This is a genomic window from Cryobacterium luteum, from assembly GCF_900110125.1.
Taxonomy (GTDB): domain Bacteria; phylum Actinomycetota; class Actinomycetes; order Actinomycetales; family Microbacteriaceae; genus Cryobacterium; species Cryobacterium luteum.
In genome coordinates this window covers 1-55939 of the sequence record NZ_FOCN01000019.1, presented here as the reverse complement: position 1 = coordinate 55939, position 55939 = coordinate 1, and the positions used below count along the sequence as shown (strand labels likewise).

Annotated in this window: 56 protein-coding genes, 2 pseudogenes and 2 riboswitches; of the genes and pseudogenes, 21 read left to right on the top strand and 37 right to left on the bottom strand. The window is 61.4% G+C overall.

Translation table 11 applies throughout. The annotated features are described in order from the left end of the window. Nucleotides 1-80 precede the first annotated feature (80 nt). The 6 genes and pseudogenes from BMW72_RS15075 to BMW72_RS15050 form a co-directional block, all read right to left on the bottom strand. The gene (locus tag BMW72_RS15075; protein ID WP_092111982.1) at nucleotides 81-587 is read right to left on the bottom strand and encodes a zeta toxin family protein; all 507 of its coding nucleotides are present in this window, start codon (nucleotides 585-587) and stop codon (nucleotides 81-83) included. Continuing rightward, the gene (locus BMW72_RS15070) at nucleotides 584-1030 is read right to left on the bottom strand and encodes a hypothetical protein (RefSeq protein ID WP_134450357.1); all 447 of its coding nucleotides are present in this window, start codon (nucleotides 1028-1030) and stop codon (nucleotides 584-586) included. Before BMW72_RS15070 ends, BMW72_RS15075 begins: the two co-directional genes overlap by 4 nt. A gap of 109 nt (nucleotides 1031-1139) precedes the next feature. Next, entirely contained in the window at nucleotides 1140-1529 is a 390-nt protein-coding gene (locus BMW72_RS15065; RefSeq protein WP_422386309.1) for a PDDEXK nuclease domain-containing protein, read from the bottom strand. 90 nt (nucleotides 1530-1619) lie between these two features. Then, a pseudogene (locus BMW72_RS15060) lies at nucleotides 1620-1865 on the bottom strand (tyrosine-type recombinase/integrase); the annotation flags it as partial. 24 nt (nucleotides 1866-1889) lie between these two features. Further along, complete coding sequence (locus BMW72_RS15055) at nucleotides 1890-2330, bottom strand: serine hydrolase (RefSeq protein WP_092111973.1); 441 nt, start codon at nucleotides 2328-2330, stop codon at nucleotides 1890-1892. Between the two features lie 58 nt (nucleotides 2331-2388). Then, nucleotides 2389-2610 (bottom strand): hypothetical protein, encoded by a 222-nt coding sequence (locus BMW72_RS15050; RefSeq protein ID WP_092111971.1) that lies wholly within the window; start codon nucleotides 2608-2610, stop codon nucleotides 2389-2391. A 138-nt stretch (nucleotides 2611-2748) separates the two neighbouring features. Here BMW72_RS15050 and BMW72_RS15045 point away from each other — a divergent pair, with 138 nt between their 5' ends. From BMW72_RS15045 to BMW72_RS19610, 3 genes are read left to right on the top strand one after another with little or no spacing between them, the layout of a single operon-like run. Further along, nucleotides 2749-3318 carry a TetR/AcrR family transcriptional regulator gene (locus BMW72_RS15045; protein ID WP_092111969.1) on the top strand — a complete coding sequence of 190 codons (570 nt, stop codon included), beginning with the start codon at nucleotides 2749-2751 and terminating at the stop codon, nucleotides 3316-3318. Nucleotides 3319-3352: 34 nt separating this feature from the next. Beyond that, nucleotides 3353-3844: an FBP domain-containing protein gene (locus tag BMW72_RS15040; protein ID WP_092111967.1), complete on the top strand. Its 492-nt coding sequence runs from the start codon at nucleotides 3353-3355 to the stop codon at nucleotides 3842-3844. Further along, the gene (locus BMW72_RS19610; RefSeq protein ID WP_338419447.1) at nucleotides 3814-4842 is read left to right on the top strand and encodes an MFS transporter; all 1029 of its coding nucleotides are present in this window, start codon (nucleotides 3814-3816) and stop codon (nucleotides 4840-4842) included. The genes BMW72_RS15040 and BMW72_RS19610 overlap by 31 nt, the downstream gene beginning before the upstream one ends. Nucleotides 4843-5188: 346 nt before the next feature. Here BMW72_RS19610 and BMW72_RS15030 read toward each other — a convergent pair whose 3' ends face one another. After that, the gene (locus BMW72_RS15030) at nucleotides 5189-5905 is read right to left on the bottom strand and encodes an alpha/beta fold hydrolase (RefSeq protein WP_092111966.1); all 717 of its coding nucleotides are present in this window, start codon (nucleotides 5903-5905) and stop codon (nucleotides 5189-5191) included. A 297-nt stretch (nucleotides 5906-6202) separates the two neighbouring features. On the opposite strand from BMW72_RS15030, the gene BMW72_RS15025 reads away from it, so the two are divergent. Beyond that, complete coding sequence (locus tag BMW72_RS15025) at nucleotides 6203-6646, top strand: MarR family winged helix-turn-helix transcriptional regulator (RefSeq protein WP_092111964.1); 444 nt, start codon at nucleotides 6203-6205, stop codon at nucleotides 6644-6646. Nucleotides 6647-7007: 361 nt separating this feature from the next. After that, nucleotides 7008-7967, top strand: a complete 960-nt coding sequence (locus BMW72_RS15020) for a type IV toxin-antitoxin system AbiEi family antitoxin domain-containing protein (RefSeq protein WP_166787718.1) — start codon at nucleotides 7008-7010, stop codon at nucleotides 7965-7967. 256 nt (nucleotides 7968-8223) lie between these two features. Here BMW72_RS15020 and BMW72_RS15015 read toward each other — a convergent pair whose 3' ends face one another. Next, the gene (locus BMW72_RS15015) at nucleotides 8224-8427 is read right to left on the bottom strand and encodes a hypothetical protein (RefSeq protein WP_092111961.1); all 204 of its coding nucleotides are present in this window, start codon (nucleotides 8425-8427) and stop codon (nucleotides 8224-8226) included. A 236-nt stretch (nucleotides 8428-8663) separates the two neighbouring features. On the opposite strand from BMW72_RS15015, the gene BMW72_RS15010 reads away from it, so the two are divergent. Further along, nucleotides 8664-9761 (top strand): ATP-binding protein, encoded by a 1098-nt coding sequence (locus BMW72_RS15010; RefSeq protein ID WP_092111959.1) that lies wholly within the window; start codon nucleotides 8664-8666, stop codon nucleotides 9759-9761. A gap of 48 nt (nucleotides 9762-9809) precedes the next feature. Here the strand turns inward: BMW72_RS15010 and BMW72_RS15005 are convergent, their stop codons facing one another. From BMW72_RS15005 to BMW72_RS14975, 6 genes are all read right to left on the bottom strand, one after another. Continuing rightward, a complete protein-coding gene (locus tag BMW72_RS15005) occupies nucleotides 9810-10205 on the bottom strand; it encodes a hypothetical protein (protein WP_092111957.1) in 396 nt (131 codons plus the stop codon). A 238-nt stretch (nucleotides 10206-10443) separates the two neighbouring features. Beyond that, entirely contained in the window at nucleotides 10444-10746 is a 303-nt protein-coding gene (locus BMW72_RS15000) for a hypothetical protein (protein WP_092111955.1), read from the bottom strand. Further along, nucleotides 10743-11048 (bottom strand): hypothetical protein, encoded by a 306-nt coding sequence (locus tag BMW72_RS14995; RefSeq protein WP_092111953.1) that lies wholly within the window; start codon nucleotides 11046-11048, stop codon nucleotides 10743-10745. Before BMW72_RS14995 ends, BMW72_RS15000 begins: the two co-directional genes overlap by 4 nt. 113 nt (nucleotides 11049-11161) lie before the next feature. After that, nucleotides 11162-11503 carry a helix-turn-helix domain-containing protein gene (locus BMW72_RS14990; RefSeq protein WP_092111952.1) on the bottom strand — a complete coding sequence of 114 codons (342 nt, stop codon included), beginning with the start codon at nucleotides 11501-11503 and terminating at the stop codon, nucleotides 11162-11164. Next, nucleotides 11500-12216 (bottom strand): tyrosine-type recombinase/integrase, encoded by a 717-nt coding sequence (locus BMW72_RS19350; RefSeq protein WP_241983883.1) that lies wholly within the window; start codon nucleotides 12214-12216, stop codon nucleotides 11500-11502. The genes BMW72_RS14990 and BMW72_RS19350 overlap by 4 nt, the downstream gene beginning before the upstream one ends. 1296 nt (nucleotides 12217-13512) lie before the next feature. Further along, a complete protein-coding gene (locus tag BMW72_RS14975; RefSeq protein WP_167361070.1) occupies nucleotides 13513-14424 on the bottom strand; it encodes a hypothetical protein in 912 nt (303 codons plus the stop codon). 948 nt (nucleotides 14425-15372) lie between these two features. On the opposite strand from BMW72_RS14975, the gene BMW72_RS14965 reads away from it, so the two are divergent. From BMW72_RS14965 to BMW72_RS14950, 4 genes are all read left to right on the top strand, one after another. Continuing rightward, nucleotides 15373-17157, top strand: a complete 1785-nt coding sequence (locus BMW72_RS14965; protein WP_092111944.1) for a DUF6119 family protein — start codon at nucleotides 15373-15375, stop codon at nucleotides 17155-17157. A 237-nt stretch (nucleotides 17158-17394) separates the two neighbouring features. After that, complete coding sequence (locus BMW72_RS14960; RefSeq protein ID WP_092111942.1) at nucleotides 17395-17976, top strand: recombinase family protein; 582 nt, start codon at nucleotides 17395-17397, stop codon at nucleotides 17974-17976. Nucleotides 17977-18249: 273 nt separating this feature from the next. Beyond that, nucleotides 18250-18834: a type IV toxin-antitoxin system AbiEi family antitoxin domain-containing protein gene (locus tag BMW72_RS14955; RefSeq protein ID WP_198416331.1), complete on the top strand. Its 585-nt coding sequence runs from the start codon at nucleotides 18250-18252 to the stop codon at nucleotides 18832-18834. After that, nucleotides 18831-19733 (top strand): nucleotidyl transferase AbiEii/AbiGii toxin family protein, encoded by a 903-nt coding sequence (locus BMW72_RS14950; RefSeq protein ID WP_166787717.1) that lies wholly within the window; start codon nucleotides 18831-18833, stop codon nucleotides 19731-19733. Before BMW72_RS14955 ends, BMW72_RS14950 begins: the two co-directional genes overlap by 4 nt. A gap of 209 nt (nucleotides 19734-19942) precedes the next feature. On the opposite strand, the gene BMW72_RS14945 is transcribed toward BMW72_RS14950, so the two are convergent. From BMW72_RS14945 to BMW72_RS14910, 8 genes and pseudogenes are all read right to left on the bottom strand, one after another. Continuing rightward, the gene (locus tag BMW72_RS14945; protein WP_166787716.1) at nucleotides 19943-20746 is read right to left on the bottom strand and encodes a nuclease-related domain-containing protein; all 804 of its coding nucleotides are present in this window, start codon (nucleotides 20744-20746) and stop codon (nucleotides 19943-19945) included. Nucleotides 20747-20905: 159 nt separating this feature from the next. Beyond that, nucleotides 20906-22285 carry a putative bifunctional diguanylate cyclase/phosphodiesterase gene (locus BMW72_RS14940; protein WP_092111935.1) on the bottom strand — a complete coding sequence of 460 codons (1380 nt, stop codon included), beginning with the start codon at nucleotides 22283-22285 and terminating at the stop codon, nucleotides 20906-20908. Between the two features lie 329 nt (nucleotides 22286-22614). Further along, entirely contained in the window at nucleotides 22615-23649 is a 1035-nt protein-coding gene (locus tag BMW72_RS14935; protein ID WP_092112000.1) for a DUF7507 domain-containing protein, read from the bottom strand. Between the two features lie 168 nt (nucleotides 23650-23817). Then, the gene (locus BMW72_RS14930) at nucleotides 23818-24402 is read right to left on the bottom strand and encodes a hypothetical protein (RefSeq protein WP_092111933.1); all 585 of its coding nucleotides are present in this window, start codon (nucleotides 24400-24402) and stop codon (nucleotides 23818-23820) included. A gap of 329 nt (nucleotides 24403-24731) precedes the next feature. Then, nucleotides 24732-24805: riboswitch (cyclic di-GMP riboswitch) on the bottom strand. Nucleotides 24806-25204: 399 nt separating this feature from the next. Then, nucleotides 25205-26212 (bottom strand): GGDEF domain-containing protein, encoded by a 1008-nt coding sequence (locus BMW72_RS14925; protein WP_134450355.1) that lies wholly within the window; start codon nucleotides 26210-26212, stop codon nucleotides 25205-25207. Between the two features lie 71 nt (nucleotides 26213-26283). Continuing rightward, a complete protein-coding gene (locus BMW72_RS14920) occupies nucleotides 26284-26838 on the bottom strand; it encodes a hypothetical protein (RefSeq protein ID WP_092111930.1) in 555 nt (184 codons plus the stop codon). 17 nt (nucleotides 26839-26855) lie between these two features. After that, nucleotides 26856-26931, bottom strand: a riboswitch (cyclic di-GMP riboswitch). Between the two features lie 212 nt (nucleotides 26932-27143). Further along, nucleotides 27144-27518: pseudogene (locus BMW72_RS14915) on the bottom strand (IS3 family transposase); the annotation flags it as partial. 407 nt (nucleotides 27519-27925) lie between these two features. Next, nucleotides 27926-28717 carry an SDR family NAD(P)-dependent oxidoreductase gene (locus tag BMW72_RS14910; protein WP_092111928.1) on the bottom strand — a complete coding sequence of 264 codons (792 nt, stop codon included), beginning with the start codon at nucleotides 28715-28717 and terminating at the stop codon, nucleotides 27926-27928. Nucleotides 28718-28799: 82 nt separating this feature from the next. On the opposite strand from BMW72_RS14910, the gene BMW72_RS14905 reads away from it, so the two are divergent. Continuing rightward, the gene (locus tag BMW72_RS14905; RefSeq protein WP_092111926.1) at nucleotides 28800-29297 is read left to right on the top strand and encodes a MarR family winged helix-turn-helix transcriptional regulator; all 498 of its coding nucleotides are present in this window, start codon (nucleotides 28800-28802) and stop codon (nucleotides 29295-29297) included. A 366-nt stretch (nucleotides 29298-29663) separates the two neighbouring features. Here the strand turns inward: BMW72_RS14905 and BMW72_RS14900 are convergent, their stop codons facing one another. Then, nucleotides 29664-31157, bottom strand: coding sequence for a glycosyltransferase family 39 protein (locus BMW72_RS14900; protein ID WP_134450354.1), 1494 nt, complete (start codon nucleotides 31155-31157; stop codon nucleotides 29664-29666). 177 nt (nucleotides 31158-31334) lie between these two features. Here BMW72_RS14900 and BMW72_RS14890 point away from each other — a divergent pair, with 177 nt between their 5' ends. The 6 genes from BMW72_RS14890 (at nucleotide 31335) to BMW72_RS14870 (ending at nucleotide 35456) form a co-directional block, all read left to right on the top strand. Continuing rightward, a complete protein-coding gene (locus BMW72_RS14890) occupies nucleotides 31335-31901 on the top strand; it encodes a recombinase family protein (protein WP_092111921.1) in 567 nt (188 codons plus the stop codon). 220 nt (nucleotides 31902-32121) lie between these two features. Next, the gene (locus BMW72_RS19345) at nucleotides 32122-32949 is read left to right on the top strand and encodes a DDE-type integrase/transposase/recombinase (RefSeq protein ID WP_241983882.1); all 828 of its coding nucleotides are present in this window, start codon (nucleotides 32122-32124) and stop codon (nucleotides 32947-32949) included. Nucleotide 32950: 1 nt separating this feature from the next. Beyond that, complete coding sequence (locus BMW72_RS19340; RefSeq protein ID WP_241983881.1) at nucleotides 32951-33379, top strand: Mu transposase C-terminal domain-containing protein; 429 nt, start codon at nucleotides 32951-32953, stop codon at nucleotides 33377-33379. Further along, complete coding sequence (locus tag BMW72_RS14880; RefSeq protein WP_092111920.1) at nucleotides 33366-34271, top strand: AAA family ATPase; 906 nt, start codon at nucleotides 33366-33368, stop codon at nucleotides 34269-34271. Before BMW72_RS19340 ends, BMW72_RS14880 begins: the two co-directional genes overlap by 14 nt. 143 nt (nucleotides 34272-34414) lie before the next feature. Continuing rightward, entirely contained in the window at nucleotides 34415-35044 is a 630-nt protein-coding gene (locus BMW72_RS14875; RefSeq protein WP_092111919.1) for a recombinase family protein, read from the top strand. Between the two features lie 67 nt (nucleotides 35045-35111). Beyond that, nucleotides 35112-35456: a hypothetical protein gene (locus BMW72_RS14870; RefSeq protein ID WP_134450353.1), complete on the top strand. Its 345-nt coding sequence runs from the start codon at nucleotides 35112-35114 to the stop codon at nucleotides 35454-35456. A gap of 4 nt (nucleotides 35457-35460) precedes the next feature. Here BMW72_RS14870 and BMW72_RS14865 read toward each other — a convergent pair whose 3' ends face one another. Continuing rightward, nucleotides 35461-36741, bottom strand: a complete 1281-nt coding sequence (locus tag BMW72_RS14865) for an SIR2 family protein (RefSeq protein ID WP_134450352.1) — start codon at nucleotides 36739-36741, stop codon at nucleotides 35461-35463. A gap of 348 nt (nucleotides 36742-37089) precedes the next feature. Here BMW72_RS14865 and BMW72_RS18475 point away from each other — a divergent pair, with 348 nt between their 5' ends. Further along, nucleotides 37090-37374: a hypothetical protein gene (locus BMW72_RS18475; protein WP_134450351.1), complete on the top strand. Its 285-nt coding sequence runs from the start codon at nucleotides 37090-37092 to the stop codon at nucleotides 37372-37374. Nucleotides 37375-37889: 515 nt separating this feature from the next. After that, nucleotides 37890-38588 carry a hypothetical protein gene (locus BMW72_RS14855; RefSeq protein WP_092111912.1) on the top strand — a complete coding sequence of 233 codons (699 nt, stop codon included), beginning with the start codon at nucleotides 37890-37892 and terminating at the stop codon, nucleotides 38586-38588. Between the two features lie 85 nt (nucleotides 38589-38673). Here BMW72_RS14855 and BMW72_RS14850 read toward each other — a convergent pair whose 3' ends face one another. From BMW72_RS14850 to BMW72_RS14835, 4 genes are read right to left on the bottom strand one after another with little or no spacing between them, the layout of a single operon-like run. Beyond that, a complete protein-coding gene (locus BMW72_RS14850) occupies nucleotides 38674-38883 on the bottom strand; it encodes a helix-turn-helix domain-containing protein (protein ID WP_092111910.1) in 210 nt (69 codons plus the stop codon). Continuing rightward, complete coding sequence (locus BMW72_RS14845) at nucleotides 38880-42002, bottom strand: type I restriction endonuclease subunit R (RefSeq protein WP_092111908.1); 3123 nt, start codon at nucleotides 42000-42002, stop codon at nucleotides 38880-38882. The genes BMW72_RS14850 and BMW72_RS14845 overlap by 4 nt, the downstream gene beginning before the upstream one ends. Beyond that, entirely contained in the window at nucleotides 41999-43216 is a 1218-nt protein-coding gene (locus tag BMW72_RS14840) for a restriction endonuclease subunit S domain-containing protein (protein ID WP_198416330.1), read from the bottom strand. The genes BMW72_RS14845 and BMW72_RS14840 overlap by 4 nt, the downstream gene beginning before the upstream one ends. Further along, entirely contained in the window at nucleotides 43213-45159 is a 1947-nt protein-coding gene (locus BMW72_RS14835; protein WP_092111906.1) for a type I restriction-modification system subunit M, read from the bottom strand. The genes BMW72_RS14840 and BMW72_RS14835 overlap by 4 nt, the downstream gene beginning before the upstream one ends. A 274-nt stretch (nucleotides 45160-45433) precedes the next feature. Between BMW72_RS14835 and BMW72_RS14830 the strand changes: the two genes are divergently transcribed. Next, nucleotides 45434-46378 (top strand): GIY-YIG nuclease family protein, encoded by a 945-nt coding sequence (locus BMW72_RS14830; protein WP_092111904.1) that lies wholly within the window; start codon nucleotides 45434-45436, stop codon nucleotides 46376-46378. A gap of 793 nt (nucleotides 46379-47171) precedes the next feature. After that, complete coding sequence (locus BMW72_RS14825) at nucleotides 47172-48233, top strand: coiled-coil domain-containing protein (RefSeq protein WP_092111903.1); 1062 nt, start codon at nucleotides 47172-47174, stop codon at nucleotides 48231-48233. Nucleotides 48234-48337: 104 nt separating this feature from the next. Here the strand turns inward: BMW72_RS14825 and BMW72_RS14820 are convergent, their stop codons facing one another. The 9 genes from BMW72_RS14820 to dprA all read right to left on the bottom strand — a co-directional run bounded on the left by BMW72_RS14820 (nucleotide 48338) and on the right by dprA (nucleotide 55434). Next, complete coding sequence (locus BMW72_RS14820) at nucleotides 48338-48724, bottom strand: hypothetical protein (protein WP_092111901.1); 387 nt, start codon at nucleotides 48722-48724, stop codon at nucleotides 48338-48340. Continuing rightward, the gene (locus BMW72_RS14815) at nucleotides 48725-49162 is read right to left on the bottom strand and encodes a hypothetical protein (RefSeq protein WP_092111899.1); all 438 of its coding nucleotides are present in this window, start codon (nucleotides 49160-49162) and stop codon (nucleotides 48725-48727) included. A 135-nt stretch (nucleotides 49163-49297) separates the two neighbouring features. Then, entirely contained in the window at nucleotides 49298-49552 is a 255-nt protein-coding gene (gene nrdH, locus BMW72_RS14810) for a glutaredoxin-like protein NrdH (protein ID WP_092111897.1), read from the bottom strand. 636 nt (nucleotides 49553-50188) lie between these two features. Next, nucleotides 50189-51070: a ParA family protein gene (locus tag BMW72_RS14805; RefSeq protein ID WP_092111895.1), complete on the bottom strand. Its 882-nt coding sequence runs from the start codon at nucleotides 51068-51070 to the stop codon at nucleotides 50189-50191. 406 nt (nucleotides 51071-51476) lie between these two features. Beyond that, complete coding sequence (locus BMW72_RS14800; RefSeq protein ID WP_092111893.1) at nucleotides 51477-51893, bottom strand: DUF3846 domain-containing protein; 417 nt, start codon at nucleotides 51891-51893, stop codon at nucleotides 51477-51479. A gap of 359 nt (nucleotides 51894-52252) precedes the next feature. Then, nucleotides 52253-53194: a DUF3560 domain-containing protein gene (locus BMW72_RS14795; RefSeq protein WP_092111891.1), complete on the bottom strand. Its 942-nt coding sequence runs from the start codon at nucleotides 53192-53194 to the stop codon at nucleotides 52253-52255. 355 nt (nucleotides 53195-53549) lie between these two features. Then, a complete protein-coding gene (locus BMW72_RS14790) occupies nucleotides 53550-53981 on the bottom strand; it encodes a DUF3846 domain-containing protein (RefSeq protein WP_166787715.1) in 432 nt (143 codons plus the stop codon). A 14-nt stretch (nucleotides 53982-53995) separates the two neighbouring features. Beyond that, nucleotides 53996-54139, bottom strand: coding sequence for a hypothetical protein (locus BMW72_RS18835; RefSeq protein WP_166787714.1), 144 nt, complete (start codon nucleotides 54137-54139; stop codon nucleotides 53996-53998). 344 nt (nucleotides 54140-54483) lie between these two features. Continuing rightward, nucleotides 54484-55434 carry a DNA-processing protein DprA gene (dprA, locus tag BMW72_RS14785; protein WP_092111887.1) on the bottom strand — a complete coding sequence of 317 codons (951 nt, stop codon included), beginning with the start codon at nucleotides 55432-55434 and terminating at the stop codon, nucleotides 54484-54486. Nucleotides 55435-55939: the final 505 nt, after the last annotated feature.

The window sequence follows — 55939 nt, the reverse complement described above, 5'->3', positions numbered from 1 at the left end:
ACCGGGGAAGGGGCCATCTCGTGTTGAGCGTTTCGCGTTCGCCGTCACCATGCCGACAAGCCCGGCCAGCCTGGAGAGAATCACCGTGACGATGCCCGCCCGAGCCTTCGCCCGCAAGCGGCGCCGCTCGTCACGATGACGCCGCCGACCAAGACCACCACTCGACGCCCCATCGTCACCCACCGTGACGACCTCATCGTCACCCCGGGAGACGTACAACAGTAGGTCCCATCCGCGATTGCCTCGCGCAGCAAAACGTCCTTGAAATGATCCGCATCAATCACTCGCCACTGATCAGCGCTGCCTCCGGCTGCCGCGATCACCTGGCTAAGCACAGTCGACTTGCCGGCGCCCGGAGGGCCCGCCAGCACGATCGCCTTGCGATCAGTTAAGACATTCGGCTGTTCCTCACGAAACTCCGCCCGCACTCGCGCATGAAACTGCTGCCGTTCAAAGGTAAGGTCACCGTCAATGAACCACGCCGGATTGTTGACCGTGGCATTCGGTGCATCGGCACGCAAAGAACCACCTGAGCGGGAAAACGCGCTCAGGTGGCTTTCATGGCGCTCCATCTCATCAGGCGTCATTGCTTCCCAGCATGGCGGCGCAACTGCGCGGCCTCGTAAATCTCACCGTCGATCAGGCCCTGCTGCAGCGCCTCCTCAACGTCATACCACGTGCCCTCACCCGGCTCCCACACATCGTCGAACTCGTCGGCCTTGGGCTTAGGAAGATACGGCCACCGTGCCAACTCATCAATCACCTGATCGCGATCGATGAAGCCCCCGGAATAGCGCTGAGCAACTTCAAACGGAGTCGCCCCATGAAACGTCGGCCGCAGATCCGCGATGCCCCTAGCTCGCGCAAGAATCTTATTAACCGCCGGCTGCGACAACGCCAAGACACGCGCAATCTCACGCTGGCTCGCATTCTCCGCAGCCGCACGTGCAGCCCGCAAATAATCTAAATCAACCGTGTCCCGCCGCGCCTTGACCCGCACCAACTCCGCAAGCGCGGCCGGCTTCTCCATAGTGCTCATCTTTCTACCTCCGATAACTAAAGTTATCACTTTGAGGGCAGGATATCTAGGCCGACAACCGTCCGCAGCAGCAGGACCAAGGATTGTTGTCCTTGCAGGATTAGCCGTGCAGCTCTTGGCCTTCTTCGTCCCAACCCAGGGCCGCCGTGAGCTCGTCAGCATCTGGAAGCGCATTCTTTTCGGAAGGCGGCAAGGAGTCATATGTGTATGTGGACACGGCCAGGGGCGAGCCGGAACGACCAAGCGCGTAGCGAACCGTGTGATCGTTTCGATCGCCGCAGATGAGTATGCCGACAGTGGGCGCATGGGCCTCCCGACGGAGCCGTTCATCCACCAGCGAGACGTAGAACCCGAGCTTGCCAGCATGCTCGGGCTGGAATTTGCCGGTCTTCAGTTCGACGACCACATAACGCAACTGGTCGATGTGGAAGAAGAGCAAATCGAGGTTATGCCGATATCGGCATAACCTCGATTGTTCCGATGCTCGGATTATTCCGATCCCGCTCGAGGTTGCTGCCTGATTGGGCGGTGGCTCAGGGAACGGGTCTGTGCAGTTTCAATTTTTATCGGGATAGTCCGGTCAGCTGGTGAGTCCGCAAAGTCGCCGGATGTTGTCCTCTCGGTCGTGCCAAATCGGTATGGCTGGCGGGGTAGTAGTAACGCCGTCGGTGGCTTTGGCGAGAGCGCGGCGCTTCATCTCGGTGTCGGCGTGGGCATAGATAAGCGTTGTCTCGGGATCCGCGTGCCCGAGCCATTCGGTGATCAGCGCCAGGGGCATACCTGCTTGATAGAGGTGCATGGCGCGGAAGTGGCGCAGCATGTGAGGGTGGACGTTCTCCGGGACCTCGGTTCAGGTCTTGCGAGCCATGGCGACATCACCGAGTGGCAGACCAGTGTCGATGTGTTCGCTGGTGACGGGGGAATAACCGGACTCAAGGACATCCGCCTCAGACCAGGTAATGACGCGGTCCAGCTGTTCAGGCGTCGTCTGGTCGAGCAACGCTGCAGCGGCCAGCGTTTTGAGAGTCGATGCGTAGCCAAAGCGACTGTCGCCTTGGTAGTCGAGGGTCGAGCCGCCATCGGTATCGGTCACGCTGAGCCCGATCCGAGCGTCGTACTGTTCCTCGAGTTCGCCTAGTGCGGTCTTCAGCGCAGAGTCTGCCGGTGCCGCGGAGGCCGACGAGGGCGTGCCTGGTGGTGCGCTCGGCTCCACCGCGGTGCATCCCGAGGATGCGACCATCAGCAGCGATCCGAGGACGATCGTCGCCCACCGTTTGTTCTGGGTATCCATGACTTCCTTCTTAATCGTGTGTTGTGTCGGAGCCGGGCCGCTCGGGCTGCCTGGATCCTCACGATGTGAGCCCGAGTATGCCGAAGGGGAGCCCTGTGAGCTTGAGCAAGCCTGCTCCGATAATTGCGTCGGACGCGGCGGGGTCGTAGATCAGCAGGGCGCCCGCGAGCACGGCGAATCCCACGGCGAGAAGTGAGATTCCGGCGATTGTGATGATGATCTGTCCCGACTCTGTGTAAAACGACGAGTTGTCGACGTGTCTCGGAGTAGTACAAGCCATGCCCTTGGGGCACAGTCAAGTGCTGTCCGCATTCGGGTCTCGTTGCCGGTAGCCGTTTGACGCTGCCCCACGGGCAGACTTGACTAATACTCCTAGGTAAAACTAGGATAGTCCTAGGAAATGGAAAAAGGAGACACTATGGCACGAGCAGGACTCACTCCGGCTCGCATTATCGCCGCTGCCGCAGACCTGGCTGACGCGGACGGATTCGACACGGTGTCGATGTCCGCCGTCGCTCGGCGCTTCGAAGTCAGGGACGCCAGCTTGTACGCCCACGTGCGCAGCCTCCACGACCTGCGTTCCGGGGTAGCAGTTCTCTCCTTGGCGGAGCTTGCGGATCAGGTGAGTGCGGCACTGGCGGGCCGAGCCGGACGCGACGCTCTCGTCGCCTTCGCCAATGCGTACCGCTTGTACGCGCTGAAGCATCCCGGGCGCTATGCGTCGACACAAATGACTTTGGAGCCAGATGTTGCCGAGCAGAGCGCTGCTCGCCGCCACGCGGACATGACGAGAGCCATCTTGCGCGCCTACGCATTGAGCGAACCCGACGAGACGGATGCCGTGCGGCTGCTGCACGCCACTTTTCACGGCTATGTCCTGCTGGAACGAGGCGGTGGGTTCAGCCACGGCACCCGCTCCAGCGCAGCTTCGTGGGACAGCGCTCTCAATGCCCTGCACTTCACACTGGGTCACTGGCCATCCAGCTGAAATCCACTCGCTATAAAGAAAGGACTTACCTACTGTGAAACAGCTCACCGCAGCCGACGTGCGCGCATCCTTCGTCAATACGTCCCTTCGAGAACGGAAGGCCGTCACACTCCCGACCAAATTTGACGCCCTGGTCTGGACAGACCTCGACTACCTGGGATGGAGAGATCCTAAGCTCCCTAACATCGGGTACGTAGTCACCAACCTGGCTGATGCCCCGACCGGGGTCATGCTGCGGCAGAACGATGGTCGTACCCGCTCTCGCCCGCAGTGCTCGTGGTGCGAAGACGTCACCCTCCCCAATGATGTGCATTACTTCACCGCGCGAAGGGCGGGGCCCGCGGGGCGGGCCGGCAATACAGTCTCAACTCTCGTCTGTGCCAACTTTGAGTGCTCCGCAAACGTGCGCAAGCTACCCCCGATGGCCTATACCGGGTTCGATCGGGAAGCGGCGCGAGCCAAGCGCATCGCAACGCTTGAACTGCGTTCGGGAAGATTCGTCGCGGACCTCAACCACACCGCCTGATCTTCGATTCGGCGCCACGCGGGAATTACCCGGTCCCTAGGTCTAGATCACGCTGTTCCCTCGCCGCCCATGGCAATCACTGCCGTCGGGCACGGCGCTTCCTCCGCTGTGCCCACGCGAACTCTCCGAGAAAGACTGACGACCGGGACAGACCGAACAATGCCGATACGAGCCACTCACCCGAACCTGATCGTGGCTACCCTGGCCTTGGCGGGCATGAGTGCATCGTTCATGCAAACGATTCTCATCCCAATACAGCCCCGACTGCCCCGCTACTCCACGCCTCCGGCCAAGACACCGCCTGGGTCATCACCGCCACCCTCGTCGCCGCCGCAATCAGCGCGCCGATCGCCGGTCGCCTCGGAGACATGTATGGCAAACGACGCATCGCCATGGTCCTGCTCGTACTCCAGCTCCTCGGAGCCATCCTTGCGGCACTTTCTGACACCCTCGCCCCGATGATCATCGCTCGAGTACTCCAGGGCGTGGCCGCCGGCGTCATCCCACTCGGAATCGCCATGTTGCGCGACGTCCTGCCCCCGCAACGACTCGGATCAGCCATCGCCCTCATCAGCGCGACTCTCGGAGTCGGCGGAGCACTCGGCCTTCCCATCAGCGCCCTTGTCGCCGACAACTTCGACTGGCATGCATTGTTCTGGATCGCCGCAGCACTCACCTTTACCTGCCTCGTTCTCTACGCCGCCGTTGTGCCCGCCAGCACTCTCCGCACTGCCGGTCGGCTCGACTTCGTCGGAATAGCAGGTCTCGCGGTTGGATTGGTCGGCACCCTCATTGCCGTATCCCGCGGAGGCCAATGGGTCTGGGGCGACCCGCGAACCCTCATCCTGCTCGTCGGCGGCATCGTTGTCCTCATCGCGCGGGGTGTTTTCGAGCTCCGCGTCACCGACCCGCCGGTGACGTCGCCGGCCGTGTGTCGCGGTTTCCAGCAGACGCTGGTCGCGCTGCCGCGGTCGACCCGGCGGAGCTCGACGAGCTGATCGCGGCTCCGCATCGGGAGCTCGACTGGCGGCAGGCGATCCGTGTCGAAGAGCGAGATCATCGTTCGGTAGACGTTCTCGGCCGGGTCCGCTTCTGGGGTTTCCCTAACGATGTCTTCGAGCTCGGCCACGGTGCGCATGACCATGCTGTGGGAGTAGTCCTCGTCGCGGAGACCCCGAAGCGCGTGGCTCGCGGTGGCCTTAGGGGTTGCCGAGGTGAAGAGGACTGTGCCGTTGGTCTGAAAATTTCGCGCCACCGCTGGTCCTCCGAATGCCGCGACGAGCTCGCTGCCGGTTGGGCTGCCTCGGTGGCCGAGGTTGAGATTTCGAAAGAACGCGACCTGAGTCACAGGCTCGCCAGTTCTTCGATGACTTGGGCTGTCGCGTCGGGGTGGGTGATCATCGGCCAGTGTCCGGTGTCGAGAGTCCTAAATGTCCAGCCGGGGGTACTGGCATTAATGTCCGCGGCGGGCGGTGTTGTGGAGAGACACTGAATGTAAGCGAGCCGCGTGGTCACTGGGTTCAGCGGTTCGGCGATCGCAGGCTGCGAATAGGTGGCGAGGGGTTGGGAACCGAGCTGGGGTTGCATCCACTCCCAGTCGGCTTCGCTGATGCCGTGCCGCGGGTAGAGCTGATCCAGTTGCTCTCGGGTGAAGAAGGGGATCGCCGCGTTCTCGGTAAGCCCAGACATGAACTGCTCGACGTCGGGGCCCATGGCGTCGAACCAGGACCGTTCGGGTTGGGGCAGCACCGCGTCAAGAAACACCACCGTCCTGATCCTGTCCACTTCGGAAGCGAGCACGCCTGCTGCGACATATCCGGCGAAGGAGTGCGCGACGAGGGTGATGTCGGGCTGGTCACGTGTTGCGAGGAAGCCAGAGACGTCGTCGATCCAGTCGACCAATGAGACCTCGGCCGCCGGCGTTACATCGTCGCCGGTTGCGCGAAGCTGCGGGGTGAGCGCACGGAGGCCGTGGGCGTTGAGGATCGGCGTCACGCGCTCCCAAGCCCAGGGGCCGAGTCCGCTGCCGCCGAGCAGCACGACTGTGGGTGGGTTGGTCATTGGTTCGCTCCTATTCGGGTGATGACGTCAGTCGGGTCCGCGATGAATTCCGCGGGCTCTTGCGGCTGCCGAAGCCAGCGGCCCCAGGCCTCGGCATGCCGTTGGGTCAAACCTGCCGGCAGGCCGTTGAGCCAGGTGCCGTCGCCTGGAAGCGAGAGCCAGGAGGTCGACTCCAAGCACCGAAACAGCTGAGCCGACTCTCCCCGCGCGTCTGGCAGCGCGCCAGCCAGCAGGTGGTAACATGTTGTCACTCTGGCAGCTTAGAGAGGGTGACGACATGTTGTCAAAGATTGAACGATGAGCGACGCGGACACCGTGCTCCACGCGATCTTCGACGCCAATCGCCTGTTACGTGAGGCCGGCGAGAAGCTCGCCTCGACGGCCGGACAGACGCACGCGCGACGCATGGTCCTCCAAGCCGCCGAAGACGGCGCAACTGTGCCCGACATCGCCCGCAAACTCGGACTTCACCGGCAAGGCATCCAGAGGATCACCGACGAACTCGTTGCCGACGCGCTCGGTCACTACGTCGACAACCCCCGCCACCGTCAGTCCAAGCTCTTCATCGTCACCGACCAGGGCTCAGCAGCACTGTCAGACATCCACACCGCACACACCAGATGGGTCGATGGTATCGAGGCCGAAGTGACCGGAATTGACTGGTGCGCACTCAACAGCGAGCTCGGTGAACTCATGCGGGTACTTCGAGACCAAGCTGAACGAAGCACAGGATCCGCCTGATCCTCGTGGAGTTGTCTCTCGGCCGCGTTCACCTCGCCCAGAGGCAGTCTTTGAACGTAGCGAATCCTGCGCGCGTTCACAACCTCGCTGTGGGAAATGCGGCCAGCAGTCACCGCAAGGCGTCAGCGTTTCCAGAAGGGGACCCTCATGGGCACAGAGCCAAGACCCGTGGTGGCGTGAATGACCGGTGCATGCGGGTGCGGAATTTGTGCTGCCGAGTACGGAAATCGACAACCATCGCCCCGACTCCACCTTGGGGCCGCCGTGTCGCGTAGACCCCGCCCGCATGGGATTCGCCGTCAGGCCCGTCTTGCGAGAATTTAATTGCTTGAAAAGCGTACTTAAATTATACTTTCCAAGTATGAGCATTGTTGTTGAACCGATCCTTCAGGAACTGGCTGCCGGCCAGTGGGGTCTATTCACCACGGCTCAGGCGCAGGCGCGGGGTGTGAGTCGCGCCAATCTCTCGCATCGGGAACGAGATGGGCGACTCGAGCGACTCGCCCACGGCGTGTACCGGCTCGGGGGAGTGCCTGTCGCTCCTCTGGATGACCTGCGCGCTGCCTGGATGTCGACCGAACCCGCGTTGCTGTCATGGGAGCGGGTGAGTAGCCCGCGAGTCGTGGTGGGCGGGGCGGCCGCAGCAGCTGTTCATGAGTGCGGCGGTATCAATCCAGTCCCGTACCATCTGATCACCAACGAACGGCGCCAAACGCAACGAACCGACATCGCCTACAGCCGGCGCCAGCTGGATTCCCGCGACGTTGTGGTGGTCGCGGGCCTCCCGGTGACGAGCATCGAACGCACGGTCGCCCACCTTGTCGACAAGATCGGCGACCTGTCCCTGGTCGGCGACGTGCTGGCCGACGCGACCCGGGGAAAACGAGCGGTCGACCTCGAACACCTCGGCCTTCTGCTGACCCCGTTCGCCGCACGATACGGCCACCCTCGAGGCGACGGTCCAGCTCTGCTGGAACAACTCCGCCGGAGCGCAGGAATCGACGATGTCGCCGCAGCGCGTGAACTCATGCAGCGCCCTGCCATCGGCTCCGCCCTGACAGAAATCGTCAACCGGGAAGTCGAAGAACAGCTGAAAATCATCGTCGCCGGCCCCGAACCCCAACAGCCCGGGAGCGTCGAGATGCGCGAGCAGATCGAGCGCATGTCCACACCGGCCCTCCCGGAGCTCAGTCGCCTGGTCTCCGAAATAGCGGACACCGTGCTCGCCCCAGTCCTTCAGCGCCAACGTGAGCAGCGGCATCTAATCGCGAACACCACGCTGGCGCGGTCGGGCGATGGAACACGCGACGCCGCCAACTAGTTGTCCAGCCGTGGACAGCACCATGATCGCCAAAATGCCCTCTCCGGTGGGAGTGAGCTGTTCCTGGGCGAGCCGGATCCGTCAGCAGGAACCGTTCCTGTAGCGTTACGCATCGGAGTCCCCCACTCCGACGATTAGCCCCGGTTCTCTTGCTCGTCCTTCCCCAGGCACACAACCGGGGCTTTTTCATTTGTTTACCGCAACGCGCCTGCAACCCGTCCTGTCTCCTCGGCACCTACTCGGCGCCCAAACCGAGTTACGCGTCGGGGTCGTGGCCGAGCATTTTGAGCAGTTCTCGGAGGGAATGAGCTACTTGCTCACACCCGTGCTCATAGAAAAGTGGTGTCAGCTCGTGCAGGCTGGTGTCGTCGAGTTCGTGAAGCATGTCAACCGTTTCGAGGATGAACGCCTCGACGTCAGCGGGTGGGTTCCCGGGCCATGCGTCGCTCCGTGAACTCATCGCGTTCCATCCAATCCATTGGTTCTTCAGATTCTGCCGGGTTTCGTCACGGCCCTGCCATCACGCGCCAACCCAGGGTGTTCCACTGACCAGCCGCAGAAAGTCCGCGTACACGCCGGATCCGTTGCCTGGCGGCGGGAATGCCGGTGCGGGCAGGTATGGTGGTGCCCAAGCTCACAAGACTCACAATTACAACTAGACTCACAAGACTCACACACACTCACAAGGGATCCACCATGGAGAACCCATTCCGGCCTTCAGCCGGCGCGACACCACCCGAGATCATCGGCCGTGCCGGCCTTCTCGACGAGTTCGCCTACGGCCTACGCCTGGGATCCGGGGCGCCGGGGCTCCTCACCATTTTCACCGGTGCCCGCGGCATCGGCAAGACCGTCATGCTCGGTGCCGCCCACGACCTGGCCCGAGAGAACGGCTGGGCCGTGATCTCCGAGACGGCCACCGGTGGCTTCATGGGCAGGATCGGTGAATCCATGCGCCAACTGGCCGAAGAACTCGGCAACGGGCCGCAAGGACGCAAGATCATCGGTGTCTCCGCTGCCGGCTTCAGCCTCACGACCGAGCTCCCGCCCGAACGCCAGGTCGCCTGGCGCAACCTCGCCGAAGAACTCCTACGGCTCCTCCAGAGCCGTGGCACCGGCCTGGTCATCACCGTGGACGAAATCCACGCCGCTGACCGTGCTGAACTGGCTCAGCTGGCAGCCAGTGTCCAGCACCTGATCCAGGACCGCCTCCCCATCGGTCTGGTCTTCGCTGGCCTACCGGCTGCAGTGTCGGACCTACTCAACGAAGGCGTGGCGACGTTCCTCCGCCGCGCCGACAAGATCGATCTGCATGCCGCCACGGTCAGGGACGTGGAGGCGTCATTCGCCGAGACGTTCGCGGCCGCGGCATTCAACATCTCACCAGACCTCGTCCGGCAAGCCTCCGAAGCCACTGGAGGATACCCATTCCTCATCCAGCTGGTCGGCTACTTCCTCTGGCGGGAAGCCGAAAAAAACCAGGGCACCCTCGACGAGGACGCTGTCGGCCGGGCCATTGATGCCGCACACCGACGCAACGCACGCACCGTGATCGAGGCTGCACTCTCCACCACCTCACCCAAAGACATGGACTTCTTGCAGGCCATGGCCAAAGACACAGGTCCATCGTCTACCGGCGACATCGGGCAACGGCTGGGCGCCAAGACAAACCTTGTCGCCAACTACCGGACACGGCTCCTGGCCGCCGGCCTCATTGAATCGGCCGGATACGGCAAAGTCGACTTCGCCATCCCCGGCCTACGCCGCTATCTCAGTTCCAAGCCCACGGACTAAGCCACCCAGCGAGCCTCACAACGCGTCCGCAAGACGGCGACCCACCGGCTATCCGCCAGCGGCAAAGGACCGGGCGGCAGCGATAACTTTCGGACCAACTGCGTCGAGCGGCTCAGTACGCAGCAGCGTAGCGGGCGACTGATCATCCAACTCCGGGTTCATGCCCTGGAACCACGCCTGGACTACCTTCGCGCTCTCCCGTTCAATCAGAATGCCGGCCACGTAATAAGAGGTACGCAGCCGCTGGACGACGTCCGCGCCAGGTGCACGCGAACCGTCCGCCCATTCACGCACGGAGCGCGTGTTCGACACCCGGCCCAGGTAGGCGACGAGCTGGGCGCCGAGGATCTCACGCAGACCCGTGACGACCCCACCCGTGTCCAGCCGCACAGAATCCTCGTAAGCACGGTGACCTGACGGCGAGGCGGAGGCAGAAGTACTCATGCCCACCAGTCTTCCGTGTCACGAGCTCGGCAGCAAGAATCATTACTGTTTCCACAGGCAATATCACAGGCAATATCACAGGCAATATAATACCCAATACCGGTAACGATGAGTGTCCAACGGCGTCGAATTGCACCTGATCCCGCCTGTCGAGAGGTAATGAGTCACTGGCGGAGCGCGGCATAGCGGGCGAAGTTAGCGCCGGCGAGTTCTGCGTGTCGCATGGCCGTTTCAGGGGTCATTCCGAGGAGACTGGCAAGGATGCTCGGTGTGGCGTCTTTGACCGTGTCACGTCGCCGTCGAGCTGGACGTGGTCCAACTTCATGGATGCGATGCGGTTGAGCGGCTGGCCGAAGAGGAGCACAAGGCCGCCTGCGATCCGTAGGTTCAGGAGCATCTCGTCCGACAGGAGAACCCGTCGGATCGCGTCAATTCGTTGGTCGTGCCCGAAGGACTTGCGGTTGGCCAGCGATCGCTTCGGCAGTTCAAGCGGTGGGACGAGGCGGCTGCCGATTGCCCAGTAGAGGAACGTTTCGATCAATGCATTTGTGCTCGGACCGTGTTCGGTCGTGCCATGTCGCCCAGTGCGGCAGCAAGGGGAGCAAGTTTGTCGGGAATCTGGCCGGTGGGACCGGTCAGGGTTTGCCTGATCTGATCCTTCAGCACGCATCGCCAGCAGCGCCCCTTGCTGTGGAGCTCCTCTTCGGCGCCGCACTCGGTGCAGCCAACGTTGAGGGTGATGCCGCTGCAGGTGCGGCACGTGCGCCCCTGCGGCGTGATGCCCGGGACGATCCCGTCATGCTGGCAGATGACACAGGTTCCGTGGAAACGTTTCGCGGCCATGTAACAATACCCGCAAATCACCCCCTCCGGCCATAAGACGGCAGGGGAGTAAGCCTCGTGGCAACGGGCGCACGGAGTGTGACGAGTGGGATCAGGGGCCTTCCGCGGACGACTCATGTCTTCTCCTCGGCGATGATTCGAGCTCGAACCGGGCGTGAATCCGCTGAGATGTCAACGGCCGGAGCAGCGTTGACTGCTTGCTTGCCGACGGTGGCCTCGACGTAGGGTTCAACGAGATCATTCGGGGTGCAGTCGAAGATGTCACAAAGCGCAGCGAGCGTGCGCAGCGACAGTCGTTCCGGCTGCTCGGCCACCAGTCGGTAAACCTGCGCGGGCGACAGACTTACGCCGCGGTCACGGAGCAGCGGGCCCAATTCGGTCGTCTTCCACATGCTGTGCGCCGCCATGAGGGTTCGGAGGTGCCAGTGGTAGCTGATGCGTCGTTTCGCGGTCATGGTCTGTCCTTCTGGGGGTCGAAGAGAGCTGCCGCGATACTCGCGTCCAGTACTTTTCTCAAGGTCCGGGTTCGGAAGTCGGATGACACCGAGGTATAGATGGAGGTGCTGGAGGCGTGGGTATGACCCACCTGTTGTTGGACGAACAAGGGGTCGTAACCGTCTTCAATGAGATGGGTGACGTAGGAATGCCGCAGGCAGTGCGGGCCGATCTCCGATGGCAGTCCGACGTCCGTTCTCCAGCTGGCAAATCGTCGGCCCAGTGCCTCTGGGCCGACTCGGGCACCGCGTTCGCTCGGCCAGAGCGCCGAGCTGCGCGGGGCCGTGTCAAACTGGCCGCGGAATGTGCCGACCCACTCGTCGATGACCTCGGTGACCCACGGGAACACGGTCAGCACTGACCGTCGACGCGGGGTCCCGCCCTTGGTCGCCTTGCCCCAGCGAACGTAGAGAACGCCGTTGCCACCGAATTCCGGCGCGTGCGGGTTGGGGCCGAAGTCTTCCAAGTCCAGCATCTGGAACTCCCGCCGTCGCAGCCCATAGGCGTAGGCGACTTTGAACGCCGTGGCGTCCCGCTGCGCGGACAGCCATCCCTTCGTGCCCGTGTGGCGCAGCCGGACAACCTCGTCGTCGGCGTGGTCGAAGAATCCCTGAAGTTCGACTCGCGTCAGAGCGCGCCGCCCCGGCCGCCCCTCGTAGTCCGAGCTATGCACGGCCGTGTTCCAGTCAAAACAGATCTGTATCGGGTGCGTGCCGAACAAACGCTCACAGACAGCCACCCAGTCATAGCGGGGATCGCATACGAAATCGCAAAAGATCCGGATCGCGGCCTAGTGGGAACGCAAAGTACTCACGGCCACCCCGGAGCCGCTGCGGAGCTCAGACATGAATTCCTCAACGTCAACGGGTTTCCACGTCCAGGGATATGCATTCGTGAACGTCTGGAAGCGCCGCACAAGCTTCAACCGCGGCTCGATGGTTGATCGCTTCAAACCTCGAGCCAATTGCTGATCGGTCCAGCCGCTGATCATCGCCGCGAAAGTCTGCTCATCGGGACGCAGAAGCACTGACACCCGGGAACTCAGAATCTCGGGCGCAAATCCGGGTTCCAAACGTCGCGAAGCCATCTGGCCTCCAATAATCAGATGCTGAAATCAATCATCAGATGCATGATACGTCCATCTGAGCCCTGAATCAATGGTTCACGCATCCCTATCAGGCCACCGAGGGCGCAATCACGACCCCACAACAGCCTTGATTTCACGGGAAAACAGGACTCCTATCAAACTGAGACGAGTTTTCTCATCAATTGAAACTGGTCCTAGTTTATGACCGATAATAGTTATTATGACAAGTAATAATGCATTTAGAGCGAGTCTGTTGGTTGGTTGGACTCAGCGTCGGTGTTTCGAGACAAGGTCGCCGGGATCCGACCGGAGTATGTGCCACCTCTCCCCTGCCGATTGGTTGGTGATGACGTCGACGTTCCGGCTTCTTCCAACCGCTGATGTTGCCCTCGCGAACCACGCCAGATTTGCTCGGCGGCACGTGGGCAATCCGCCCGCCGAGATCAAGCTGCTCAAGGCCTGCCGCCCGCTCACGCTCACGCTCATGCGCACGCGATAAGGCGACAGAGTTCCGCGCGAAAGAAGACAAGCTCTAAAAGCTCGCCATCGACTACTTCGTCGCCACGGATTCCCTCGACGAGATCAACACGACGTGGCAGGCAAAAATTTTAGCCATCAGGAACGCGCTGCGAAGCAGAGCGCGCCCGCCCGCGTGACAGCATCGGTGGCCATCGCCTCCATGCTCGAACTTGGAGCCCATCGGTCTGAAGTCGCCCACCTGCTCGGGATGCCCCTGCGGGAGATAAAAAGACCAAGCGGCAAAACGCTCAAGTAAAGCTCGACCTTGGTGCCGTACTGCATCAGCAGGAGGCGTCTAGCGTTCGTGGCCTATCTAATTCCCACACGTGAACCTGCACGATCAGGCCCGCGCACCACGCGGATTTAACCACCAACCGAGATACGGACTTCGGCAAAACGGTATCCGTTTAGGGGCTCCTGAGCTTGAAATATGTGAGGCGTTGCACCTCGCATCAGGGTCTCAGTCCTGGTCGCAATGCGAGCGCCTTCGAGCGGGGACGTGAACATTGACTGTCCAAAGACGCTCGCACCCAACATTGTGGGGACCAACTGGTATTGGGATCTGACTGTTCCGTTCATCGGATAGCCGGCACCGGCGATCAGTCCCTCACGCTGCAGTCCAGATGTCGCGCCATACAAGGCGGCACCCTTCGAACGTTCAGCACCACCGGATGCCACGAGCATCATCGATTCCGTCGTGGCGATGACGACCATCTGAGTCAATTCCGCGACGTGTGTGAAGCGGGGAGGTCCGTCGTCTGTCATGTCCCGCGAGTTGAGGTACGCCGAATACATTGCGTAGTGGATGCGGATCTGCGCAGCAGACAGACCAGCGACCAGGCGTGTCAGATACGCCCCCGAATCATCCCTTCCCCCAGGAGATCGCGATGAAACGAGGAGCCCTGCCAGGTATTCCTGGTGAAGATCATCATCGATCCACGACGCACTCTCCAGAACCTCTTTAACGATTCTGGGGTGGATAGAATCTCCGTCATTCGGCGCCGCGTCGCCTATGCGTTCACGGACTTTCCCTGACAATCGGAGCAGGTTTGCAGTCTGATAGTCGGTCCATTGACCAAGGTTTTTTCCTAAAGCTTTGACGGATGGGCCCACTACCCAGATCAGGCCGAGAGCGCCCGCACCTGTCAGCCCAAATCCCCCTGCGGCATCCAAATCGATCCCAAGCTCACTCACATTGGCTCCAGTCACTCGAATCTGGTACACAGAAGAAAGCTGTTTGTCCGGGCCTACCCCGCCACGGAAGGCACGCTTCAAGCGCTTTCAAGCGTTCACGTACGACCATGCTCCTAGCATGGCATCCTGTAGCCCGGAATCCGCAAACCGCAGTGCGGTAGTCGACTATCCTTTCTCCCTACGGGAACTCGTTTTTCGCATCGCTACATCGCTCCATGCTGCCGATGCTCATTCCCCTGGAGGTGTCGGATGGGTGTGCCATTATCGGACTCATGAGCGATGGACAGACCGGCTGGACCGACGAGGATGATGCATTGGTGACTTACGAGTCGCTCCCTGAGTGGCATCCGGCGCTCTTCGTGGATGTCTTCCGTATTGGCCTCTCCACAGCGGAGCCAGAGGCGAACGCACTGCTTGCAGGAGCATTCGTCACGCCGGAGTCCCTCGCCTCGTGGGGCGACTTCTCACGAGCACGTGCCATCTTCGCCACTGGCCTAAAGATAAGTACCACTGCGCTTTATGGAATCGAGGCGCCGGACGTCGCATACGTTCGCCTGGTCGAGACTGGCCAACACCTTAACCACGATATTGATGCGGTCCCAGCGACTATGCGCGTCACGCTCGTTTGGCGACCAGAGATCTCGGTCGTGCCTAGTAGTAGTTGGCGAGTCCACCATGTCGGCGAAGCAGTCGTCCCCGCCCTGGTCCCGCGTACAGCACTTGGGTTTGACCCGCGCACACAACTTTGACCTGCCTCCTCAACAAGGCGCGGACGTTCGCAAAGATCTCGCGCGTGCGTGACTCAATGCTGGCAGCCAATCAGCCGAAGTGTCTCGTAACTGAGTGCCTCATAACCCATGGGTTTCGAGGCGTTCAGGTTGTGAGACACCTATCTCATCGAGCAGGTAGAGCTGGATCGGTGACATCTGACTCCTATGAACGCCCCGGATCGTAGCTACCGGAACCAGATTCCAGCTGCGGGAAGCACGCTCAGATGACTGTATCTCGTATTCTGAGGGGGTTCGCAGAATGACCTTCGGACAAACCATTGGGGTGGGAATGGCTCGGAAAGCAGCAACTGAGGCACGGACAAGCATTTATCGGCTGACCAAGCTCGCGGCGTTGGACGAGGCGCTTCAAGAAAAGTACCGAAAGGGACTGAGCTTTGACTTGGTCGACGTCACGGTCGGTGATCGGCCCGCGCTACTCGTTACCGGCTCTACGCCCGAGAAAGGCGTCAGCTGGGGGCCGATCCTGGCGGGCCTGTCAAATGAGGAAATTGACCTCACGAACGCGACGGCTGCAGCAGTGCTTGTAATTGCTGCAAGTGCTGCTCCTAGTCTTCCGGCCCGCACGAAGCCGAAATTCAAAGTTCGATTTGTTGATGAGGCCGACATCCCAGAGGCGGACGGCGCAATTGACCGGGCCCCTGGAGTAGACCTCGCTAATACAGAAATCCTTAGCGGAGATGTGTGGGCACTTACCTACGGTATGGGCTTTCAGCTTCTTGATCAGGGCAAGATCGACAACGGGTTCGGTCAGCGCGTCGCTATTAGGAGTGCTGATCCAAAAGATCTTAACTCGATCACCCGAGTGACACTTGACGAACGCTCGAGAGTTGAGCGTTCGTCGATCCCAGCTGGAGCGCATCTTAGGGGCTTCGGAGTAGGTGACCTTGGCGAACTCGTGACCCGCCTAGTGGCGTCGGCCCGTGTTCGAGGGTTGAGCAGCGGCTCCAAGCCCATCAAGATACGGGGAGCGGACGCGCTCAGTATCCCGTTGTCCAAATCCCCTGAACTCCTCATTGCTGATCTCGACGCCATAGGCGATCTACTGGACAAAGAGCCAGCGAGTGAAGAACTCGGATTGCTCGAGCAGCTCGTCCTCATAAAGGACGAGTCACTCGAAGCAGATCTGGATCGGCGCCTTCTTGAGGCAATACGCGTCAAAGACAGTCCCCTCTTAGCGCTTTCATGGCCGCATGAACGAATCGACGAGAACGGAACACCAAGCGCGTTCAAAATCACTGGGATCGGCCGATCCGGAGTGAGGGACGATCTTCCCGTTCTTTCCGATGTCGCCGATCCAATTAGAGCTTTCGAGGAAGCCAAACAGCGCGAGCAGTTGGATCGCTTGGGTGTCATCCTCTTCAAAGACGAGGCAGGTGAAGAACCAATAAGCCCAAAAATTCCAGTCCGGAAATGGCTCTCCTTTCAGACCGACCTCGAGGGCAGGCGGTTTTGTCTCCACGATGGTCGGTGGTACGCCATGGACAAACCGTACGCAGATCAGGTCCGCGCAAGAACAAAGTCGATTTTCGACCAAGGGCCAGGGGTTGAGAATCTGCCCGACTGGCCTGCGGGCACATCAGAGGCTGAATACAACGAGATCCTTGCAAGCGAGCTAAACGGACTCTGCCTGGACCGGAAACTCATGCGCAGCAGTTTTCACAAGCACGGAATCGAGCCTTGCGACGTCCTGCTATCTGACGGTACTTATATTCACGTCAAGAGCATTGAGTCGTCTGCGCCCGCCAGCCATCTCCTAGCGCAGGCGCTCGTCTCGGTGGAGGTTCTGACATTCGACCAGTTAGCCCAGAAGGATTTTCGAGCAAAAGTGAAGGCCGGCGGATGGGACCCCTCCAAATTTTCACGAAAGCCGAAGAAAGTCGTTTTGCTCATCGCTCGGAAAGATAAGTCGATTGGACCTGATTCGCTCTTCACCTTTACGCAGGTGAATTTGGCGCGTCAAGTTTCACAACTTGGAGCCCAAGGAGTAGACGTATTCATCGCGCCAGTCGCGCGAATAAGCTAGGTCGGCGATGTGCTGCTTGCCGTCTCATATCCCTAGAGCTACGAGACAGCACAACGAGACAGATTGGCGCTCTTCACCCATCGACGTCCGATGCCAACCGCCGGTCAGCCCATGAACGGAAGTTGACGGCAATCTAGAATTTCACGTTGACGACCAATGTGTCTTGCAACAGTGTGCTTTTACTACTGGATAGGTCGACTGTCGACAAACACTGTTGCGAGACAACTGGAGGAGACCATGGCGAAACTGATCGGGTATGCGCGAGTTTCGACGAAGAACCAGACAACCGACCGGCAACAGGCCGACCTCCTCGCCGCCGGCGTGCGAAGGGACGACCTCTACATCGACCACGGCGTCAGCGGTGCACGGGTGAGCCGGCCCGAATTCGACAACGCGCTCGATGCGCTTTACGACGGCGACACCCTCGTTGTCACCACCCTTGATCGCATGGGCCGCTCGACTGCCAACATGCTCGCCCTTTCCGCGGAGCTCCGCACGCGAGGGGCAGCACTTCAAGTCCTCAACCTGGGCGGCGGGAATGTGGACACCGGCACCCCAATGGGAAGCATGGTCTTCACGGTAATGGCGGCGCTAGCCGAAATGGAACTCGCGATCAAACGAGAACGCATCACCGACAGCGTGAACAAACGCCGCGCTGCCGGTAAAGACCTCGGCGGGTGCCGGGCACGCTTCACCGATAGCCAGATCCAGAACGCCCGTCGACTCATCAACGCCGGCGAATCAGCAACCCAAGTCGCAAGGGACCTCAGTATGTCCCGGGCCACGCTCTACCGAAGATTGTCTGCGCTCGACGCGTAAATACCCAAGAGCTGCATCGGGGTCACAAACCGCGTCGGCCCGGTTTTAATCGTTTCTAGTTTCGACCGTGAGTTTTGAGCACGCCGGCGTCACGAGTTTCAGACAATGGCTCGCCGTGGTCAATTTCGGCTCAGTAACGATCGTTCCCGGCTGGATTAGAGCTCGAGTTCATTAGCTCATCCCTGCTTGGTGATTGATCAGCGCATCCTTTCGCCTACTATCGACTACAGGTAGAGTTAGCTGTGTGAGATTCTAGGCAAGGGTGGTATGTCTATGCGAGCGCTCGAGAAGCTGCCCTTGGGTGCGTTTAGTCAAAGCGAAGCGGCCCAGGCCGGGGTCGGCTCCCGCACGCTCTACCGCCTTCGTGACACTGGTCTTATCGAACAGCTGAGTCGAGGGCTCTACCGGCTCGCGACAGCGCCCGTTGCCGATCTTGACCTGCTGGAAATCGTGAAACGCAGACCTGACGCCACCCTGTGTCTGGCTAGCGCGCTCGCACACCACGGTCTCATCGACGCTATTCCGCCGCGCACGGAGATCGCAGTTCCACGAGGTCAATCCGTGCCGACGACGACGGCAGCGGTTCGATGGCACAGCTTCAACCGCGACACATTCCCGATCGGCCGCGAGGCGATGTCAATCACAGGTAGTGAAGAAATCATCGGCGTGTACTCAGCGGAGCGCTCCTTAGTCGATGTCTTCCGACTGCGAGGCACCGTGGGGTACGAGACGGGGATTGAGGCGTTGAAGGAATGGCTGAAACGAAAAAGCGCGCGACCGGCCGCGCTGCTCGAACTGGCGCGCACCATCCCCCGGGCGCTTGGACCGGTCAAGAACGCATTGGAGCACCTGGCATGACCGACGCTGTTCAGATCTATCACTCGTTGCAGACACTCGCTCGCCGCCAAGGCCGGGCAACGAGCGAACTGCACACACTGTACGTGCTCGAACGGTTCCTCAAACGGCTCACCCGAACGCCCTACCGAGACGACCTCGTACTCAAAGGCGGCGTGCTGCTCGCGGTATTCGCCTTGCGCCGGCCTACGAGAGACATCGACATGCAGGCCCTCGACGTCACGCTCGACGACGCCTATCTGCGCAAAGTCGTCGAGGCCGTCGCTGCCGTCGAAGCAGACGACGGCGTTGTCTTCGACGCCGAGACTGCTCGCGTGACCCCGATTAGAGATGAGGATGAGTACTCCGGTCTGCGCATCCGCCTCACCGCACATTTACATACGGCAAAGCTGTTCGTTCACATTGATGTGAGCACGGGCGACCCGATCTGGCCGGAACCGCAACTCGCCCTGCTGCCGGGACTGCTCGGCGACGACTTCATGATCGTTGGCTACCCGGTCGCAACGGTGATTGCAGAGAAAACAATCACGATGCTGCAGCGCGGTGCCAGCAGCACCCGATGGCGCGACTACGTCGACCTTCGCAACCTCGCCAGACGCTACCCATACCGGGCTGGTGATCTCGCGTCTGCGATCGCCGCAGTCGCAACCCACCGCGGAGTGCAACTCGCTTCCCTCAATGACGCAGTGCGCAGTTACGACGCAGACGCTGAGCGTAAGTGGGCTGCCTGGCGACGCAAGACAGACATCGAAGAACAGTCGCTTCCGCAACTTGACGATCAGCTCCGCGAAATCATCGCGTTCCTCGAACCAATCATGCTCGGAGAGCTCGCGCCCGAGATGCACTGGAACCCCGAAGGCCAGACTTGGGAACCCGGGGCTGAAGACCCCCTCGTCGAGTAACTTCCCACCGTCAAGATAACCCAAAAAGCCGGACCAACTCCGGTGAAGAAAATCGAAAATTGATCCCATCCAACGGCCGGCTATCGGCCGGACGCAACTAACCAAAACAAGAAATAGTTACACCGAACTATTGACAGACCCTCTCCTCGGAAATGCTTAGGCCGGGTTTGATTTTGAGAGGGCACACTGTCCGAGATTTCCGTGGCAGGTCATTGCGCGGGAATCAGTGCCAGGGCTACCAGCACCCCTGTGGTCGTCAGGCAGATCGCGAGCAGGCTTTCGAGGGGTAGGCGGATTGTGCGCTGGCGGCGTGCCGCACGGATCTCCGCCTCCAAGGCTTCGAAGCGTTCCAAGAGTGAATCACCCACGTCGACCTGCGCGTTGGCCCACGTGGCCGGGTTGTCGAACAGCTCGACGATGGCGTGCTGATCCGCCTGGTCGAGCACGACGGGGAGCGCCGAGAGCCAGGTTAGGAGGCCCGTCAGGTCCAGGACGGTGACCTGAGAAGGGATCGAAGTGAAGAGCATCTCCCGTGGCGCGACGAACACGACCGTCGGGTGTACCGGCGGCGATGACTGGTGCCGGTCCTGGAGCAGAGTGTTGATGTACTCCGCTTCGAACTCGGAGTGACGCAGGTACGGAACAGGCTGGCCGTCCACGGAGATCTCGTCGTGGGTGACCACGATGGGCGCGTCGCGGTGGTGTTTCGTATTGATGGTGACGATTCCGCCCGGGCCGATCAGGACATGGTCGATGTCCCAACCTTCCAGACCGAGCGGGAGCGAGTGGAAGACCGCCCAGTCAGAGGACAGTGCCTTCAGCCAGGCGCCGACGGCTATTTCACCCAGGGCCCCCTGGTACAGCCCTTCGCAGTTGCGACCGAGGGGCGAGCGCCCCAGAAGGCGTTCCCACCGGGTCCGCGGTGGCGTGCTGCCCTGCAATCGAAGGAGCCTATCGACAATGGATTGGGCGGCACGCCGCTTCCGCGTCCCGTCGCCGCTCAGAGTAACCACGCTGCTCCTTGATTCATTGATGACCGCGGATTGCGGTCCTACCTGCGGATGGTGACGTTCTGCCACCCGGTCCCCCGGTCACTGGTGCGCGTTCTAACACGTTCTTGAATAAGGCGTGCGTACCTGGAGGGGTGCGGGCGGTGCCCGGTGGCTCGGGATCTAGCGAGGCTCTGGTGAGGTGTTATCCCGTTGCACTTGCCAGGCCTGGGTGAGCTCGTCGGCGGGGACGGGGCGGCCGAGGAAGTACCCTTGGGCCAGATCGCAGCCGAGGTGCCGAAGACGTTCGAGCTGTTCAGCTGTCTCGACGCCCTCCGCGACACAAATCATACCGAATTCGTGTGCCAGGCCGATCACCGCCGCGACGAGGGCGGCGTCCCGGGGGTTGGTCGTGAGGCCGGCGACGAAGGACCGATCCACCTTAAGCTCCTTCGCGGGGAGGTAGCGCAGGTAGGCGAGGGAGGAGTAACCAGTGCCGAAGTCGTCGATGGACAGGGAGGCTCCGGCCTCGGCGAGAGCGGTGACCGTCTTCTGCATCCGCGATCGATCCTCGATGAGCGCCGTTTCGGTCATCTCAAGCGTCAGGTGGGAGGCCTCTAGGTGATGTTCGGCGAGTGCTCGCTTAATGGTGTCGACCAGCGTTGGGTCCGATAACTGCACGGGAGATAGATTGACGGAAACGTGAAAGTCGGCCGGGACGCTGCCGGAGCGCGTCCAGACGCTGAGCTGGCGCAGGGCCTCGTCTAACACCCAAGCGCCAAGCGGCACGATCAGGCCGGTGCGTTCGGCAACCGGTATGAATTCGTCGGGTGGGACCATGCCGTGCTCCGGCCGGATCCACCTGACTAGCGCTTCGACCCCTTTGAGGGATCCGTCGGCGATGTTGTGAATAGGTTGGTAGAAAAGGACGAATTCGTCGCGTTCGAGAGCTCTTCGGAGTGCCTGCTCGACGTCCAGTCGCCGTGATGCCGTGTGGTCAATACTGCTCTCGTACAGGGCGACCTGGTTCCCTCCCCGGTCTCTTGCCAGTTGCAACGCCGTATCAGCTTCCCCAAGCACATCCACTGGACGCTTGTCGTCCTGGCCCGAAGTCGCGATCGCGATGCCCACAGAGACGGTGATGCGTAAAACGTCACCATTGTCTTCATTGACGTCGAGGGGCTGCTGGAAGGCGTGAACGATTCGCTCCGCGACCGTGCGGGCACCCCTCTCGTCAGTCTTTTCACAGAGAATCAGGAATTCATCGCCACCCCATCTCGCGACCACGTCCTCACTCCGAATCAAGGCCTTGATTTGTTGTGCCGCCCGCATCAGGAGCCTGTCGCCGGTGTCGTCCTCAAAGGAACGACTGATGACTTTGAAATGGTCAAGCCCGAGGAACAGAAGCGACACGGAGGCGCCCTGTATTTCTAACGCGTTTCGGGCACGGTCCCTCAGATAGAACGGGTTGGGCAGCCCGGTCAGCGCGTCGTCGAGTCCAAGGACCTCCAATTCGGACTCGATCAGGCACGTCTGGTCACGCACGGACAGCTCAGCGTTCACGGTTCATCTCCTTTCAGCGGAGGTTAGAGTGCGGGCACCGCGCCGCAATTCGGTTTTGTTTTCCCTCTCTTGCTGGGTCCAAAAGAAGGCCGTTCCGTCCACCTCACGGCTGAGCCAGAGCCCCGAAACTACCCGTCCCGAAGTGTCAAGGGGATCAACGAGCACGACAGGTAGTTGGCCATTCCGGTTCAAGCACACGCGTACCGTGTTGATTACAGAGGAATCCGCACTGTACAGCGAGACTATGACTGCACTGTCGTTCTTCATCTTGCTCCTTCAAGTTTCGTTCTGGGGCGCAGTCCTCGGAGGAGGGCTTCTCCCGTGTTCAGCTATGCAGGGGACTTAGATCTGCGATGGCGCGACCGCGTGGCCTCGGACGAGCCGGTGTGTTCAAAGTTGGAGGCGGTGCGATCTAGCTGGGCTAATGCACGCCGGGCCCGTCGAACGAACCGAGCCGCCCGCCATGCCCCGAAGAAAACGACGAGGAGGGCGAGGACGCCGATTCCGAAGGGGACCCAGGGCGCGTAGATAAGCGTGGTGCCGGTGTAGGCGTTCCCTGCCTCGGACCTGATCGTCGCGTCGGCGTTCCCTACGTGGACGAGTGGTGCTTGGACGAGGCGCGCGTGCAAGGTCAGGCTGGCGCCGGGTAACAGGCTCTCGGGGGCCTCAAAGTCGAGGTGCGCCTTCGCTGTTGGCCACCCGGCCAGGTCAAGAACGGCCGTTGGGTGCAGGATGGTGTTGCCGGTGTTATGTACGGGCAGGGTGAACGTGACCGCATCGCCGGCTTGTTCCCATGCCAGGGCTCCGTGGGTGAGGGCCTTGACGGTCTTTCCGGCCACGTTGACGTAGATGCGGACACCTTGGCGTTGGATGACGTCGAGACGGACGGCAGTCGTGCCGATCGTGGAGGTTGTTCCTTCTACGGGCGGGCTCTGGATGATCAAGCCGCCGGCATAGTCTCCGGGCGGCGTTGCCTGCGGGACACTGAGTCGAAACGCAACTTTCACGTTGGATTGCGCCGGAACAATGACCTGTCCAGCCTCAAGAGTGACCCAGGATCCGACACCAGACAGGTCCGCCGTTTCCGGACCGAACGCGAAGGTTCCCTGAGCGCTGTTCTCGGCGTCGACCGGGTAGGTGAGCAGCGTCACCGGGGCGTCCGTGTAATTGCTCACGATTGCCACGTTCTCGATGGCGGCGCCCGGTGCGAGCGAGATGTGAAAGAAGTCAGATTCGTTGGCCGGTTTGATCCCCACGGTGCCGTTATCGACTGCTAGCGCTGGGGCTGCTGCGCCGAAAATGCCCAGGCCGACCGCAATCAAAATGGAGACTGCGCCAAGCCGGCGTCGCAAGTGTGCGTGCATCAACATCAATTCCTTGAAAAAGGCTCACCGCTACTGATGGTGAGTTCGAAGTGTAAGAACGGGAAACTCCATGTGCGTGGGCGCAATCGCACCACGCCCAGTTGGGGACTAACGGGTCGCCGTCGTTGACACGCAGGAGTCAACGACGGCGACCCGAGCATGAATGGCCTAGCCCAGGGTGTACGTGATTGTGGAAATGTAGGGCTTCAGAGTGCTCGACCCCACAGCATCCGTGTAGTTGGACCGGTAGGTTTTTGCGGGGATCGCCAGGGTGAACGAGGGCGTCAAGGTGTACGTTCCCTTGTGGTCGATGGTCGCAGACACCAACGTCTGAGCGGCTCCGGACATCGCCAGAGGGTCAGCGGTGATTCCCGTCGCAGAGTCCGATCCGGTCGCGGCAGTGACCGTACCGGGGGTGATGGCCAGGCTACCGACGGGAATCGTGCGGGCAACGGTTTCCACTGTTCCCGCGGCGCTTGTGGGAGCGGTGGCCGTGACGGTGAGGGCCCAGACCGCACCGGTTCCGCGGGCGTCGATGAGGCTCCACTCAGACGAGGTGCCGGTCGCCGTCTTGGTGTTGGAACCGTCGAGGGTCACCCCGGTCAGCGTGGCCCCCGCGACGGTTGAGCTCAAGGCCCCACCGGTGACCGTGGACGTGGTGTCCACGGTGGCGGCCATCGCGGGAGAAAGCCCTGCAGCGAGCATGACGGCCGCAGCGGCGAACACGCCGACGGTCTTGGTAGTTTTGCGCATGAAAATACTCCTTGTGAGTTGGTGCGTTTGTTTGCGCGTGGGCGTGGTTCGCTGGACGGCACGGAAGCATGTCCAGCGGGTAGCCGCGAAACGCTGTGGGGCGCAAGCGAACCGAATGAAGTGGCTCAACTGCAACCCGAGCACGAGAAGGAGAATGACCTAGCCCGTCGCGACTCACGCCCCTCGGAGGGCGGAGACAGTCAGAAAGTCATTGGCCCTGGGGAGCTCGTGTGCTGCCTGGCCTCAGATTTCAATCTGAGGTGAACGCGTGGGTTCACCGGTGCAACAGGCCCCACAAAGTGAATACTCATGTGACAAGATCCTTACCATTCGACGGGCCGGCTAACCCGAAGGTCCCGTGCCTTTGCGACCCCGCCTTACGACGAGTGTGCCTTTTGCTAATGACGATTAAGAACCCGTCATGCCGAGGGCCGACAGCCTTCAACACCTTGAACCTACAACGGGGCAGTACAGTTGCGCCACCACCTCAGGTCCCCCAAAACGGGGACCTCGACTCTCATCGCCTCGGGATCGAATCCGACGGTCAGCGCTCGTCGAAATGTGGACCAGCAGTGCTGCTGCTTCCGGCCGAGAATCCAACCCTCGTTGACACCCCCATGCGACCCCCACAGGGGCATTCAACAAGGACCAGGAGTCCGAGCTGACCGAGCCATTGGAGAGATCGGTTGCGGCCGCTTCGGCGTCCCTCCGACAGGTCAACCTCAAATATCAACGCCGGCAAGGAGGCTGCCGAGGTTTGCACTTGCGCACGTGGACACCAGGCCGAACCTCGATCATCATTTCAGGGGTCCGTTGGTGACAACACTGACGCGATATCAGACAACGATACGAACTGATCTAAGGCGGTGTTGCGCGGATGGTGCGGCGTGGCTTCGCCCGGATCGACGGCGTCGAATTGTTGTCTTCGATCGATCTGCAGGAGTGCGGGGTGAAAGATTTCGACTTGGCCCTTTCCGTGCGCTTTGGCGGCATACATCGCGATGTCGGCCTGGTGCACGAGTTCCTTGAGGGCAGTTCCGGTTGTGACCGTGGTGATTCCTATGCTCGCGCCGATGCTGACGTAATGTTCATCCAGCACAAGGGGCGCCGCGAGCTCAACTACGAGACGCTCGGCGAGGGCAACCGCGTCCTTGCCCGTCGTCTCGCGTACGAGAACAGCGAATTCGTCCCCGCCCAAGCGTGCGCAGAGATCTCCGGAGCGGATCCCGTATCGGAGCCGAGATGCCACCTCGATCAGGAGGTCGTCTCCCACACGGTGCCCCCGGCCGTCGTTGATGTCCTTGAAGTCGTCCAAGTCGATGAACATCAGGTGCAGGCTATCGGGCCGGATCGGTTCGTCGAGAATTCCGGACAGTTGTCTGGTGAATGAAGCACGATTGTCCAGGCCGGTCAGGGCGTCTATGCGGGCCTGCATCGCGAGCTCACGATGGGCGTTGCTGTTCCTTAAGGCCAGGACGATCTGGGTGATCAGAGTGCGGATGGAAAGGATCGCCTCGTCCGGGATCGATTTCGGCGCTCCCACGAGTAGCCAGCCGTCCTCCGTGTTCGCGGTTAGATTCATACATTCCCACATCAGCGGGGTGCCCACAGCCCGGTTCAGTGGCGTTGGATCGGCAATGCGCGCGTCCCCGCCGAATCCGGCCAGCAAGTCGGCTGGAAACGTCTCCGGGAAATGAATGAAGTCTCCGGCCGCACCGTCCGCTGTAAAAACGTATCCATCACGTCTGAGCTGAATGACCCGCAATCCCGGCGTCGTGACACAGAACTCGGTCAACGTCGCCCATGCCACCTCGAGGATCTCCGTCTTCCCGCTCGCACCGAGCAGCAACGATCCCGTCGCGGCCAGTGTCCGGTCACGATCTACACCTTGCCTCTGACTCCAAGGGACTGGCCGTGTTTTCGCGCAATCATGATCGTGAGAAACATGATGGGCACGATACCGAGAAAGGACGCGAATTCCGGCATCGATGCATCGAAGTGAAATGACCGCCACACTACCAACAGCGAACCCAGCGAGACCGCATACAGCACGCCGCGAGCCACGGCTTGGCCGCCTGTGCCATACATCGAACGGAACCAGAGCGAACCGAACACGACGAGTACAATCGCCCGATGGTCCGGGCAGACGACGGCCAACCCCAGAATCCCGGATATTTCCACAAGATCGTGCAGGATCGTTACGTTGCGCCGCCGATAGCCAGAAATCCAGGACACCGCCACCGCCAGGGCCGCTCCGATACCCAACAGCAGCAAACCGCCCCTCGCCGTGGTCACTATTCCGGGCAGGAGCAGCGTCAACGACACCAATGCCACCCACAGGAAAAGCCACCGCGTGGCCTCAACGATGCCGACCGGCTCTTGGGACAGAGACTTCCAACCTCGAACCCACGGAGCATCCGCTACCACAACGTCCATGTGTGCCCGATCCTTTATCCGGTAGACCGGCTTACCCCCGAGGGTCCCGTTTCTTTGCGACCCCGCCTCACGACGAATGTGCCTTTTTCGCTGAAATCAAAAGCCAGCCTGGACTTTTACCGTAACGGACATCCACGGCCGTGTCCCCACAAGAGAGGACCCCAATTAAGGGGGTGCTCTGATCCGTGTCCGTGCACTCGAGAACGCCGAGTTGGCGCTCGGTTTGAGGGCGCCGCCGACAGCAGATCGGCACCATACTGAATTACGGTCCCGGCGCTCGACGATGTCGTCGCTCACAACTGGTGATAAAAGGCTTGTTTGGAGAAGCTCAATACCCGGCAGGTCACCGTGACGGGGACACCGTCGACGGCCAGTTCAAGGACCAGCGGTACATCATTTTGGGGTTGACATCCCAGGAGAGATACGCGACCGCGCGGCGCATGACCTCGGCTTCCTGCTCCAGCAGGCCGATCCGTTTCCTCGCATCCCGCAGCTCAGCCGACTCCTTCTCCGTCACGCCGGGCTTCACGCCGTCCTCGACGTCGGCTTTCTTCAGCCAGTTCGCAACGCAGGACCCGGGGATGCCGAAGTCGTTCGCGATCTGGTTCAGCGGGGCTTCGTGCTTTCCGGGCGACGGCGACAACATCGCGCCGGAACTCGCCTGGGTGGGGCTTGGGCATGGTGACATCTTTCCAGCGGAGACGAATCTTCACAGGTCAGGTGACGTGCCCCACAGTTTGGTTACCCGAAACGGTGTGAAGATCGGGCTCTCGTTGAGAGGCTTCTTCCATGCCACGACCATTCCCTGTCGAGTTTGCGGAGGCGAGCGGTCGCGCTCGTTCGGGCCGGTAAACCGATCACCACTGCCGCTGTCGAACTCGACGCTCAACAGCTACTCGCAACTCTCGCTCGCTTTGGCAATTCCGGCGTGCGGGTGAGAAGCATAGTTGCGAGACTGCAGAGGATACGGTCGAGGAGACGCTGTGCTCTCTCAGCGAGGCGGCTTGCATCTCTAGAGTTGTGCGACAAGAGTGACGTTCCAGAGTCGCGGATCGCGGCCGCAGCTTTGTCGCGGCCTGGCTGGATCTCATGTAATTGTGGTCAGGACACCGCCGTCTGCACGTATGGCGGCGCCATTCGTAGCGGAGGAGAGGGGACTCGCGAGGTAAAGAACGAGGTTGGCAATCTCTCGGGGTTCGATGAACCGCTGCAGAAGAGATGTCTGGTTTCCCGCAATGATGGCAGCCTTCAACTGGTCTGTAGGCATACCCTGAGCCTTCGAAATCTGATCGATGACCTCAGCGACTCCGTCAGAGTACGTCGGTCCGCCGAGGATAGTGTTCACCGTCACTTCGGTTCCTCGAGTGAGCTTGGACAGCCCGTTGCTCACCGCCATCATCCCGGCCTTTGTCATGCCGTAATGCACCATATCGGCCGGAATATTCACTCCCGATTCGCTCCCTATAAATATGATCCGGCCCCATTTCCTGGCAAGCATGCCGGTCAGAATGTGCCGCGAGAGGCGCACTCCGCTCATGACGTTCACATCGAAATAACGATGCCAGTCATCGTCAGAGATATCGCCGAAGGGTGTGACCCCAAACAGGCCGACATTGTTCACCAAGATGTCCAGGTCCCCGAGGGATCCGAGTAGCCGAGACACTTCGTCCGGGCGTTCAAAATCCGCGGCAATTCCAGAAACCTGGGCGCCGGGAACTTCAGTGCTCAGGCTTTGCACCGCGGCCTGGACCTTGTCCTCGTGACGTCCGTTGATTATGACCGACGCCCCCTCGACGAGCAGCGCCTTCGCGATAGCGAATCCGATCCCTTGTGTCGAACCGCTCACAAAGGCGCGCTTTTCTCGCAACTTCAAATCCATGACGCTCCATTCACTTGTTCAGTCAAGTAAAAAGCTAACACGTTGACTTGCTGAGTCAAGTCACTTTGAGTAGTCTGCTGTCATGCCAGACCACAACGCGCCTGCAGCTCTCGGTGGCGACGACCTCGAAACCTGGTCCGCTCTGGCGACCGTGCTGGAATGGCTACCTGCTGCACTCGACGCGGAACTGCTTCGCGACTCCGACGTGACGCACTTCGAGTATGGGATCCTGTTCGCGCTGGCCAACGCTTCCGATCTCACGCTGCGCATGAGCGTGCTTGCCGGCTATGCAAACAGCTCGCTATCCAGGCTGTCCCGAGCGATACAGCGGCTAGAGACGCGTGGGTGGGTGCAACGAGAACCCGACCCTGATGATGGGCGATACACGTTGGCCACCCTCACCAACCGGGGACGAGAAAAGTTCCACCAAGCCAGCCCCGGCCATGTTGCCACGGTTAATCGTCTTGTGCTCGACCCACTGACGCAGTCGCAGAGGAGGCTACTCCGGGACATCAGTCGTCGCATTCTGCGGGCAATTCGGGAAGAAAAGGGGTGGCAGCCACCGCTCAGCAGTAATTAGGGCGAACGCCGCCCTCAACGAGTTCGATTCGCGGCCTGAAAGGCCTATCCCCGGACTCGGACTATCCAGCCGACAAATTCACCGTGGCATGAACTGACGCGAGCAACCAAGATTCAAAAACGTCGCGCTGAGCGTTCCGCTAACGGGCGCTCAACCCATGCTCGACATGTGTCATCTATACGTCCGATTACGTGACAAGGCGATCGCCATCTCAACGGACTCAAAAATTGTCACACATGTGAGTCGCACCGGTAAGTGGCGGCAATTTCACAGCGCTATTTGGCGCCTGTCGACTCGACCGCTGGATTCAACGATCACGACCTGAACTGAGACCAAGCCGGAGGGCAGAACGGGCCCTCCGCCGGATCAGCGTTGACCCGGCTCCCTCTCGTAGACGGCGATGACGGAGCGATTGGTTTCATGCGGAGGGCCTTCTACGTATCCCAAGGGCAGCAGCACTGTTTCCGCGTCGGTAACCGAGGTGCCCGCCATGACGACCCAGATTCGGTCCACCCCCGCTAATTCCGGCCCCATGTCTTCCCACGCAGTTGTCGTATCCGAGAATGTCCCGGTCACCGTGAACGGAGCAATGAAGGCAATATCGATGACGCCCGCAAACTGGTGCGGGTAAGCGTAGAGCGCCTGCCGCGGTCGTAGGGTGACGCTGCCGGAGTCTTGGAGGTAGATCGCGTCGCCGGGCGAGGCATGGGAGTGAATGTAGTCGGCGATTTGCGCGAGATCGCTGCCGCCGTTCTTGGCGACGGGTCCACGTTGAGCAAGATAGGTCGGAACGCCGGCCACGGCCACCGCACCGACGAGTAGCCACGTCACACTGTTCCGCGGTGTCCGGGTGAAGGCTAGTGCGAGGAGGATCGCCATGCCGGGCACGGTGAACGACAGATAGCGGGCGGTATAGAGCGGGCCGATGGCTACGTCCGCGACGAAAAGCAGCACCAGCGGCACGACGACCCACGCCGCGGCCAGCCGAAAGGGCCCGGCTGGTACGGATCGCCGTCGCACCACCAAGATGACAACGGCGATCCAGGCGATCGCCGCGACCGGCCAGGAACTGTCGAATGCGGGCTCGACCAGGATCGTCCACGCATTGACGACGGGCTGATCGGATAGCCACGCGATCTGCTCCTTCTGCTGCACGCTGACAACCAAGATCGGAAGACACGCTGCCACCGCGGCGACCGCCGCGATCACCCACCGGACGAGAACCCCGCGGGTGTGATGGCTCAGCAGAAGGACGAGCGCATGGACGGCGAGCAGGAGCACGGAGTACAAGAACAGGTACGTTCCGGCCACCACGGTCAGCGTGTAAACAATCCACCAGGGCCACGATCGTCTGCGAGCCGCAAGCAGGAGCATCAGGGTGGCCCAGACGGCCACGGCCGCGCTCAGTGCGAACGAGCGAGCCTCGATGCCCATATAGGTCGTGCGGGGAAGGATCGCAAAAATGATCCCTGCCACGATGCCGATGCGCAGACCACCGATGGACCTGACGAGAACGACCAGTCCAGCCGCACCGGCACCAACCGCCAGCGCGGACAGAGACCGCGTCGACAACTCGGACTCACCAAACACGCCGACCCACAGCTTCATGACTGAGTAGTAACCAGTGTGAACTGCGTCCTTATGCCCGACGAACGCGAACAGTTCCGGCCAGCTCAACCGAGACGCACGAAGCGTCGCTACCTCGTCACTCCAATACGACGGAATCCATGAGCCAAGAATGGAGATGACCGAGGCCAAGATCCCCACCACAATGGCCCAGCGCGATACCAGCCACGGGGTCGCAAAGCTCCTGGCGACGTTTTGGTACGTGCCCTCAATCAAGACTGAAACTGCGCGCACGAAACTCCTCCGCTCAGGGCTGAGCCTATTGCCACCCTTGAGGGTCGATGACGCCTGTCCATGAACGACCGTCCACGAGACAGATGCGGCAGTCAATTCAAGAATCCGCGTGTTGTGTTCCACGGCTCGTGTCCGAGACCTATGTACTGTCAGGCACGTCAGAGGTACAGTTCTGTTATGGCATCTGTCGGCTACGCCCGAGTCTCCACCCGAGAGCAGAATCTCGACGCGCAAACCGACGCTCTCGAGGCGGCTGCCTGCGAGAAGGTGTTCGTCGAGCATGCCTCCGGAGTCCTCGCGAAACGGCCGGCCCTAGATGATGCCCTCGACTATCTCCGCGACGGCGACACCCTTGTCGTGACGAAACTTGACCGACTTGGCCGATCCGTCCGAAACCTGAAAGAGGTGGCCGACGGACTCGAGCGACGCGGCGTCGGCCTGAAAGCACTCTCTCAAGGGATCGATACGACCACCCCGGGTGGGCGGCTGTTCTTCCACATGCTCGCCGCGATCGCGGAGTTCGAGCACGACCTCATCGTCGAACGGACTAAAGATGGCCTGGCTGCCGCGCGCGCACGTGGCCGAAAGGGAGGGGGTCGTTCGAAGATGACGGCGACGAAGGCGCGGCAGGCACGGACGATGTACGACGAGAAGACGTATACGGTGCAGCAGATTGCCGAGACCTTCGGGGTCTCCCGCGGGACTATTTATCGTCACCTTGGCGAAGACGTCAGCCCTGCATAGGTCGTGACCCTCGATGGCGCAGAGAACAGCCGAGATGAAACTCGCACTTCTGCGTCAACACGACGGCGGCGTTCCCTGGGCCCGGATCGCTGCCGAGTCCGGAGTGCCGGTCCGCACTCTCACCCGTTGGTCGACCAGGTACCGGGCTGATCCGAGCTCGCGCGCTCTGGAACGTCCCCGCCGAGGCGACCGAGGTACACGAAGGATTGCCCCCGAGCTGGTGGAGGTCGTGGAAGCTCTCGCCTTGCGTCGGCCGGAGCCGACGGCGGCGTTCATCCATCGCCGTGTCGGTGACATCGCCCACGACCGGGGACTTGCGGCGCCGAGCTACACCACCGTCCGAACGATCATGGCCGGACTTGACCCGGGCCTTCGCACCCTCGCCCAGCACGGGGATGCCGCCTACAGGGACCGGTTCGAGTTGGTGTTCCGCCGAAACGCGAGCCGCCCGAATGAGCAGTGGCAGGTCGACCACACTCTCCTCGATGTCGCCGTGCTCGACACGAGCGGAGTGCCTGTCCGGCCCTGGCTGACGATCGTCCTCGACGACTACTCGCGAGCCATCGCGGGCTACACGGTTTTCACCGGCGCCCCAACCGCCGAGCAAACGGCCCTGGCGTTGCATCAAGCCGTCAATCGGAAACTCAACCCTGCCTGGCCGATCTCGGGATTGCCCGACATTCTCTACAGCGATCACGGTTCCGACTTCACCTCCGCACGCCTGGAACGCGTCTGCCTGGACACCCACATCCAGCTCATCCACTCCCGAGTCGGCATTCCCCAGGGCCGCGGGAAGATCGAACGATTCTACGGCACCGTCACCACCGAGCTCCTTCCGCACCTGCCCGGGCATATCCCGCACGGAACCAATGGCACCTCTATTACCCCTGCCACCCTGCCCCTCCGGCAGTTCGACGAGATCCTCGAACGATTCATCGTCGACGACTACAACCATCGTCCGCACTCTGAAACCCGCGAAGCGCCCTCGAGGCGGTGGGGGGGCGACAGGGTTCATCCCGCGGAGCCCCGCACACCCCGAGGACCTTGATTTGCTCCTCCTTACTGCCGCGGCAACAAGGAAGGTCCAACGCGATGGCATCCAGTTCGCCTCCACCCGGTACGTCTCACCTGTCCTCGCTGCGTACGTTGGGGAACAGGTCACCGTCCGCTTCAACCCACGCGAGGTCGGTGAGATACGCGTCTATTTCGACGACACTTTCCTCTGTCGAGCCATCGCGCCCGAGTTGGCCTCAGAGTCCGTCTCACTCCAGGAGCTGCAAGCCGTTCGCGCCACGCGGCGGCGCGAGCTGAAACAGCAGCTCCGGCAACGCCAGAGCCTTGCCGACGCTCTCCCCGGCGACACCCGATACGCGCCCGCCGACACCGACACCGACGCCGACACACACGCCGACACCGACCCGGTCCTGCCACCACCACCCGCCCCACAGAAAGGATTGCGTCTGTATGCCACCGACTGACCCCGGCCGCAGCCTCCTCGGCAAGAACGACGACGGTCGAAGATTCCTCCTCGAACGATCCGGCGAGGTCAACACCACCCCCGTCCCCAAGACTGGAATGGCGGCGTTCCAAACAACACGGGAGCACCGCAGGTTCACCGAGTTCGCGGACACCGTTCGCGCCCACCGCTACATCGGCCTCTGCTGGGGGCCACCCGGCGTGGGAAAAACCTTGTCGGCCCGGCACTACGCCGGCACCGACGACTGGGAGCAATGGCAAACCATCTTTGAAGACGACTTCGGCCCAGTACCTCCGCGGGTTCTCGAAGCACACACTGCCTTCTTCACCCCCAGCGTCGCCGCGACGATCCGAGAAATCGACCGCGGCCTGCCCACCGCCTGCCAACGAGTCTCGTTCGCCATCGATTACCACGAGCACGGCCTCGTCGACCCTTACGTCTATACCCAGTCCCGCTCCAGTGGGCGCACCGAACTGCTCATAATCGACGAAGCCGACCGCCTCAAAACAACAGGCCTCGAGCAAGTTCGCGACTACTTCGACCGACACAACATGGGCGTCATCCTGATCGGCATGCCCGGCATCGAGAAACGCTTCGCCCGCTACCCGCAGCTCTACAGCCGCATCGGATTCGCACACGAATACAAACCACTCACCCCCGACGAACTCACCGCCGTGCTCAACAATCGCCTCCCGGCAGGAAATGTGGCAGATGATGGCGGCATCGGCCACGCCACCGCCATCGCCACAATTGTCCGAATGACCGGTGGGAACTTCCGCCTCGTCGACCGCCTCGTCACGCAGATCGAACGAATCCAGAAGCTCAACAAGCTCGACGGGCTCACCCCGGAAGTTGTCGACGCCGCCCGCCAAGCCCTACTCATCGGCCACTAAGCGGCGCCGGAATCGGGCCACTTATCTCTGCGGCTCACAAGATTGGCAGAATCGCACGACGCGGCGAGTCTCATAACTACGTCGCATAACCTCCTGCTTGAATTGCAGTACTCACCGTTGGTTATGAGACACCCAGGAGCAGAGTGACGAAGCTGATCGGCTACGCGCGCGTATCGACGCGCCAGCAATCCACCGACCGGCAACAGGCCGACATCCTGGCCGCGGGTGTCCGGCGCGACGACCTCTACGTCGACCATGGGGTCTCTGGCGCTCGAGCATCGCGGCCTCACTTCGATCGCGCGCTGGACGCTCTCGAGGACGGCGACACTCTCGTCATCACGACTCTGGACCGGCTAGGACGATCGACGCAGAACATGCTCGCCTTCGCCGAAGAGCTCCGCAGCCGCGGTGCCGGCCTCCGGGTGCTGAACCTGGGCGGCGGCGACGTCGACACAGCGACACCGATGGGATCCATGCTGTTCACGATCATGGCGGCGCTCGGACAGATGGAACATGAAATCAAGCGAGAGCGCGTGGTCGACTCGATCACCAAGCGCCGCAACGCCGGCAAGGATCTAGGCGGCCGCCCGCGGCTCATCACCGACAGCCAAATTCGCAACGCTAGCCGACTCGTAGAAGGTGGACAAACGGCGGCCCAAGTCGCGCGCAACCTCGGAATGTCTCGAGCTACCTACTACCGCCGATCACGCGTTCTGGGACCACACCCGGAGCCTTCTTCTGGCGAGACTCTCGTGAGCGACGGCGCCAACTAGCGATCACAGAAGGCCGCCAAAGAACGCCAAAAGTCACATGTCCGACGTCCCGAGTATTGTTCGCGGCATGGAACTTGTAGACGGATTGCCCCCGAGCGTGGCCAGTATTGCCGCGTTCCTGGCCACTAAAGCCAAGGCGTACGACAATCACCTGAAGTGGAACGAGCAGGCGATGTTCAAAGCTGACCTGATGAACCTGCGGCACCGTTGGCGGTCGGTTGATTCGGTCGCGTTCAGATCCAAGTGCCTCGCGGAGGGTATGCGAGGTGAGGATGTCGGGTTACTGGTCGGCTGGCTCGAGAAGGCCCAAGCTGGGCGGAGGCTCGTGCCGTCGAAGTCCTACCGCACGTTCCGCTTCAATCCACCGCCCGAGGAAACCGCGTTTCCCTCCTACAACAACGACAGGTGGTGACTCGCTAAGGGTTAGCCGATCTGTCCAAATAGGCAATGTGCCCCGATGAATGGTGCTCGGTGCTAGGCGGACGAATGTCCGGCAAAGGATGCTCAGTGAGACCAGGCCATCGAGTCTCAACTTCGTTCTGCAGCCACTCAGAAGCACCCAAATCCCCACCATCGACAGTTTGTGCAACCTCACCAGGGCCCCTGGCCGGAAGAACGTCGCGGCCGTTCATGGTGAGGTAGGGCTGAGCCACGCCCGACCTAGTGTCAGTCTGGGAACCCCAAGCAATCACGTCTCCACAGTGTCTGTCCACATAATCCTGTATCGCCGAAGGCCCAGACATCCCGTCGTGGCGCCGTCCATTGCCTAAGAACTCCTCTATACGAGGTCGTACCTCAGGCGAGAAGTCGACTACAGAGATCGGAACCTTACCAATCGAGTTTGATACGAAATGCCGTGCACCGAGATCGCTTGGGGGAAACGAATATCCCATCACGGTAAGCCGTTCTGCGCTTCTCATCGCCGTTGCTGCTTGAGCCCATTGCGCTCGGAGGGACAGGTTCGAATAGAACGCACTTTTCGTCACAGTTGGCGGGATAACCAATGGTTTCAAATCACTGAAGAGCGAGGTGTACCTGGGTCCAAGGTCGCCCCTGGTCATGACGTCCGGCCACCAGCGGAGCCCCGTGCGTGTCTCGACGATCCGTTCGTTGACCGGTGCTCGATCGCCGGCGTAATACCAGTTGATAGAGCCGTGAAGCTTATAGAGACGCAATAAGGAAATATCGGGAGTCGACGCGCCGAACATCAAATGTGAGCTTGGAGGCAATCTTTCAGTCAGGGGTATCGCATAAACGTCCGACCACGCTGCAACTGAGAGCTGTGAAAGCATCCGCTCAATAAGGAGGTCGTAATTGAACGTCACCACGTGCGCCTGAGTCCGACACCAAAACCAGACGAGCCGGAGAAGCCAAATTGGATACGGGTTCTCAAGCACCTGCTTCTCGGCGGCGTCGATGCTGGCGTGAACAGAGAGGCTCGCATCCTCAAAGAGGGCACGGTTCCGCATGTTGTCCTGATCGCTTAGCCAAGGCTGATCTATAGAAAGATAGGACATCCACTGCTCAAGATCCTGATTGAAAGGGTCCAAGTTGCCGGCTGGCACATTAAGACTCTTCAAGACGGTCGACTGCAACTCGCGGAGTGTGGGCATGTGTGCACTCACCGCCTTGGAAAAACCGGCGCCCAGGATAAAGACTTCGGATCCGAATTTGGAATGGGCATCTTCGTCTGGCACAGAATGAGGCTACTGCCGATCACCCTGCGGCCCCTGCCGCTGGTCCCAAGCGCGACGTAATAGGAATCAGTTTCGTCACCTGTCGTGCCGGTTCTGAGAGTTCAGGTTGTGACCGTCAGGAAATGCAGAGCAGTATCCCAAACTGACGCAAGAACAAAGAGCTACCTGACGCCCAGGTTGGGTGTACCCCAAGTGGACGAAAGCGTCGCGCACCCGAGTTGCCCCCGTCCGCCGCAAGCGAGCTGGGCCACTGAACTGCTCCTAACGATCGCTTTCCGGGAGGGGCAGCAGCAGCAAGCCAGCCCTATGCGGCCTTCCTCCCTCGTGGACGTGGCGTACGGTTCGAAGATGAAGCTTGAAATATCTACAAGTCCCCGTGTCACATGGGTATGGGCACAAGACCCGGCAGAGGCCGGAAGTCTTCGCGAGATCCTAACCGCCGCCCACTGCAGCTACTCAGACGCCACCGGCAAGAATGCCGAATCGCGGATTCTTGATCTTGATATCGGAATCGTCGCGGCAGAGGGCCTCACCGCTCTCAAGGCGGCTGGCTACTCTTTCCAATGGCACTCCACACAGCACGAACTTAATCGTCAGCCCACCTTGTTCGGCCTGACGATCGAACAAGTCTGACCGCAGAAGTGCAGTGGTGGTGGCTCTGCCACATGAAGCCCCTGCATCCAAGACAACGGAGATCGGAAATGCAGGCCGTGCGGGCCTTGGGTCTCCAGGCTGCTGAGGTCTACTGAATCAGCCAGCGGGGCTATGGTGCCGACAAAGAACCAGACCCGGTGACCGCTCCCCCGAATTGCGAGCTTTGCCTACTGCCAATGCGGGCCGAAGGAACACCCGAGAGCCCGTTCTGGCGGTGCCCGGTGTGTGTGACTTGGTGAGCCTGGTCTAACCGCCGACTGTCGATACGCGGCGGATAATGGGGAATGAATTGGGACATGGCACACCGCCCTCGAGACGCGGCCGAGTCCACGCCGGCCACCATCGAAGCACCCGACAGCTAGGCCGCAGTCGAGAAGCTACGCGCTCAGATCCCCGCCGACCACGTCGTAATGTACGTCAGGCCCACCCGGTAACGACCAGGTCACCCCACCTCGAGCATTTCACCGTGTTCGAACGTATGTTCTAATAGGTGGATGGGTTCGGTCACTAAGCAGCCCCGCGAGCCGCACGCGCAACGATCCGTGCCGGCTCACTCGCTCGCGCAGGTCGAACCCGACCACGCGGGCGAATTCATCCCCCGCCCATTCAGCCTCACGTCAGCCGAGTTGGGCGGCCTCACCGCCACCCTGGCCAACGAACCCACCCACGTCCGAGCCTGGGTGAGATACCCCGCCATAGCTGAACACGTCCAAGCCCTGGCCCTGGCGTGGACCCCACGCGCCGTGTACGTCGAGTGGGAAGACGGCGGCATTCACCGCGCCTGGATATGGGCGCCGGCCGTCGAGCGCGCAGCACCGAGCCAGAGCGCCGCTACTCCCACTCCCCCGCGGCAACACGAGAAGGTGGTGACAGTGCGTGACACTCGGCCGCTAGTCGAGCTGGTCAATGCCCAGCTAGCTCAGATCGGGGCCGAGTTCGTTACCGCCATGGCGCAACCAGCCGGGCCGTTCGCCGCCATTGTGTTTGGGACGATCGAAGATCACGGAGTGCGCCTGGAATTCTTCACCGCCCCCCTGACGAGTGCGTGTGCAGTGCATCTGTTCGATATGACAGCTAAGAAGATTCTTACCGAGTGGGTCACAACTCCGACTTTCGCGACAGCTATCGAGACTTACCCCTGGGATTTGGCGATTAACACACTCTTCTCCCGCGAACCGAACGAAGACGGCTGAAAGCTGATGAGCGGAGTTGCACCGAGCCAGGAACAACCGGCGCACCCGAGGCACACCAACCCGCGTTGATGCAGTCACTGTGAATTCAGTTGCGATCCTTAAGTTCCAGCGCCAGTCCCAGTGCCTGCGCGATTTTAGCGATAGTCGCTGTAGTGACGTCATTGTTCGCTTCGACGCGAGCGATGGTCGGACGGGACAGCCCCGACTTTTCACCCAACTCCGCTTGCGACCACCTCTTCTTCTTACGAGCCTCACGGATGACGTCGCCGAAACCCGTCGGCTCCGCTTCACTCACGCTCGAGCGCCTTTCGTCTCGGAGCCGACATTTGGTTCGGAGCGGTGTTGCGCGTGAAGGGCGTCCGCGGCGATGTCAGCGATCTGCCCGAGGAACGCTGGGTCAGTCATGTAGGACTGGATTTCCTGGGACTCGCTGACTGTCTTTAGCACCGCGAGCCCGACGGCGCCGCTGAAGCCCTCCGACGCCTTGAGCTGCGCGAGGGTATTGTTTTGCGCCATCGCTACCGCTTCCTCGTTGGCGTCGAGGAACCCCCAGAAGGTCGTGATAAATCCGGAAATGCTCTCAGGGCTGACGTCGACACCCTTGGCCTTGAACATCTCGTTGACCTTGTCGATGGCCTCGTCCAACGGCCCTCGCTTGGGAGTAGCACTTCCCTTGTGCTCGCCATCGAAGTCCGGAAGTCGGATGCCCTCGCTGGCACCCTTGCTCAACGAATGGTCCTCATTGATCGCAGAGGGCACGAGCTTGACACCTGAAAGCTGCACGCCCTCAAGGAAACTGTCGTCGTGGCCAGCACCATCGGTGTGCAAGTTGCGCGCCAGCAGAGTCGCGAGGATGGCACGACGATGAAGCTCGGGGTCCTGATAGTCGACGATCTGGCTCAAAAACTGCCAGGCATTGCGGTATCCGAGCACGTCGGCACGGAATGACTCCAGCAGCCCCTTCTTGGTTTTGTCCTTGGCCAGCACTGCCTGACGCCACTCGCCGCGCCAGCGGTTCTTGATCGGCGATAGGGACTTTGCGATCGCCTCGCCGCCGGAGCTGTCGAGGAACGCGTCAGCGACTGCGTCCATCTCCTCGTGCGTGTATAGGCCCGACGTGTCGAGCCGCTCGCCGACCGTGATCAGCGCGTTGGGATCGACGTCGCCGTCGACGTGGGCGTCGAAGTAGTAAAGCTTGAAGTCCTCCTGGACGCTTGCTGGGGTGTTACGGAAGTCGACGACCATGGGCGCAGTCTTGCCCGGGTAGCTGCGGTTCAGTCTCGAGAGAGTTTGGACGGTGGCGACGCCGGAGAGCTTCTTGTCGACGTACATCGCCATGAGGCGGGGCTCATCGAAGCCGGTCTGGAATTTGTTCGCGACGATGAGGACACGGTAGACGCCCTCCTCGCGGAACGCTTTGGCGACGTCGCTGCGCCCGTTGGCTGAAATCTCAGTGACGCTCTCGCCGTCTTCGGCGGTGAGCGAACCGGAAAACGCCACCAGCGTGCTCAGGTCGTCGTACCCCTTCTCAGCAATGTACGCGTCCATTTTTTTCGACCAGCTCAGCGCCTCCATTCGTGAGCTCGTCACCACCATCGCCTTGGCTTCGCCGCCGAGCATGTGCATGACGTTCCGACGGAAGTGCTCGATGACGACGCGGACCTTCTGCGCGATCGCGGTCGGGTGGAGACGGGCATATCGGACGATGCCGGATACCGCCTCACCGGTGTCAACCTGGATTGTGCCCTCGGATTCCTCGCCGTCGAGCATGTTCTTCACGCGGAGGAACATGTCGTAAGTCGAGTAGTTGGTCAGCACATCGAGGATGAAGCCCTCTTCGATCGCTTGTGCCATTGTGTATGTGTCGAAGGCCTCCCAGCGGCCGTCACGCTCGGTGCCGAATAGGCGCAGTGTCTTCGCCTTCGGCGTCGCGGTGAGGGCGACGAACGTGATGTTGCTGGACGCTGCGATGGCAGAGTCTCTGGCCCTCAGTAGATCGTCCGCGCCGATGTCCTCGTCGGCATCTAGCTCCACGTCAACGAGGAGCTCTTTGAGCTGTCGCGCGGTGGAACCCGACTGCGACGAGTGCGCTTCATCGGCCACTACCGCCCAGTTCCTGCCGCGGAGGTCTTCCGTGTCCTCGATGAGCTTCATAACCTCGGGGAAGGTCTGCAAGGTACAGGTGATGATGTGGCCACCCTCGAGGAGCGCCTTTTTCAGCTGCGGCGACTTCGCTCCGGACTTCTCACCGACGGGGACGACGAGGCCTCTGCTCGACTGCACAAGGTTCATGTCCTCGCGGATGTTCTCGTCGAGCACGGTCCGGTCAGTGACGACGATGACAGAGTCAAACGTTGACTTCGAGTCGGCGCTCATATGGCGAATCAGGCGATGGCTAAGCCAGGCAATGGTCTTGGTTTTGCCCGAGCCCGCAGAGTGCCAGATTAGGTAGCGCTTGCCCGTTCCGTTCGCCTCGATGTCGGCGACGACCCTTTCGACGGCTCGCAGCTGGTGGAAGCGAGGAAAGACAAGCCGTCCTTCGTCTTTTTTGCCCGATTTATTCGGTTCAAAGAGCGCGAAGTCTTTAAGGATCCGCATGAAGGTCGGCCGCGCGAGGATCTCGCGCCAAAGGTAGTTCGTCGACGAGCCGGTGCCCGACGGTGGATTGCCCTCGTGTCCGTCGTTGCCCTGGTTGAAGGGCAGGAACGCGGTGTCCCCGCCCTGCAGCTTCGTCGTCATGTAGACCAGGTCGTTGGAGACCGCGAAATGGACCAACGCGCGTCCCGGCGCGAGCAGAGGGCGGTTCCTCCCCGGCTTGCGGTCCTCCTTATACTGACGGATCGCGTGGTTGACCGTCTGCGTGTTGTCGGTTTTGAGCTCGAGTGTTGCGATCGGCAGGCCGTTCGCGAGGAGCACGACGTCGATACTGTCGCCCGTCGTCGTATCGAAGCGCACCTGGCGCAGGATGCGCAGGCGGACCGATGCGGCGGCTTCGACCACTTCGGTCAGATTCGGGTTCGCCGGCGGGAATGCCATCATCGGGCCGAACTTCGCGGCGGGTCGTCCGATCTGGGCATAGGAGAAGCCCTTGCGTAGCACGCCGAGTAGGCCGCCGACCGGGTGCCCGGTCGTCGGGTCCATACGCGTGGTCTTGGCGAGTTCCTTGGTGACGTGCTGGAGTAGCTTGCGCTCGGCGTCGGCTCGCTGGCCATCGGCCAGGTCGCCGGGGACGGCTTTGTCGTACTCGTCTGGGTACTGGGCGTTGAGCCAGTGCAGCAGATCGGCCGGCACCATCGCGAGGCCAAGGTCCCAGCCGGTCGGCTTACCGTCGTCTTCGTATAGCCACCCGTGCTCCGCGAGCTCGGCGCAAAGGTTCTCTTCGAACTCGCGCTCCATCAGCTGTGCGTGGCTCATAGGATTTCCTTCTTGTTTGTAACGATATCGAGGAGGAAAGCGGACGAACGTTCCACGAGCAAGTCGCGAAGCCTAGCGACCTTCGCCAGCATGTGGTCAATGTCGCCCGTCACCTCATCGAGGTGGTCTGCGATGCTGATTTGCTCATCCATGGGAGGCAACGGCACGGGCATCATGTCGAGGGCGATCTTGGTGACTCGCTGGGCATTCGGTCGGACGCCTGTGCCGATCGTTCCGAAGTAGTCGACATACCGGGGGCTGCGGAAGAGGTGATGGACGTATCGGGGGTGGAACCTGGGCGAGATCCAGAACGCCTTGTAGTCAGGGCTGGTGTAACCGGTAAGAGATGAAACGCCTAGTCCACCGTGATTCAGCCACATCATGTTGGCGGCTAGTTGGCCCGGTCTCACGACGCGATAACTCGACACGTCAAGGGATGCCTGTTGGCCCTCCGCCCGCATGTTTAGTTCAACGCCTCGATACTCCGAGATAGAGAGGAGCGGCCCCGGTGGGTTGTCACCATTGCGTTCGGTGCTCTCTGTGAAGTCGTACCCGAATTTCGTGCGTTCCCAGTGCTCCGGTATCCCGGCAAGCGGTGACTGCGCATCTTCGCCCCGCCCCGTGTCATTGCCGGAAAGCCTGAAGAGCGCAGCCGTATCGACTGCACGTGCTCGGAGCACATCCGTCAGCTCATCAAGTTTTGCGATCATTGCAGCAACGTCATCAAGGCGTGCCGCGAGCGAACGCTGAACTTCTAATGGCGGCAAGGGGACGCGGATGCGCGACATGCGTGTGAAGTTGGTAGACCAAAGATCATCGACGATGCCCGCACCCCAGCGAAAGAATTCGTCCTGGAATGCTGTGCTGCGAAAGAGGTGATGGCCATACTCCGCAACTAGGAGTTCGGGCTTCGGCGTCATGACCGAGTAGACGACCGAAACGCTTCCATTTTGGTGGGCCAGTCCAGACGCCCCGCGTCTATCGGACCGGGAGTTGATGACCAGATCCCCTGCACGCACGAGCTTGCGGTCGCCTTCGGTCTGCGACTTGGCCACGCCCACGAGCTGGGGTGTCACCCCTCGCTTGCCTACTGACAGAGGACGGAACTCCGTTTCTCCAACCTTCTCGCTCCGTTCGACCACGATAGATCCGATCGGAGCCATGACGAAGGCCGAACTCTCGAGCAGGGACTCATGAACCGCCTGGGCGGTCACTGATCAGTCACTGACTTGAACATCTCAGCGAGCTCACCCATGAGGTTCTGCACCTCAGAGTCGATTTCATCAAGCGGTCGTGGAACGCGGGGGGTATAGAAGATCCTCGTGAACGGGATCTCATTGCCGTACTTTGCCTTTCCCTCGTCGCACTGGGCGTCAGGAGAAAATGGGAGCACCTCTCGCTCCATGTGCTCGCCGAGATCCTCGCTGAGTGGCACTCTTTCCGTGATTTTCCAACCGCTTGCGGTGATCGGGTTTCCCTTGCGATCGAACGCGGCCGGCGCGGAATCGTCAGGCACGCCCATCGCCTTCATAGCCGCGTCCACGAATCCCGACGTAGTTTTCAAACCGGCGGCCTTCGCGGCTTTCGGGAAGGAGGTCGGCAGGTCGTTCCAAGGTGTTCCGTCGAGTGCCTCGAGCACTGCGACGTACGCGTCGCTGAAGTCCTTCCTGTCGCGTAGCTGCTCCACAATCGTCTCGTTGAAGACGGTCCTCAGCCGCGCTTGCTTGTAGACCGACACATCGCGGAACATGAAGTCCTCAGGCGTTACCACACGCGAAATCGTCGGGTCCGCGAGTTCGAACGCGTTGTACGCCTCAAGCACCGCGTTGCGATTAGCCTTTTTCATCTCCCGACGTTTCTCGCCCATCGGCTTGCGCAACAAGGTCCACTGCCCGGATCCGTCGATCAACTGGATCTTTCCTCGGCGCTCGAGATCCTTGTTCGTGTCGAGGAACCAGACGTACGTAGGAATGCCGGTTCCGTAGAACATGCCCGATGGCAGGGCGACTACTGCATCGATGAGATCCTCTTCGAGCAGCCATTGACGAATCGCGGTCGGTCCTTTGTCGCCATTGAACAGCGGCGCTGCGTTTGACACGACGGCGGCGCGACCGCCTTGGCCGTTTTTCGCCGCCGGACTGAGCTTCGAGGCGCAGTGCGCCAGAAACAGCATCTGCCCGTCCGCCGTGCTTGGTAGTCCATGGCTGAACCGCGAGCCATGCACCGCGGATTGATTACGCACGGGTATCTCGTCGGCCGACCAGTCGCTCCCGAAAGGAGGGTTGGATAGTACGTAGTCAAATGTCTGTCCCTCGTAGAGATCCTCTACCAAAGTGTTGCCCTGCTTGATTGCGTCGGGTCGGCCACCCTGGATGAGTAGATCTGCCTTCCCGAGGGCGAATGCTGAGGGCATGAGCTCCTGGCCGTAGAGCGTCACGTCGATCTTTCCATTCATCCGCCGCAGTGCATCCTGCGCAATGAGCAGCATGCCGCCTGACCCGGCGGTCGGGTCGTAGATGGAACGGGCCGCGCTCTCGCCTGCAAGCGTGTCGTCATCATTAGCGATCAGGATGTCGACCATAAGCTTGATTGCATCGCGCGGCGTGTAGAAGTTGCCGGCAGCCTTTCCCTTCTTATTGAAGGCCCTGTACATCACGTCCTCGAAGACGTCGCCCATCGCGGTGTTCTCCAGCTTGCTCGGGTGAAGATCGAGAGTGGAGAAGTGCCTGACGACGGCATGCAGGCGGTTGCTCTCTCCGAGCACCTTCGCACGTCGGGCGAACTCGAACGAGACCCAGATATCGGCGATGTTATTTGAGAAGCCGGCGATGTAGCTCTTGAGTGACTCTTCGACGTTGTCGTCGACCGACGCGATCGTCGCAAGGTCAAGCGGCGAGACGTTGTAGAAGCTGAGTTTGAACTTATCTTTTACAGCGATGTCGATGAGGTGCGGGGGCAGCGAGGCCAGGGATCGAACGAACTGCGCTACCTGCTCTTTAGTGTCGGCGAGCATGCATTCCAGTCGGCGCAGAACTGTGAACGGAAGAATAAAGTCGCCGTAGTCTTCCTCATCGACGATGTTGCGTAGATATTTGTCCGCCGTCTCCCACACGATCTGAGCCGTAGTGCTCTTGGATGTACCCGTCGGCTCTGCCATGCGTGCTTTTCCCCACCTTGTCGCCACACTCTTTGTATCAAAGACTTTACACAGGTCGATGTATCAGAAATATGACATATCGACTTGCGGTCGCTCGTTCAGCCGAGCGTGCTGCCCATAAGACCCATCCATCGTTCCTTAGAAATTCGACGATCCATTCAGGTGTCTCGTACCCCCCGGGCCTCACAATCCAGGGGATACAGAACGCGGACTAGCTGCCAGCTCGAACGAAGAGTGTCCTAAACTGCGAGGCAGCAGCCAAGGGGGACGTTTGATGGTCACGTCGGGTAAATCTGTTCGGTTGTTCTTAGTGGACGGCACGCCGGGCGGCCTGGTGACGGCGGAGATCATGAACTGGACCGGTCATCTTCTTGCGGGCCCGAGGTCAGATCTTCTGTCGCTACTCCGGAGGGAAGAGGCCCGCCGGACAGGTGTATACCTGCTCCTCGGGGACGCACCCGATAGCGTCGGTGGCATTCAGGTGTACGTCGGGGAGGGCGACGACATCAGTGTCAGGTTGACCAGTCATGCCCGTGAGAAAGACTTCTGGGAACGCGCAGTTCTCCTCACCAGCAAGGACGCTAACCTCACCAAAGCTCACGCCCGCTACCTTGAATCCCGCTTCCTCCAAATTGCGCGCGACGCGCAACGTTCCGAGATTGTTAACGGCACCGCCCCGCCTCTGATCGCCCTCCCTGAAGCCGACGTGTCTGACATGGAGTACTTCATCGCACAGGCGCTGATCGCGCTGCCAGTCCTTGGCGTCAATGTCCTTCGAGTCACGACTGTCACCGCCGGCGATCCAGTGTCGGCGGGTCAGGCGCGGGTCGCTGAGTCCGCACCGCAGTTCACCATGGAACAGCCCCGTGAAGGACTAACAGCCCACGCCACAGAGGTGGATGGAGAGTTCACCGTCCTGAGCGGCTCTCATGCACGACGCAAACAGGTCGGCGGAGGATCGTACAAGGGGCTTCGCGAACGTCTCGAAAAAGACGGCACCATCGACACCACTACGGATCCAGCGATCTTTACGAAGAACCAGGTTTTCGCTAGCCCGTCTGCAGCAGCAGCTGTCGTTGCTGGCCGCTCCGCCAATGGCCGCACCTCGTGGGTCGAAAACGATACCGGGCTTACCTACGGGGCTTGGCAAAACCGTGGCCTCGACGACCCCGCCGTTGGAGCGCAGACACCGAAGACAGCGTCAGAGACCAAATACTGAGACGTCCTGTGACCAGTACATCTCAGCCGTTGACAGCACTTGCCCATTCGAGCATGGCCTGAGCCTAGCGAGATCGACCGCTACGGTGACCGCCGTTCGAACACCCAGGGCACACCGCTGAACCGGCTACAGGTGAGTTGATAACAGTCGTGCGACCGATAGGGCGCCCGGGGCGTCGCGGTCCGGACCTCGCTCTGAGGTAGCACCGCAGGGCAGCCGCGCTGGCTCTAGATCATGCTGACGAGGTCGCATGAGGGGCAGCGCCAGTAGGGCGCGTCGGTGGTGCCGGGCGGGCAGCATCGGGATGAGACAGTTCTCGCAGTTGGGTGGGGCGTCGAGGTCATCCGTGTGCATGACGGCACGATACTCGGTTGCGACGGGATCTGTCATTTTTCGAAGTCGTCTGCACAACGACCCCTGTGTTTTAGGGGGTTGTGCAGACGAGTGTGACGACTGACTTTTCCGTACTCCTCTGCACAAGTGTCGCTTTTGTTCGTAGTCGCCTGCACAAGCAGGAGGTAACGGGGTGGACGCCGGATCGGCCCTGGTGGTGGTTCGGATGCGATTGAGTCGTTGCGCCGAGACGGGGTGACGAATCCAGAGGCCATCTGAGCGACAAGGTCTCGTCGGACAGTCACCGAGTCAGTTGTGCAGGCGAGTACGAACATCTGTGCAGACGACTTCGAAAAATGGCAACGGAAAACAACAGTGATGACGATCACTATTTCGCAATACGTTATAACGTTATTCGTTTTTTATATACGTATTGCGTCATAAGTGATACGATATGTGCATGAGCATCCCCGAGATCACTGACGTGCGCACCTGCGGTTTCCCCGGCTGCGATGAGCCCGTGGACGCCACGCCTGGCGTCGGCCGGCCCGCTGGCTACTGCACCAACTCCGCCCACAACCGGGCTGCGGCGTGGCGTGCACGTCGCGCCGAGGCCGGCCGGGTTGAGCGAACAGCAGAGGACGACAGGCTTCCCGTCGATGCTGCCCGGCAGCGGGCGAGCGTGCTGCGGTCCCAGGTCGCCGGGATGGTTGAGCACTTGCAGCAGCAGCTCGTCGTCCTCGTGGACGAGTTGCGCACGGTCGCGGACCCGGGTGCGGCTGAAGCGCAGATCGAGGCCGTCACCTCTGACGCGGCCGAGCAGGTCGCGTCCGCGGTCGCCCGCGCCAACCGGGCCGAGACCGCTACCCGCACGGCCGAGGCCGAGCGGGCCGAAGCCGACGCAGCAGCTGAGGAATCCGCCGCCGTAGTCGACGAACTCCGCACGACTCTGGCCGCGCTCGAGCAGCGTGCCGCCGGCCTGGAGGGCGACCTGGTGGCCGCGGGCGAGAACGACGCCCGCAAGGCCGCAGAGATCACCGCCCTGACAGACCAGGTGGCCACCCTGACCGTCGAGAATGCGGCCACAGTCGCGCAACTGGCCGAGGCCCGTGAACTCGTCGGGACGGCGACAGCGGCCAAGGATGGTGCTGTGGTGGCCGCGCGTGACGCGGCCGCGCAGGCTGACGCTGCCACGGCACGCGCCGAGCGTGCCGAGACGGATGCTGCGAGCACCCGTGAGTTACTCGATCAGTCCCGAACGGAGCGCGAGAGCGCGCGGGCGGAAGCGCTCGTACTCACCGGGCGCCTGGCCACGGTCAATAGCCAACGCGACAGTGCCGCGGCCGAGGCCGCCCGAGAGCGTTCCTACGCCGAGCAGCGCGTCACCGACGTGCGGGACACCCTCGAGCAGCAACTCACCCAACTGCGCGCCGACCTGGACCAGTCCCGCACGACTGAACGCGAACAGCGCACCCGCGCCGACCGCGCCGAAACACAGGCGACAAACCCCAACCAGAAGTAGACCGCCAGCCCACTCCCCCGCGCCTCGCCTCGCCTCGGCGGGAGCCTTACTGGGCGCGGGCCTGTTCGCCTGCGGCGCCGGCAGGGGTGGTGTTCGCGGGCCGGCTAACGGAAGTTCTTCTTTGAGTCCGTCTCGTTGGGATGGCCGGTGGCGGCTTTCGTGATGACCACGCGTCCCGGTTTCTTTGCCTTCGCATTGGGCTCGTCAACGGCATACCAGAGGCGAGCTCCGTCCGTGACTTTGTACTGCCACTGCGGCAGGACCATTCCATCGACCAAGGCCGTTGAGAGATCTCCTCGGAGTTGGTAGCACCGATCCGGGTCGTACTGTCCGGGATGAGCGGTGAGATAGTCGTGGGCGTCGGCGAGGGCGTTCTTCGCGGACGCTTTTAAATCAGTCCACCCACGTTCGGCCGCGGTGTTGCCGAAGAAGATCTCGTACTCGGTGCCCTTGATCGGTCGCGGAACCGGAACGCCGCGCTTTCCCGCCATCTACGGGCGATTAACGCGGACAGGGACGGCCGGCAGCTCGAGGGGCTCGACAGGTTTCATACCCATGGCATAAGCCACGGCCGTTTCCTTCCACTCCTGCTGCGCACGCAGCAGCCGCTCAAACGTGCCCAACTCACTGGCGGCATAGACAAGCTGCTCAATCTCGGCAGCGTACGCGCGCAGCTCCTCCGGCGTGAACTCCCCCGTCCACGCGAAAAGATCAGTCAGCGCAGCCGCGACGTCGCCCTTATTCCGGCCGATCGCGCGGATCAGACGGCTCGACAGCGCGACACCCTTCTCGAGCACGTCGAGATCGTGACCGCGGAGGATCACGAGATCGTCACCATCACGGCGCGTAATCCGAACCTGGCCCTCGTCAATATGAGCCAGAACCTCCTTGGGCTTTCGCAGAAGGTCGGTGAACGTCGCGGTACTCATACCCAGACACTACATCAGATAAACATCTGATTAGCTGGGTGTTCCGACGATTGAGAAACGCCCCTGGCCGGGCGAGAGGACGGCCAGGGGCGTTGACTGTGCGGCGCAGGATCCTGCGCCGGGCTTGTGACGGGTCTACCCTTCGAGAGCTCTACCCTGCGCCAGAGCGGCGATGCGGTCGGGTCGGAACCCGGCCCAGTGATTGTGCTCGTCGACGACCACGATCGGCGCCGAACTGTAGCCCAGGTCCTCAGAGACATATTCAAGAGCTGCTGCATTCTCGGTCACGTCGACGACTGTGTAGGTCACACCTGCTTTGTCGAGTGCTCGGTAGGTCAACGTGCATTGGATACACGCTCGCTTGCGGTACACCGTCACCTGTTCACTCATGATCGTGCTTCCTCTCCACCAACAATTTTTTTGCCGGGCTGGCAAGAGAAATCGATAGCGACCGGGAGTGCCGTAGTACCGGGTCGTGGAATACCGCAACGCAGCGAGGATATGCCGCGAAAGCCCAGAACGCAGGCACGCAAGGAAGCTACGATGACCAGCCAGACAGGTAAAAACGAAAAGCCCTTACAGCGCCGCACCGCGGCTCCCATGGTGGCGTGTGGTGCATGGTTGCGCTTTCCCCGTTCTACCGTTAGCTCCCGAGGGGTCTGCCTTGACGGAACCCACCGACATTTCGAGGAAAAGGCTCACCGCCGTTGAATTCAACGGCGAGACGTGCAAGTTCACGTTCCAGTGCACCATCAACGAGGGCTGCCATTGATGTGTAGCCGCCTTCGTAGCCGGCAGTTCTGAGTACTGCCGTTTCGGCGCGCTTCTTGAGGGAAGTGCGGAGTCCAAACGTGACTGCCTTCTTCTCGTCACTCTCCACAGCGTCAGCCGGTGACTCACTGGATGTGCGAGTCGGCAATAGAACGGCCGGCGGAGGCTCTATGGCAGATGGCGTGCGGACTTCCTCAACCTCGGGCACCAGCCTGATTAGGCTTGCGCTTCCTGGCCGTCGACGAGTCGGGGCGGTCATGCTGCCATCCCCTTAGTGCCGAGGAAACGGGCTAGATAGGTTCGCGCGACGGCGTCATAGAGAGCGACGGTTTTACGTCCGTTTCGGTCGTTCCAGTCGGACAGCGAAACGGCCGCCGCGTCGGCTTCTGCGAAGCGTGACCATTCGGGGATATACGGAGGGTTGAGCAGTTCTGAACCGTCAGACATTTTCACGAGGCCGCCTAAGTTCCACACAAGGTCTCCGAACTGATCGCGTAGTCCCTCGATTTGGTAGTCGTGTTCGATGGTGGCTTTTCGTCGCGTTACGACGATGCCTCCGACCGTGAGGGTCGGGTTGGCTATGTCGATCGCGTGACGAGTCACGAAGTCGTTCACGCGGATGGCTGCTTCGACGGAGTCGTAGTTGGGATCGGTTGGGATGATGATGGTGTCGGCGGCCGCCATCGACATCTGCACCAGGTGACCGAGGTCTGGCCGCGTGTCGATAAGGATAATGTCGTAGTCGTCGGTCCATCCGTCGAGTGCTTTTTGGAGCCGTCTCACGGCTCCGATGACTCCGGCTTCAGTTTCTCGGTTTATGAGGTCAAACCGTGCTGGCAGCACATCAATGTTTTCCGCCTCTGCTGTTGGGTTCCCATCAGGGCTGGTCCATCCGCAGGCGACGACAGCCCCCTCCCCTGATCCGGACTGATCAGCCTTTATAACCTCGGACATGGTGGGGATCGGTTCGTTTGCGTCCCATTCGATGCCAAGTCGACGTGTGGCGTTCGCCTGTGGGTCCATGTCTACGACGAGAATCCGCTGGCCGGCTCGAGCGAGCGCGGCGGCAAGCTGTACGGTCAGCTCCGTTTTTGACACGCCACCTTTGTTGTTCGATATGACTGCTGTGTGCGCCACGGCTCTTACCTCTCACGAAAATCAATAAACACAATACTTGTTTGTATTTATTAGGTTGATTGTCTTTCAACTATTGCGTTGTTTGCGAATATTGTTTTGATCGACACGCCAGCAACCAATAATTTATTGTTTCACAATCAACACAATAATTGTTTGTATTGTAAATATTGTGTTCTTCCGCATAGGAACGTGAGGAATCACCCCACAGGTTTTCCATCCAACCCCAGGGCCACGATAGGCCTGCACCGAACGGCGATCATCGCCAAGTGCAGGGACGACCTCATGTCAATATGGCTGGCCTAGCCAGCTCATCGGGTCCGGCCTCCGTGCCGGCTTCCCGGTGGGGGAGTGTGAGGGGGCTGGCCCCCTCACCGGCTGGCCTCTCGGGGCCAGCCGGCTGCCGTGGCTAGATGTTGCGGAGCATGCTGACGATGGTGGGGAACGGGGAGAGGCTGTCGACGAGGGTGTCGATGGTGCCGTCGTCGGGCTTCTGCACGAAGGCCTTCTGGAGCCTCACGAGTTGGCGGTCGGTGAGGCCGATGGTTTCGCCGTCGGGGGTGACGCTGACGGCGATGGCGGTGCCGAAGATGACGGTGGGGCTGCCGAGGAGGTGGGTGAGCACGGTTGCGGGCAGGTTCAGGGGTGAGCCGTTGATGAGTCCTTCATCGTCGACGAACAAGTCGATGCTGTCGGCCAAGCCGACGACGTCGAACATGGAGCAGCCAATGGCGGCGCTGATGTCTGCCCCGATGCTGTCCGGGGTCAGGTTCAGGGTGGTGATGGTTTCGGTCGGGTTGATCTTGACACTACGGATGGTGGTCATGGGGTTCTCTCTCCTAGTTGGTGAGGGCGCGGGGTTCCGGCTCTCGGGTACTGGTTGTGTAGTCGTCCACCGTTTTTCTGCCCTTGGTGGCGAGAGAATCGATGGAGAGCGGGAGTGGCGAAGCACCGCAGGCTCGGGCGAAATAAGGGAGCCTGCGACCGCGTCCGAGACTGCGGTGCGTAGGCACGGAGCGAACTACGATGACCGGACACCAAGGGAAGAAAAGTCTTGAACAAGACGGACCGGCACAGCCGGTTCCATGTGCGGCCGGCCTCCGTGCCGGCTCCACCCGTGGGGGAGTGTGAGGGGCATCGTCCCTTCACGGCCGGCCCTGGCTGGGCCGGCCGTGACCGCCTGTGTTATTCGGGGCGCTGGTGCTGCTGAATCTCCGCATACGGGGCGGTGTCGGTCCAGGTGTAGCCGGTGGTGACGCTGACGGTTTTGGCGTTGGCGCGGACGACGTCGCGCCACTGGCCGCGGATTTTCACCCGGTCGCCCTTTTGGATGGTGTCGCGGCTGTGGCCGGTGGCTTGTCCGGTGGCGATTTGTTCGGCTCGGACGGCTTCCCAGTAGGTGATCTGGTCGCGTTTTTCTGCGATGTGCGGCGCGAGGTGGTCCGCTCGGGCCTGCTGTTGCGCTTCGGTCGCGTCGATGTATCCGCGTTCGTCGTCGTAGCACGGGGCGATGATGCGTCGTTCGAGCGTGCGGAGCTCGGCGCCCATCGTTTCGATGCGGTTGGCGACGGTGATGGGGGAGTAGCGGGCATCGGTCGTGTGGGTGGCGGCGTCGGCGCGTGCCTGGGCCTGCTGGGCGGTCGCGGTCGCGTCGAGGGCTGCGCGGGTGGCTTTGTCGGCTTTGGCTATGGCGTTGCGGTGGCGGGTTTCGGAGTGGTGGCCGATTTTGATCGGTTCGCCGCCTTCGGGCAGCCGTCGCAGGGCTGCGTGTTCACGGTCCCACGCGGCCGTTTCGGCGGTGGCCTTGCGGTCGGCCTTGTGCTCGAGCGCGTCGACCCGGTCGGCTTGGCGCTGAACTTTCCCGGCCTCCACTTCGGCCATGGGGCGGTGGGTGCTGTCGATGCTGGTGGTGACAGTGAACCCTGCGGCCTCCAACACTGTGATGGTGCGCTCGATGGTGCCGAGCTTGGGGAGGCGGTCGCGGGACTGGGGGACGAACCATGCGCTGATGCTGCGCCCCCAACGCCACCCGTTGGCCTTCAAGACGTCGGCGGTCCCGTCGCCTTTGCTGGTTCCGTCGATCAGGGTGCCCTCGGCGTGCGTGTGGGTGATGGTCAATGTGTTCATGGTCTTGTTCTCTCTCCTCGGACAACGTGTTTTTTTGCCTTCTGGCGAGAGAAATCGATAGCGACCGTGAGCGGTGTAGTTCCGGGTCGTGGAATACCGGAGGGAGCGAAGCGAGTGAGGATATGCCGCGAAAGCCCGGAACGAAGCCGCGGGAGGGAGCTACGATGACCGGCCGGAATGGTCAAAAAGAATCAGAAGACAGTGCCGCGCAGTGGCTCCGCTTGGGCAGGTCAGTAGGGCGGCCGCGCCGCCGTTCCATGTTGTTGCTGTGGTTGTTGCTGGTGTTTGGGTGGGGAGTGTGAGGGGTCCGTCCCCTCGCGGCTGGCCTGACCGGGTCAGGCCAGCCGTGTGTTGGTTAGTGGCGGCGGAGCATGGCGACGAGTCCGGGGAACGCGCTCAGGCCGTCCGCGAGTTGGTCGATGATGGGCGGGGTGGGCCGGGTGGCGATTCCGGCGGTGAGGCGGTGTATCTGGGCGTCGGTCAGGCTGATGCTCTCGCCCGTGGCCGGGTCACAGCCCAGCGCGACGGCGTTACCAAAGAGCACGGCGGGTTTGCCGAGCAGGTGGGCGATGATGCTCGCGCGCAGGTTCAGCCGTGACCCGTTGAGCGCTCCGTCATCGTCGACGAACAAGTCGATGTCCTCCTCGAGGCCGACGACGTCGAAGTTGTTGCACCCGACGCTCTCGTCCAGGGCCTCCACGATGCGGTCCGGGTCGATGAGGGTGGGTTCGAGCTGCTTGAGGAAGCCGATGCGGAGGGCGCGGAGGTGGGTGGTGGGGGTGGTCATGGTGAGTCTCCTGGTTAGGCGTTGCTGTCGGCGTAGCGGGTGACGGTGCATGTTTCGTCGGGCTGGGTGTCGACTTGGCCTTCGCTGTGGCATCCGCTGCACGCGCACCCATCGAAGTACCGGTCGCGCGGATAGGTGTTCTCGTAGTCGTACGTCATGGCTTCTCTCTCTTCTCCTCGGACAACTTGTTTTTTTGCCTTCCGGCGAGAGAAATCGAAAGCGACCGAAGCGGTGGAGTGCCCAGAATTTCAGGCGAAATAAGGGAGCCTGTGACCGCGTCTGAAAATCTGGGAAAGCAGCCGCGCAGGGAGCTACGATGACCGGCCGGAATGGTCAAAAAGCATCAAAAAAAGCAGTGCCGCGCAGCGGCTCCGTTCCGGCAGGACTAGGGCGTCCGCGCCGCCGTTCCATGTTGTTGCTGTGGCTGTAACTGGTGTTCTGGTGGGGAGCGCGAGGGGAGGCCCCTCGCCGGCCAGCCCGAAGGCTGGCCGGCCCCACGTGGCTAGAGTGCTGCGGCGTCGGTCGCGTCGGTGATGATGCGTGCACCGAATTCTTTGATCAGGCGGTGACATCCGGCGCTAGTGGGGGAGGTGACCGGCCCGGGGACGGCGCCGAGCGGACGGCCGAGCGCGCTCGCGTGGCCGGCGACGTTCAGCGATCCGGAACGCCACCCCGCCTCGACGACGAGCGTCGCGGTGCTGCCGGCGGCGATGAGGCGGTTTCGCATCAGGAAACGCCATTTGGTGGGCGCTGAGCCGCAGGCCATTTCTGAGGCGACGACGCCGTCGGTGGCGATTCGGGTCAGGAGGGCGTCGTGTCCGGTGGGGTAGAACCGGTCAACACCTCCGGCGAGGTACGCGACGGTCTGGCCGTCGCTGGCGAGAGCGGCGCGGTGCGCCATCCCGTCGATACCATACGCGGCCCCCGACACGATGGTGTGGCCGCGACTGACGAGTCCGGCGACGATGTCCAGGCACACGTGCTCGCCGTACCCGGTGGCGGCCCGTGCGCCGACGACGGCGATGCTCGGCTGCGCGACCAACAATGCCGTATTGCCCCGGGCCCAGAGGGCGTGCGGGGCGCTTACGCCGAGGTCGGCGAATCCGGCGGGCCAGTGCGGATGCTCCGGCGTAATCAAAACCGCGCCAACGGTTGCTGCGGCGGTGAGGGCGGCCTCGATGGCGCTGTCAACGACGTGGGGGAGTACCCGCGCGCGGAGGCCGGTCAGGTCCACTCCTGCGGCAGTGTCCTCGCCCTGGCACAGGAGGGTGAGTGCGTCGGCAGCTCCCTCGGCAGCGATGAGTTCTCCAGCTTGGGTGTCTCCGGGTTCCCCGACGATCGTCCAGATGGCGCGGGCGATCGCGTCGGGACTGAGGTCCTGGCCCTGCAGTGCAACGGGCGGAGTGGTGAGGTGACGGGTGATGGTGGATGTGATGGTGGATGTCGCGTTCATGTTCTTCTTCTCTCTCCTGGGACAACTTGTTTTTTTGCCTTCCGGCGAGAGAAATCGATAGCGACCGGAAGCGGCGTAGTGCAGGGTCGTGGAATACCACAGGGAGCGAAGCGAGTGAGGATATGCCGCGAAAGCCCGAAACGAAGACGCGGGAGGAAACTACGATGACCGGCCGGAATGGTCAAAAAGACACCAAAAAGACAGCGCCGCGCAGCGGCTCCGTTTGGACAGATCTGAGGGCGGCTGCGCCACCGTTCCTGTGGTGAAGAGGGCTGCGGCCGCGCTGCCCTGCTGGTGGAGGCGCGCGGGCGCCGCCGCTGCTCGTCCAGCTGTTGATCTTCGTACTCACGACCCTGTGGGCACAAGAAGTTCTCCTTTCGCCGCAGCGACGCCGAGAGGTCTTCCCCGACAGGTACGCTCCACCCCTAATCCACCGGTAGGACACCTGAGCGACACCTGCGCGTTGCAGCCTGAAGGAGTTCAACGCTTCCAACGCTTCCAACGC

Bases quoted from the DNA above. Each gene is read 5' to 3' on its own strand.
- BMW72_RS15075 (WP_092111982.1), bottom strand. From the start codon at position 587: ATGACGCCTGATGAGATGGAGCGCCATGAAAGCCACCTGAGCGCGTTT.
- BMW72_RS15070 (WP_134450357.1), bottom strand. From the start codon at position 1,030: ATGGAGAAGCCGGCCGCGCTTGCGGAGTTGGTGCGGGTCAAGGCGCGG.
- BMW72_RS15055 (WP_092111973.1), bottom strand. From the start codon at position 2,330: ATGGATACCCAGAACAAACGGTGGGCGACGATCGTCCTCGGATCGCTG.
- BMW72_RS15050 (WP_092111971.1), bottom strand. From the start codon at position 2,610: ATGGCTTGTACTACTCCGAGACACGTCGACAACTCGTCGTTTTACACA.
- BMW72_RS15045 (WP_092111969.1), top strand. From the start codon at position 2,749: ATGGCACGAGCAGGACTCACTCCGGCTCGCATTATCGCCGCTGCCGCA.
- BMW72_RS15030 (WP_092111966.1), bottom strand. From the start codon at position 5,905: ATGACCAACCCACCCACAGTCGTGCTGCTCGGCGGCAGCGGACTCGGC.
- BMW72_RS15025 (WP_092111964.1), top strand. From the start codon at position 6,203: ATGAGCGACGCGGACACCGTGCTCCACGCGATCTTCGACGCCAATCGC.
- BMW72_RS15020 (WP_166787718.1), top strand. From the start codon at position 7,008: ATGAGCATTGTTGTTGAACCGATCCTTCAGGAACTGGCTGCCGGCCAG.
- BMW72_RS15015 (WP_092111961.1), bottom strand. From the start codon at position 8,427: ATGAGTTCACGGAGCGACGCATGGCCCGGGAACCCACCCGCTGACGTC.
- BMW72_RS15010 (WP_092111959.1), top strand. From the start codon at position 8,664: ATGGAGAACCCATTCCGGCCTTCAGCCGGCGCGACACCACCCGAGATC.
- BMW72_RS15005 (WP_092111957.1), bottom strand. From the start codon at position 10,205: ATGAGTACTTCTGCCTCCGCCTCGCCGTCAGGTCACCGTGCTTACGAG.
- BMW72_RS14995 (WP_092111953.1), bottom strand. From the start codon at position 11,048: ATGGCCGCGAAACGTTTCCACGGAACCTGTGTCATCTGCCAGCATGAC.
- BMW72_RS14990 (WP_092111952.1), bottom strand. From the start codon at position 11,503: ATGACCGCGAAACGACGCATCAGCTACCACTGGCACCTCCGAACCCTC.
- BMW72_RS14965 (WP_092111944.1), top strand. From the start codon at position 15,373: ATGACCTTCGGACAAACCATTGGGGTGGGAATGGCTCGGAAAGCAGCA.
- BMW72_RS14960 (WP_092111942.1), top strand. From the start codon at position 17,395: ATGGCGAAACTGATCGGGTATGCGCGAGTTTCGACGAAGAACCAGACA.
- BMW72_RS14955 (WP_198416331.1), top strand. From the start codon at position 18,250: ATGCGAGCGCTCGAGAAGCTGCCCTTGGGTGCGTTTAGTCAAAGCGAA.
- BMW72_RS14950 (WP_166787717.1), top strand. From the start codon at position 18,831: ATGACCGACGCTGTTCAGATCTATCACTCGTTGCAGACACTCGCTCGC.
- BMW72_RS14935 (WP_092112000.1), bottom strand. From the start codon at position 23,649: ATGCACGCACACTTGCGACGCCGGCTTGGCGCAGTCTCCATTTTGATT.
- BMW72_RS14930 (WP_092111933.1), bottom strand. From the start codon at position 24,402: ATGCGCAAAACTACCAAGACCGTCGGCGTGTTCGCCGCTGCGGCCGTC.
- BMW72_RS14920 (WP_092111930.1), bottom strand. From the start codon at position 26,838: ATGGACGTTGTGGTAGCGGATGCTCCGTGGGTTCGAGGTTGGAAGTCT.
- BMW72_RS14910 (WP_092111928.1), bottom strand. From the start codon at position 28,717: ATGGATTTGAAGTTGCGAGAAAAGCGCGCCTTTGTGAGCGGTTCGACA.
- BMW72_RS14905 (WP_092111926.1), top strand. From the start codon at position 28,800: ATGCCAGACCACAACGCGCCTGCAGCTCTCGGTGGCGACGACCTCGAA.
- BMW72_RS14890 (WP_092111921.1), top strand. From the start codon at position 31,335: ATGGCATCTGTCGGCTACGCCCGAGTCTCCACCCGAGAGCAGAATCTC.
- BMW72_RS14880 (WP_092111920.1), top strand. From the start codon at position 33,366: ATGCCACCGACTGACCCCGGCCGCAGCCTCCTCGGCAAGAACGACGAC.
- BMW72_RS14870 (WP_134450353.1), top strand. From the start codon at position 35,112: ATGGAACTTGTAGACGGATTGCCCCCGAGCGTGGCCAGTATTGCCGCG.
- BMW72_RS18475 (WP_134450351.1), top strand. From the start codon at position 37,090: ATGAAGCTTGAAATATCTACAAGTCCCCGTGTCACATGGGTATGGGCA.
- BMW72_RS14855 (WP_092111912.1), top strand. From the start codon at position 37,890: ATGGGTTCGGTCACTAAGCAGCCCCGCGAGCCGCACGCGCAACGATCC.
- BMW72_RS14845 (WP_092111908.1), bottom strand. From the start codon at position 42,002: ATGAGCCACGCACAGCTGATGGAGCGCGAGTTCGAAGAGAACCTTTGC.
- BMW72_RS14835 (WP_092111906.1), bottom strand. From the start codon at position 45,159: ATGGCAGAGCCGACGGGTACATCCAAGAGCACTACGGCTCAGATCGTG.
- BMW72_RS14830 (WP_092111904.1), top strand. From the start codon at position 45,434: ATGGTCACGTCGGGTAAATCTGTTCGGTTGTTCTTAGTGGACGGCACG.
- BMW72_RS14825 (WP_092111903.1), top strand. From the start codon at position 47,172: ATGAGCATCCCCGAGATCACTGACGTGCGCACCTGCGGTTTCCCCGGC.
- BMW72_RS14820 (WP_092111901.1), bottom strand. From the start codon at position 48,724: ATGGCGGGAAAGCGCGGCGTTCCGGTTCCGCGACCGATCAAGGGCACC.
- BMW72_RS14815 (WP_092111899.1), bottom strand. From the start codon at position 49,162: ATGAGTACCGCGACGTTCACCGACCTTCTGCGAAAGCCCAAGGAGGTT.
- nrdH (WP_092111897.1), bottom strand. From the start codon at position 49,552: ATGAGTGAACAGGTGACGGTGTACCGCAAGCGAGCGTGTATCCAATGC.
- BMW72_RS14800 (WP_092111893.1), bottom strand. From the start codon at position 51,893: ATGACCACCATCCGTAGTGTCAAGATCAACCCGACCGAAACCATCACC.
- BMW72_RS14795 (WP_092111891.1), bottom strand. From the start codon at position 53,194: ATGAACACATTGACCATCACCCACACGCACGCCGAGGGCACCCTGATC.
- BMW72_RS14790 (WP_166787715.1), bottom strand. From the start codon at position 53,981: ATGACCACCCCCACCACCCACCTCCGCGCCCTCCGCATCGGCTTCCTC.
- BMW72_RS18835 (WP_166787714.1), bottom strand. From the start codon at position 54,139: ATGACGTACGACTACGAGAACACCTATCCGCGCGACCGGTACTTCGAT.
- dprA (WP_092111887.1), bottom strand. From the start codon at position 55,434: ATGAACGCGACATCCACCATCACATCCACCATCACCCGTCACCTCACC.